This is a genomic window from Paenibacillus chibensis (assembly GCF_004001045.1).
GTDB lineage: Bacteria > Bacillota > Bacilli > Paenibacillales > Paenibacillaceae > Paenibacillus_AQ > Paenibacillus_AQ chibensis.
The window spans coordinates 1-55446 of sequence record NZ_BIMK01000007.1; the positions used below are offsets into that span (position 1 = coordinate 1).

General features: G+C 51.4%; 72 protein-coding genes and 1 tRNA gene (1 of these 73 only partly in view). 7 read left to right on the forward strand and 66 right to left on the reverse strand.

The window, feature by feature from the left end; all coding sequences use genetic code 11:
• Positions 1-73: 73 nt before the first annotated feature.
• Positions 74-808 carry a glycerophosphodiester phosphodiesterase gene (locus PCH05_RS06480; RefSeq protein WP_127601563.1) on the reverse strand — a complete coding sequence of 245 codons (735 nt, stop codon included), beginning with the start codon at positions 806-808 and terminating at the stop codon, positions 74-76.
• Between the two features lie 176 nt (positions 809-984).
• Here PCH05_RS06480 and PCH05_RS06485 point away from each other — a divergent pair, with 176 nt between their 5' ends.
• Positions 985-1146, forward strand: coding sequence for a mechanosensitive ion channel protein MscL (locus PCH05_RS06485; RefSeq protein WP_127601564.1), 162 nt, complete (start codon positions 985-987; stop codon positions 1144-1146).
• Between the two features lie 2 nt (positions 1147-1148).
• On the opposite strand, the gene PCH05_RS06490 is transcribed toward PCH05_RS06485, so the two are convergent.
• The gene (locus PCH05_RS06490; RefSeq protein WP_164766563.1) at positions 1149-1616 is read right to left on the reverse strand and encodes a general stress protein; all 468 of its coding nucleotides are present in this window, start codon (positions 1614-1616) and stop codon (positions 1149-1151) included.
• Positions 1617-1881: 265 nt separating this feature from the next.
• Between PCH05_RS06490 and PCH05_RS06495 the strand changes: the two genes are divergently transcribed.
• Positions 1882-2964 carry an AI-2E family transporter gene (locus PCH05_RS06495; RefSeq protein WP_127601566.1) on the forward strand — a complete coding sequence of 361 codons (1083 nt, stop codon included), beginning with the start codon at positions 1882-1884 and terminating at the stop codon, positions 2962-2964.
• 39 nt (positions 2965-3003) lie between these two features.
• Here the strand turns inward: PCH05_RS06495 and PCH05_RS06500 are convergent, their stop codons facing one another.
• The 5 genes from PCH05_RS06500 to PCH05_RS06515 form a co-directional block, all read right to left on the reverse strand.
• A complete protein-coding gene (locus PCH05_RS06500; protein ID WP_127601567.1) occupies positions 3004-3672 on the reverse strand; it encodes a uracil-DNA glycosylase in 669 nt (222 codons plus the stop codon).
• 247 nt (positions 3673-3919) lie between these two features.
• Complete coding sequence (locus tag PCH05_RS06505) at positions 3920-4537, reverse strand: YdhK family protein (RefSeq protein ID WP_127601568.1); 618 nt, start codon at positions 4535-4537, stop codon at positions 3920-3922.
• Positions 4538-4709: 172 nt separating this feature from the next.
• Positions 4710-4805, reverse strand: a tRNA-Leu gene (locus PCH05_RS27205).
• A 157-nt stretch (positions 4806-4962) separates the two neighbouring features.
• Positions 4963-5574 carry a replication-relaxation family protein gene (locus tag PCH05_RS06510; protein WP_127601569.1) on the reverse strand — a complete coding sequence of 204 codons (612 nt, stop codon included), beginning with the start codon at positions 5572-5574 and terminating at the stop codon, positions 4963-4965.
• On the reverse strand, positions 5571-6785 hold the full coding sequence (locus PCH05_RS06515) for an FtsK/SpoIIIE domain-containing protein (protein ID WP_127601570.1): 1215 nt from the start codon (positions 6783-6785) through the stop codon (positions 5571-5573). Before PCH05_RS06515 ends, PCH05_RS06510 begins: the two co-directional genes overlap by 4 nt.
• A gap of 437 nt (positions 6786-7222) precedes the next feature.
• On the opposite strand from PCH05_RS06515, the gene PCH05_RS06520 reads away from it, so the two are divergent.
• Together PCH05_RS06520 and PCH05_RS06525 are read left to right on the forward strand one after the other, a co-directional pair.
• Positions 7223-7465, forward strand: coding sequence for a transcriptional regulator (locus PCH05_RS06520; protein WP_127601571.1), 243 nt, complete (start codon positions 7223-7225; stop codon positions 7463-7465).
• Positions 7466-7534: 69 nt separating this feature from the next.
• Positions 7535-7957, forward strand: a complete 423-nt coding sequence (locus PCH05_RS06525) for a YhjD family protein (RefSeq protein ID WP_127601572.1) — start codon at positions 7535-7537, stop codon at positions 7955-7957.
• 25 nt (positions 7958-7982) lie between these two features.
• Here PCH05_RS06525 and PCH05_RS06530 read toward each other — a convergent pair whose 3' ends face one another.
• From PCH05_RS06530 to PCH05_RS06675, 30 genes are all read right to left on the reverse strand, one after another.
• Complete coding sequence (locus PCH05_RS06530; RefSeq protein ID WP_164766564.1) at positions 7983-8486, reverse strand: DUF4352 domain-containing protein; 504 nt, start codon at positions 8484-8486, stop codon at positions 7983-7985.
• Positions 8487-8615: 129 nt separating this feature from the next.
• Positions 8616-8822 (reverse strand): hypothetical protein, encoded by a 207-nt coding sequence (locus PCH05_RS06535; RefSeq protein WP_127601574.1) that lies wholly within the window; start codon positions 8820-8822, stop codon positions 8616-8618.
• Positions 8822-9592: a M15 family metallopeptidase gene (locus tag PCH05_RS06540; protein ID WP_127601575.1), complete on the reverse strand. Its 771-nt coding sequence runs from the start codon at positions 9590-9592 to the stop codon at positions 8822-8824. Before PCH05_RS06540 ends, PCH05_RS06535 begins: the two co-directional genes overlap by 1 nt.
• 7 nt (positions 9593-9599) lie before the next feature.
• Positions 9600-9941: a BhlA/UviB family holin-like peptide gene (locus PCH05_RS06545; RefSeq protein ID WP_164766565.1), complete on the reverse strand. Its 342-nt coding sequence runs from the start codon at positions 9939-9941 to the stop codon at positions 9600-9602.
• Positions 9942-10030: 89 nt separating this feature from the next.
• Positions 10031-10171 (reverse strand): XkdX family protein, encoded by a 141-nt coding sequence (locus PCH05_RS06550; protein WP_174806234.1) that lies wholly within the window; start codon positions 10169-10171, stop codon positions 10031-10033.
• Positions 10171-10374, reverse strand: coding sequence for a hypothetical protein (locus PCH05_RS06555; RefSeq protein WP_127601578.1), 204 nt, complete (start codon positions 10372-10374; stop codon positions 10171-10173). The genes PCH05_RS06550 and PCH05_RS06555 overlap by 1 nt, the downstream gene beginning before the upstream one ends.
• Positions 10374-12485, reverse strand: a complete 2112-nt coding sequence (locus PCH05_RS06560) for a tail fiber protein (RefSeq protein WP_127601579.1) — start codon at positions 12483-12485, stop codon at positions 10374-10376. Before PCH05_RS06560 ends, PCH05_RS06555 begins: the two co-directional genes overlap by 1 nt.
• A gap of 2 nt (positions 12486-12487) precedes the next feature.
• The gene (locus tag PCH05_RS06565) at positions 12488-13060 is read right to left on the reverse strand and encodes a YmfQ family protein (protein ID WP_127601580.1); all 573 of its coding nucleotides are present in this window, start codon (positions 13058-13060) and stop codon (positions 12488-12490) included.
• Positions 13060-14652 carry a baseplate J/gp47 family protein gene (locus PCH05_RS27995; RefSeq protein ID WP_307719511.1) on the reverse strand — a complete coding sequence of 531 codons (1593 nt, stop codon included), beginning with the start codon at positions 14650-14652 and terminating at the stop codon, positions 13060-13062. Before PCH05_RS27995 ends, PCH05_RS06565 begins: the two co-directional genes overlap by 1 nt.
• Positions 14652-15068, reverse strand: a complete 417-nt coding sequence (locus PCH05_RS06575) for a DUF2634 domain-containing protein (protein WP_127601581.1) — start codon at positions 15066-15068, stop codon at positions 14652-14654. The genes PCH05_RS27995 and PCH05_RS06575 overlap by 1 nt, the downstream gene beginning before the upstream one ends.
• Positions 15058-15408: a DUF2577 domain-containing protein gene (locus PCH05_RS06580; RefSeq protein WP_127601582.1), complete on the reverse strand. Its 351-nt coding sequence runs from the start codon at positions 15406-15408 to the stop codon at positions 15058-15060. Before PCH05_RS06580 ends, PCH05_RS06575 begins: the two co-directional genes overlap by 11 nt.
• Positions 15408-16535, reverse strand: coding sequence for an XkdQ/YqbQ family protein (locus tag PCH05_RS06585; protein ID WP_174806235.1), 1128 nt, complete (start codon positions 16533-16535; stop codon positions 15408-15410). Before PCH05_RS06585 ends, PCH05_RS06580 begins: the two co-directional genes overlap by 1 nt.
• Positions 16535-17227, reverse strand: a complete 693-nt coding sequence (locus PCH05_RS06590) for a LysM peptidoglycan-binding domain-containing protein (protein WP_127601583.1) — start codon at positions 17225-17227, stop codon at positions 16535-16537. The genes PCH05_RS06585 and PCH05_RS06590 overlap by 1 nt, the downstream gene beginning before the upstream one ends.
• 11 nt (positions 17228-17238) lie before the next feature.
• On the reverse strand, positions 17239-19290 hold the full coding sequence (locus PCH05_RS06595) for a phage tail tape measure protein (RefSeq protein WP_246049390.1): 2052 nt from the start codon (positions 19288-19290) through the stop codon (positions 17239-17241).
• 172 nt (positions 19291-19462) lie between these two features.
• Positions 19463-19849, reverse strand: coding sequence for a phage tail assembly chaperone (locus PCH05_RS06600; RefSeq protein WP_127601584.1), 387 nt, complete (start codon positions 19847-19849; stop codon positions 19463-19465).
• A gap of 66 nt (positions 19850-19915) precedes the next feature.
• Complete coding sequence (locus PCH05_RS06605) at positions 19916-20362, reverse strand: phage tail tube protein (protein ID WP_127601585.1); 447 nt, start codon at positions 20360-20362, stop codon at positions 19916-19918.
• A 16-nt stretch (positions 20363-20378) separates the two neighbouring features.
• Positions 20379-21425 (reverse strand): phage tail sheath subtilisin-like domain-containing protein, encoded by a 1047-nt coding sequence (locus tag PCH05_RS06610; RefSeq protein ID WP_127601586.1) that lies wholly within the window; start codon positions 21423-21425, stop codon positions 20379-20381.
• A gap of 51 nt (positions 21426-21476) precedes the next feature.
• On the reverse strand, positions 21477-21899 hold the full coding sequence (locus PCH05_RS06615) for a hypothetical protein (protein WP_127601587.1): 423 nt from the start codon (positions 21897-21899) through the stop codon (positions 21477-21479).
• 1 nt (position 21900) lies between these two features.
• Complete coding sequence (locus tag PCH05_RS06620; RefSeq protein ID WP_127601588.1) at positions 21901-22338, reverse strand: hypothetical protein; 438 nt, start codon at positions 22336-22338, stop codon at positions 21901-21903.
• Positions 22338-22862: a hypothetical protein gene (locus tag PCH05_RS06625; RefSeq protein ID WP_127601589.1), complete on the reverse strand. Its 525-nt coding sequence runs from the start codon at positions 22860-22862 to the stop codon at positions 22338-22340. The genes PCH05_RS06620 and PCH05_RS06625 overlap by 1 nt, the downstream gene beginning before the upstream one ends.
• A 116-nt stretch (positions 22863-22978) precedes the next feature.
• The gene (locus PCH05_RS06630; RefSeq protein ID WP_127601590.1) at positions 22979-23827 is read right to left on the reverse strand and encodes a structural protein; all 849 of its coding nucleotides are present in this window, start codon (positions 23825-23827) and stop codon (positions 22979-22981) included.
• Positions 23824-24249, reverse strand: coding sequence for a hypothetical protein (locus PCH05_RS06635; protein ID WP_127601591.1), 426 nt, complete (start codon positions 24247-24249; stop codon positions 23824-23826). Before PCH05_RS06635 ends, PCH05_RS06630 begins: the two co-directional genes overlap by 4 nt.
• Before the next feature lie 12 nt (positions 24250-24261).
• Positions 24262-24453 carry a hypothetical protein gene (locus tag PCH05_RS06640; protein ID WP_127601592.1) on the reverse strand — a complete coding sequence of 64 codons (192 nt, stop codon included), beginning with the start codon at positions 24451-24453 and terminating at the stop codon, positions 24262-24264.
• Positions 24453-25427, reverse strand: a complete 975-nt coding sequence (locus tag PCH05_RS06645) for a major capsid protein (RefSeq protein WP_246049391.1) — start codon at positions 25425-25427, stop codon at positions 24453-24455. Before PCH05_RS06645 ends, PCH05_RS06640 begins: the two co-directional genes overlap by 1 nt.
• 122 nt (positions 25428-25549) lie before the next feature.
• On the reverse strand, positions 25550-25924 hold the full coding sequence (locus PCH05_RS06650) for a hypothetical protein (protein ID WP_127601594.1): 375 nt from the start codon (positions 25922-25924) through the stop codon (positions 25550-25552).
• Between the two features lie 40 nt (positions 25925-25964).
• A complete protein-coding gene (locus tag PCH05_RS06655) occupies positions 25965-26543 on the reverse strand; it encodes a capsid assembly scaffolding protein Gp46 family protein (RefSeq protein WP_127601595.1) in 579 nt (192 codons plus the stop codon).
• An 80-nt stretch (positions 26544-26623) separates the two neighbouring features.
• The gene (locus tag PCH05_RS06660) at positions 26624-28126 is read right to left on the reverse strand and encodes a phage portal protein (protein ID WP_127601596.1); all 1503 of its coding nucleotides are present in this window, start codon (positions 28124-28126) and stop codon (positions 26624-26626) included.
• Positions 28127-28147: 21 nt separating this feature from the next.
• Positions 28148-29851 (reverse strand): phage terminase large subunit, encoded by a 1704-nt coding sequence (gene terL / locus PCH05_RS06665; protein ID WP_127601597.1) that lies wholly within the window; start codon positions 29849-29851, stop codon positions 28148-28150.
• Positions 29852-29869: 18 nt separating this feature from the next.
• Positions 29870-30313, reverse strand: coding sequence for a phBC6A51 family helix-turn-helix protein (locus PCH05_RS06670; RefSeq protein ID WP_127601598.1), 444 nt, complete (start codon positions 30311-30313; stop codon positions 29870-29872).
• Positions 30314-31463: 1150 nt separating this feature from the next.
• Positions 31464-32291: a hypothetical protein gene (locus PCH05_RS06675; RefSeq protein ID WP_127601599.1), complete on the reverse strand. Its 828-nt coding sequence runs from the start codon at positions 32289-32291 to the stop codon at positions 31464-31466.
• A 179-nt stretch (positions 32292-32470) separates the two neighbouring features.
• Between PCH05_RS06675 and PCH05_RS06680 the strand changes: the two genes are divergently transcribed.
• Complete coding sequence (locus tag PCH05_RS06680; RefSeq protein ID WP_164766566.1) at positions 32471-32929, forward strand: DUF2628 domain-containing protein; 459 nt, start codon at positions 32471-32473, stop codon at positions 32927-32929.
• 37 nt (positions 32930-32966) lie between these two features.
• Here the strand turns inward: PCH05_RS06680 and PCH05_RS28000 are convergent, their stop codons facing one another.
• The 3 genes from PCH05_RS28000 to PCH05_RS06695 form a co-directional block, all read right to left on the reverse strand.
• Positions 32967-33464 carry a hypothetical protein gene (locus tag PCH05_RS28000; RefSeq protein ID WP_307719512.1) on the reverse strand — a complete coding sequence of 166 codons (498 nt, stop codon included), beginning with the start codon at positions 33462-33464 and terminating at the stop codon, positions 32967-32969.
• A 29-nt stretch (positions 33465-33493) separates the two neighbouring features.
• Positions 33494-33952 (reverse strand): hypothetical protein, encoded by a 459-nt coding sequence (locus PCH05_RS06690; RefSeq protein ID WP_174806236.1) that lies wholly within the window; start codon positions 33950-33952, stop codon positions 33494-33496.
• Positions 33953-34311: 359 nt separating this feature from the next.
• On the reverse strand, positions 34312-34839 hold the full coding sequence (locus PCH05_RS06695) for a YfiT family bacillithiol transferase (RefSeq protein WP_307719513.1): 528 nt from the start codon (positions 34837-34839) through the stop codon (positions 34312-34314).
• 725 nt (positions 34840-35564) lie between these two features.
• On the opposite strand from PCH05_RS06695, the gene PCH05_RS06700 reads away from it, so the two are divergent.
• Positions 35565-35756 (forward strand): type II toxin-antitoxin system HicA family toxin, encoded by a 192-nt coding sequence (locus tag PCH05_RS06700; protein WP_127601601.1) that lies wholly within the window; start codon positions 35565-35567, stop codon positions 35754-35756.
• Between the two features lie 29 nt (positions 35757-35785).
• Positions 35786-36214 carry a type II toxin-antitoxin system HicB family antitoxin gene (locus tag PCH05_RS06705; RefSeq protein WP_218030513.1) on the forward strand — a complete coding sequence of 143 codons (429 nt, stop codon included), beginning with the start codon at positions 35786-35788 and terminating at the stop codon, positions 36212-36214.
• A gap of 50 nt (positions 36215-36264) precedes the next feature.
• Here the strand turns inward: PCH05_RS06705 and PCH05_RS06710 are convergent, their stop codons facing one another.
• The 26 genes from PCH05_RS06710 to PCH05_RS06825 all read right to left on the reverse strand — a co-directional run.
• Positions 36265-36798: a hypothetical protein gene (locus tag PCH05_RS06710; protein ID WP_127601602.1), complete on the reverse strand. Its 534-nt coding sequence runs from the start codon at positions 36796-36798 to the stop codon at positions 36265-36267.
• A gap of 1 nt (position 36799) precedes the next feature.
• Positions 36800-37198 (reverse strand): RNA polymerase subunit sigma, encoded by a 399-nt coding sequence (locus tag PCH05_RS06715; protein ID WP_127601603.1) that lies wholly within the window; start codon positions 37196-37198, stop codon positions 36800-36802.
• Positions 37199-38359 carry a phosphoadenosine phosphosulfate reductase family protein gene (locus PCH05_RS06720; RefSeq protein WP_127601604.1) on the reverse strand — a complete coding sequence of 387 codons (1161 nt, stop codon included), beginning with the start codon at positions 38357-38359 and terminating at the stop codon, positions 37199-37201.
• Positions 38359-39702, reverse strand: a complete 1344-nt coding sequence (dcm, locus tag PCH05_RS06725; protein ID WP_127601605.1) for a DNA (cytosine-5-)-methyltransferase — start codon at positions 39700-39702, stop codon at positions 38359-38361. Before dcm ends, PCH05_RS06720 begins: the two co-directional genes overlap by 1 nt.
• On the reverse strand, positions 39703-39885 hold the full coding sequence (locus PCH05_RS06730) for a hypothetical protein (protein WP_127601606.1): 183 nt from the start codon (positions 39883-39885) through the stop codon (positions 39703-39705).
• Positions 39882-40427 carry a deoxynucleotide monophosphate kinase family protein gene (locus PCH05_RS06735; RefSeq protein WP_127601607.1) on the reverse strand — a complete coding sequence of 182 codons (546 nt, stop codon included), beginning with the start codon at positions 40425-40427 and terminating at the stop codon, positions 39882-39884. Before PCH05_RS06735 ends, PCH05_RS06730 begins: the two co-directional genes overlap by 4 nt.
• Positions 40427-41749, reverse strand: coding sequence for a hypothetical protein (locus tag PCH05_RS06740; protein WP_127601608.1), 1323 nt, complete (start codon positions 41747-41749; stop codon positions 40427-40429). Before PCH05_RS06740 ends, PCH05_RS06735 begins: the two co-directional genes overlap by 1 nt.
• 12 nt (positions 41750-41761) lie before the next feature.
• Positions 41762-42235 (reverse strand): 3D domain-containing protein, encoded by a 474-nt coding sequence (locus PCH05_RS06745; protein WP_164766567.1) that lies wholly within the window; start codon positions 42233-42235, stop codon positions 41762-41764.
• An 86-nt stretch (positions 42236-42321) separates the two neighbouring features.
• Positions 42322-42558: a hypothetical protein gene (locus PCH05_RS06750; protein ID WP_127601610.1), complete on the reverse strand. Its 237-nt coding sequence runs from the start codon at positions 42556-42558 to the stop codon at positions 42322-42324.
• Positions 42558-42701, reverse strand: a complete 144-nt coding sequence (locus PCH05_RS27210) for a hypothetical protein (protein WP_164766568.1) — start codon at positions 42699-42701, stop codon at positions 42558-42560. The genes PCH05_RS06750 and PCH05_RS27210 overlap by 1 nt, the downstream gene beginning before the upstream one ends.
• Positions 42702-43046, reverse strand: a complete 345-nt coding sequence (locus PCH05_RS06755) for a hypothetical protein (RefSeq protein ID WP_127601611.1) — start codon at positions 43044-43046, stop codon at positions 42702-42704.
• A gap of 1 nt (position 43047) precedes the next feature.
• A complete protein-coding gene (gene thyX / locus PCH05_RS06760) occupies positions 43048-43713 on the reverse strand; it encodes an FAD-dependent thymidylate synthase (RefSeq protein ID WP_371860527.1) in 666 nt (221 codons plus the stop codon).
• A 489-nt stretch (positions 43714-44202) separates the two neighbouring features.
• Positions 44203-44736 (reverse strand): dUTP diphosphatase, encoded by a 534-nt coding sequence (gene dut, locus PCH05_RS06765; protein ID WP_127601613.1) that lies wholly within the window; start codon positions 44734-44736, stop codon positions 44203-44205.
• A complete protein-coding gene (locus PCH05_RS06770; RefSeq protein ID WP_127601614.1) occupies positions 44733-44921 on the reverse strand; it encodes a hypothetical protein in 189 nt (62 codons plus the stop codon). Before PCH05_RS06770 ends, dut begins: the two co-directional genes overlap by 4 nt.
• Before the next feature lies 1 nt (position 44922).
• Positions 44923-45765, reverse strand: a complete 843-nt coding sequence (locus PCH05_RS06775; protein WP_127601615.1) for a hypothetical protein — start codon at positions 45763-45765, stop codon at positions 44923-44925.
• 374 nt (positions 45766-46139) lie between these two features.
• Positions 46140-46829, reverse strand: a complete 690-nt coding sequence (locus tag PCH05_RS06780; RefSeq protein ID WP_127601616.1) for a crossover junction endodeoxyribonuclease RuvC — start codon at positions 46827-46829, stop codon at positions 46140-46142.
• Entirely contained in the window at positions 46798-47010 is a 213-nt protein-coding gene (locus tag PCH05_RS06785) for a hypothetical protein (RefSeq protein WP_127601617.1), read from the reverse strand. Before PCH05_RS06785 ends, PCH05_RS06780 begins: the two co-directional genes overlap by 32 nt.
• Entirely contained in the window at positions 47011-48075 is a 1065-nt protein-coding gene (locus tag PCH05_RS06790; RefSeq protein WP_127601618.1) for a hypothetical protein, read from the reverse strand.
• Positions 48076-48405: 330 nt separating this feature from the next.
• Positions 48406-50676, reverse strand: coding sequence for a DNA polymerase (locus tag PCH05_RS06795; protein WP_127601619.1), 2271 nt, complete (start codon positions 50674-50676; stop codon positions 48406-48408).
• Positions 50677-51819 carry a hypothetical protein gene (locus PCH05_RS06800; protein WP_164766569.1) on the reverse strand — a complete coding sequence of 381 codons (1143 nt, stop codon included), beginning with the start codon at positions 51817-51819 and terminating at the stop codon, positions 50677-50679. It abuts the gene before it with no gap.
• A 271-nt stretch (positions 51820-52090) separates the two neighbouring features.
• Complete coding sequence (locus PCH05_RS06805) at positions 52091-52315, reverse strand: hypothetical protein (RefSeq protein ID WP_127601621.1); 225 nt, start codon at positions 52313-52315, stop codon at positions 52091-52093.
• Positions 52312-52767: a hypothetical protein gene (locus PCH05_RS06810; protein WP_307719514.1), complete on the reverse strand. Its 456-nt coding sequence runs from the start codon at positions 52765-52767 to the stop codon at positions 52312-52314. The genes PCH05_RS06805 and PCH05_RS06810 overlap by 4 nt, the downstream gene beginning before the upstream one ends.
• A 48-nt stretch (positions 52768-52815) precedes the next feature.
• Complete coding sequence (locus PCH05_RS06815) at positions 52816-53661, reverse strand: hypothetical protein (protein ID WP_246049392.1); 846 nt, start codon at positions 53659-53661, stop codon at positions 52816-52818.
• A 200-nt stretch (positions 53662-53861) separates the two neighbouring features.
• A complete protein-coding gene (locus PCH05_RS06820; protein ID WP_127601622.1) occupies positions 53862-54386 on the reverse strand; it encodes a hypothetical protein in 525 nt (174 codons plus the stop codon).
• Positions 54383-54541 (reverse strand): hypothetical protein, encoded by a 159-nt coding sequence (locus tag PCH05_RS27215; protein ID WP_164766570.1) that lies wholly within the window; start codon positions 54539-54541, stop codon positions 54383-54385. The genes PCH05_RS06820 and PCH05_RS27215 overlap by 4 nt, the downstream gene beginning before the upstream one ends.
• Before the next feature lie 318 nt (positions 54542-54859).
• On the reverse strand, positions 54860-55446 hold the 3' portion of the coding sequence (locus PCH05_RS06825; RefSeq protein ID WP_127601623.1) for a hypothetical protein. 13 nt of this gene lie beyond the right edge of the window; 587 of the gene's 600 nt are visible here — the last part of the coding sequence; the start codon falls outside the window, past its right edge; its stop codon occupies positions 54860-54862.

A 55446-nucleotide genomic window follows, 5' to 3' on the forward strand; every position in this document is an offset into this window, starting at 1 on the left:
GGGGGTTTTCCAATGTCTATTCTAAGGGGTGCACTTCACTTGCAGGCACCGGCTTTTTTGATGATGAAGCTTTTTATACTTTGGCAGCTAACAGCTCCGCCAGACGATCCGGATAATCGGTAATAATACCGTCCACACCGGCGTCAAGCAGCCTCTGCATCTCTTGAACATCGTTCACGGTAAACGGATGATACACTTTTCCAGAAGCCTTGGCGCCCTGCACGAACTCCGGTAGCACGGCATAGTGGTAGGCATGAAGCGCGTCTGCACGCAGCGTATCGGCATATTTCCACGGTTCAAAAAGGCCTTCCATGTACAGGATACCGGTACGGATCTCCGGTGCCAGCTGTTTGCATAAATACAATGAGTAGTGATTGAAGCTTGATATCACGACCCTATCTTCCATTTGAAACGCCCTTACGCGTTCGATGACCTTTTGTTCCAATCCTTCATACAAAATGACCCCGTTCTTCAGCTCGATGTTCACGATGATTCCGTGGTCCTGCACAAACTCCAGCAGCTCATCCAGCGTCGGGATGGCCTCTCCCTGGAAAACCGGATCGAATTTGCCGCCTGCATCGAGGCTCCTCAGCTCCTGCAGCGTATAATCCTTCACCCATCCGCTGCCGCTGGTCGTTCTCTCGAGGGTTTCATCATGAATCAGAACCATGTGACCGTCCTTTGTGAGCTGCACATCCGTCTCTATGCCGGTGGCTCCCTGCTCCAATGCTTTTTTAAAAGCAGCCATCGTGTTCTCAGGGCACACCTTGGAAGAGCCCCTGTGCGCAAAATTAACCACGTTTCCCAAGCCTCATTCGCCTCCCTATGTACGTACATTTCCACAGCCATTATATTCCCCGAATGTCATGCCGATGTTAACAGCCAATTTTAACGCAGATCTTGGTTCCCGTTCATCTTCTGTTAACAACTCTATTTTATCATGAAAACAGATAGAACAAAGGCTATGAATTGGAGGAGAATACTATGATCGTTTTTGACGTCATCGTGCACGGCGAAGTAAAAGAAACCATCCGCCCCATCAGCCAGCGTCTGCATGCCATGCTCGCCCGGGTCACGGAAGAAGCGCGTCGGCTCAGTCTGCTGTATGGAACGCCTGTACAGGTAAACCGCCGCATCATCTATTAATGCTAGATGGCTACCGCGTGATGTTCCTCTAAAATGGCGCGGATCCCCCGTCCGTCCCTGCGCTCGCATACCATCATGATGATGATGTGATCGTTCATCAGGCAACACTCGTATTTTTGGGCGTCTTCCTCGGGAATGCCAAGTCCGATCAACCCCACCACCAAACCATCCGTTTTAGTTCCAATCTCCGCTCCCGCCAGTTTTCTTGCCGCCGGTCCTATCACCCAGAGGATCTCCGACTGCAGCTCCATGCTGGTAATCAAATCTTTAATTTCACCAAACAGCCCCGTGTTGCCTATACCGGACTCCGGTTTTTTCAGCCCCGTATCCCGGCTGATGATCGAGAGCTCCTTTTTATTTTTTCCCAGGACGGATATATCCTTTTTCTCGTACCCCTTCTCCAAAAGCTGATAAATGGCCAAGGCGGCATCCTGTCTGGTGCGGTATACAGACAAAATAAGTTGCTTCATCCTCATCCTCCTCCTCAATCCTTTATATTTTCGTATGTAATAGCTTTACCCTTTGCCAGCGCATTAAAAAACACCCTGTCGGAATTCTAGGCCCAGAGAGTCCAAAATCTAAGCATGAACCGAAGTTCACAGGAGTAATAATGACCAGCAGGCATATCGGACCATAACGCGCAGCTGCCGGGATGAATCAGCCGCCTCTATATTGGTTAAAAGGGTATAGAGATAAAAATATGAATGGTATACATAGAAAGCTGGGGGGATTCGCTTGCTGCAAAGCAAATATTTTCGTACATGTCTGGGAGTTATTTTCGCGCTTCTGATTATTTACCTGGGCTCCAAAGTCAGTTTCATATTCAATCCGGTCGTTCTGTTGTTCAATATCATGATCGTACCGGTCATGCTTGCCGGTTTCATGTACTACCTTCTCCGCCCCATCGTAAATTTTCTTGAAAAACACCGCTGGCCGCGGCCCATCTCCATCCTGCTCATCTACCTGGTTTTTGTGGGACTCATCGTTTTGTTCTCGATTCTGGTGTGGCCGACGCTGCGCGAACAGGTCATTAATTTTGCCGATAACGCTCCCTATTTTGTGCAAGACCTCCAAAAGCAGTTTGAAAAGCTCCAGCAAAACCGCTTTATCTCCAAAATGATACCGAGCGAATCCGATCTGACGGCGAAAATCAGCGAATATCTCAACAAGCTGATCACTACGGTTACCAATTCGGTGTCGAACTTTATTTCGGTCGTCTCCAACGTCGTTGTCATTATCGCTACCGTGCCCATCGTCCTCTATTACATGCTGAAGGAAAGCAGCAAGCTGATGCCTATTCTGCTGCACCTGCTGCCGCGCAAATACCGCAAGGACGGACATGAAGCGCTGCGGGAAATCGACTCGGCGCTGAGCAATTTCATTGTGGGACGCGTCCTGCTGAATATCATCCTTGGGGCGCTCATGTACATCGGGTTTTTGATTATCGGGCTGCCATACTCGCTTCTGCTTGCACTGATCTCGATCGTTCTGAACCTGATCCCGTATGTCGGGGCCGTCATCGCTTCCGTTCCCGTCGTCATTGTCGGCTTTATCGACTCCCCTTCGACGGCGATATGGTCACTTGTGGTCATCGTGGTCGCGCAGCAGATTCAGGATAACCTGCTAACGCCGATCATCTACGGCAAACAGCTCGATATCCATCCGCTGACAACCATCGTCCTGCTCCTGATCGGCGGCGACATTTCCGGCATTCTCGGCGTGATTCTGGCCATTCCGGTCTATATGGTCGCCAAAATCATCATTGTCCGCATCTATAACCTTTTCCTATCCGAAAAAGTGGATGACATGATGGAATGAAAAAAGACGGGCTGATCAGCCCGCCTTTTTGCGCATGGTTCAGATGTTCGATAGGGTCCAATCAATTGGCTCCATGCCTTGCGATGCGAGAAAAGCGTTCGCTTTGGAGAATGGCCGGCTGCCAAAGAAACCGCGATGCGCCGACAAAGGACTGGGATGCACCGACTCGAGCACCAGATGCTTGTGGCGGTCGATGAATGCGCCTTTTTTCTGGGCATGGCTTCCCCACAAAATAAACACCACCGGCTTCTCCCGCTCGTTCAGCTTTTCGATGACCGCATCGGTAAACCGTTCCCAGCCGAGACCCTTATGCGAATTCGCCTGGCCGTCGCGCACGGTCATCACCGTGTTCAACAGCAGCACGCCTTGCTTGGCCCATGGAACCAAATATCCGTTGTTCGGAATCGGTACTCCGAGATCGCTGTGCAGCTCTTTATAGATGTTCACGAGGGATGGGGGGATTTTTACCCCAGGCAGCACGGAAAAGCTCAGCCCATGCGCCTGTCCCGGCCCGTGGTAAGGGTCCTGCCCTAAAATGACGACTTTGGTATGTTCATAGGACGTCAGCTTCAGCGCCTGAAACAAATTCTCCTTGGAAGGATAGACCGTATGTAATTTATATTCCTTGGCAAGCGCGTAGCGCAGGTCGTTAAAGTACGGCTTATCCACTTCCTCCCTCAGCTGCTCGTCCCAATCATTATCAAACATCTCTTCCATTTCTCCTCTCCGGTGTCTCTACTATAATACTATATTAACCTATTACTTTAAGGTGACCCAAGCCTTTCTTGCTTTCTCCTGGATCACCTGTGCATCGAAATAGATAACCGGAGCGAATTCCCAGGCAACATACAGCCATATCTGCAGAATGTAAAATCCTGCATGATCCATAGAAAAATGAGCTTCCCCTTAGGGAAGCTCCTGGATATTCATTATGAGATTGGCTTGTGCGGATGCATCATTTTGCAGACAGTTCACTTTCGGTTACCCATTTATGGTTCTTTACCGGCTCTCCGCCTGTCGTCGGCGTATAATCCACCATATATACAGTCGTCCGTTCAGCGGATTCGATCGTCGCTTCAGCACCTTTCATCCCTTTCATGTGATCGGATTCGAGCACCACGTGATCCCCTTTGGCAAAAGGCCTATCGCCTGCGTTCTTCAATTCCTCCTGAATTACCCATTTATGATTTTTGACGGGCTCTCCGCCCGTTGTCGGCGTATAATTGACAGCGTATACCATGGTGTCATAGGCGCCGACGATCGTCGCTGTAGCACCTTTCATACCCGGCATGTGATCCGCGCTCATCACGGCTTGGCTCCCGATCGGAAAAGCGGGATGGTCGGCCTTGCGCAGTCCCTGCGGTACCTCGCTTGAGCCCGAATGGTTCATTTCGGATTGATCCATTCCGCTATGATCCATCTCCGTATGCGAGTCATTCATGGCAGCTTGACTGTCTTGCGCGGTGCTATGATCGGCTGTACTGCTGTCTGAAGCCGCATCCTTGCTGTCGTTTCCGCAGCCGCTTAAAGCTACCATAAGCCCAATCCCCAGTACCGCGATTTGTTTCTTCATTCCATTCACTCCTCGTTAATATTGTCTGTAAATATAGTATACCCTCGATAGGTATATTACAAACAACAAAACCATAAGTTTCACATTTTCGGCACATGAAAAAGCCCCGATGGGTAGAACCCATCGGGGCTTTGCTATGTACTGGATGGCCTCAATTCATCGAGGCTAAGGATGCCGAGGACCGGGATCGAACCGGTACGGTAGTCACCTACCGCAGGATTTTAAGTCCTGTGCGCAATATATACGTTAAAAACCGCGTCACAGCGGCATTTTATTCGCATGTTACTCGTTAAATCTTCGCTAACTACACGAGGACCTCATCGTTCATTTATACGTGATGTATTTTCGTAGCCCGCGGTACTGTGCGCTTGGCCACACGCTTTATTATACGTTAGTTTGAGCGTTTCTACAATCTATGCGTCTTGCTATCGTTTTATGCGCGCCATCATCTCGTCAATACTCGCCTGATACACCGGAAATGGACGCACCCCAACGTTATATTTTTTATCACCGGTCTCCGCGATTATCCACACGTACGGGAACACTTTCTTATTCGCAGGCTGCCACGCCGCCCGTTCCCACTCGCCGGAATTGTAATACGCCTCAAATCGGTTCAACTTTTCCGCCATGTACTTATCCGTATATGTCGTCCGCTGGACCTCGATATACCACGGTGACGCTTTCCATATCGCAAACACATCCGGTTCCGGCCGCCCCTTCCCGCCAAGCTTCGGCTCGACCTCGAATACTCGCGGCACCTCTGCGTTCCGTAGCCGTCGGTACACGTCCGCGATCGCAAGGAAATGCGCCACCTTTTGCGAGTCTGGCTTCATGCGCTGCTCCTGCGGAAAGTAAACGTACTTACGCCGATCCGTCGCGCATTTAACGTGGCCGTCCCGCCGCAGCCGCTTGAGCACGAGGTTCGTCTGCGTAATGGGATGGCGTGTGTGAGCGAAGTATAATTCCGCAATGTCATCGCGCGTCAGGCATCTGAAACGTTCGAGGTCCGCCAGTATCGCTTTATCACGCGTATTCATTCGAGTACCCCCAATTCGATAATATCCGCTGGATCTTCCGCAGGTTCCGGCGCAGACTTAGATTCCTCCGCGCGTTTATACGGCTTCAACAGCTCCCGCGCGGCCTCTAACGTTAAGTGCGGCCCCTGTACGTAAGTCAGTCCGTTAAATTTAAGCACCAGGCGCCCCTTCTCATCGTTTGATATCGCGGACGCCTCGTCGCTACCGATCGCAATCCGGCTGTTTATTGCGTCTGCCTGGCGGAAGGATATGCGAACCGTTAGATTGTTCTTCAGCTTGCCGTCGAGTACGTCCGCGTCCGGCCGCTGCATCGATAGTATAAGGAATACGCCGAGCGCGCGGCCAATCGTACTTATCCGCTCTATTCCGTCCATAATACGCTTCACGCCTTTTATTAGCGCAACCTCATCGATAGCCAGCACGATATAAGGCGGCCGCTTATCCGTCGGCAAGTCGTTAATGTGCGCCACCTCAGCCGCGGCCAATAATGACCCACGACGTTTCATCTCCCGCCCTAGAAACATCAATGTGCGTTCCAAGTCGCGTTCTTCCGTTACCACTTCGCGGGCTATGCCTTTGAATACGTGAAATTCCGAGTCCTTCATGTCGGCGCAGTACAATTCGAGACGGTCGCCGCAGCTCCGTATTAGCGTCGTAAGTACCGAGCGCAGGCCCGCCGATTTGCCGCCGCCGGTCTCTCCGGATATAAGCAGATGAGGATTCCGGATCATATCGTACGTGACATCGCCAGCCCTCGATTTCCCCACGTATATCGGCAGATCCATTCCGAGTACACACTCCGCAACGGCCTCCGCGTCATAATCGAACGTGGTCAGCGGTCCATTGTAGACGCGCATCACGAATGTTCGCGCATCCTCGGCCGTCGTGATTTCCGCATATTGTCCGAACACTTGGCGGAATAGCCACGCATGCTCTACGATGACTGCCGGGTCCAGTCCTACCGGAAGCACAAACGCGGCTTCTTTTCGATCGAGATAAATGTTCACGCGCTTGACCGACGGGTACGACCGCAGCACTCGTCCTTTATATCCGATGATCTTGCGGTACAAGTCGCCGGTCCGGAATAGTCCGTTGAGATCACGCCTGAACTTTTGATCCGGCATCCCGCGCCATACGAGCCAGGCCGCCGTACTGCTTCCGCCAACTCCGATTAACTTTGCGGCCGCCGCCGTCACTCCGCTCACTACCATTCGCGCCGCTCCTTACATAATTTATTTTCCGCGTCACAACGCGATAAAAAGCCCGTATTACATATGTCGTGAAACATACGCAATTGCATACGTAAACCAGCCGTAATTACATACGTCACCAGGGCACGTGAAGGCCAAATGCGTGCCCCAACATCCGCAGCGCTATCCGCCATTGGTACAAGGCAATGCAACCGCAAATTACATACGTAGACATCCGGATAAGGACGACCCGACCTCCGTGGCCGGCACGCTCCACTTTGCGCTCGATCGCGTGTGAGACGACACCGACGACAGCCAACTGGACAAACGGAACCAAGCTAACCATATCAACACTCTCCTTTGTGTTTGTGTGATAGATACATATGTAGGTCAGCTTGGTTATCTTTCCGCATTTTTGCGGAAGTGCTCGTATAAAAATTGATAGACTCGTCCACGCTATGGATGAGGTGATCGAAATGGGACTCGGGAAAAGGCGGAGTAAGTATGGCGCATTCCTCGATCGGAGGAACATTCCGCAGGAACGAATACGCGAGATAACGAAGCTCGGCCGCGATACGCTCACACGCGTCTGTAACAATCCGTCGTACTACCCAAACGGAACATCTATGCGCAAATTGGTCGATGCCGCACGTAAACTATCCGGAGAGAACGTAAGCGCTGACGATTTCTGGCCGATGTAATGTCGTTGCTGATCTGACCGAATCGCGCTATAATTACGAATGTACGTTCGCAATAAAGGAGGCGCCACCATGCCGCCAGGAATCACCGAAGAGGATCACGCGCTCATCAAACCGTATATATTACTTCCGATCGTATTGTCGGCGTTCGAGCGCGATATCAGCGTCATCAATGCCGCGGTAAAGACACCGGAGCCTTATGCGGAGATCATAACGGCCGCAATGGACCGCGTTACATACGATTTAACGGAGCTACGGCGCGAGTTTAAGCAACGCGGCATAAAAGTTCTCGATATGCAGCGGACGGAGCGCGGGTATGAGGCGCAGTATTTGTGTCGGGGATATCAGCGGAAGTTTGCGTTATTGGACGGACTCGTGCGAGCTGAGGGCGGAATATTGATGCGGAAGTATCTCGGATTGGATACGGACAACATGGAGAAGTTGCGGTCGCTTGACGCAAAATTAGGCGGAGGCAAAATAAAAGACCGCCCATAATGAGCGGTCCTACTTGCGTTTACGGTTATAGGCCGATGTCGACTGTTTTGTGCGTCGAACTTAAAAGCTTTTCGTCAATGGTAGCCGACATGTTTGCGGCACTCTCCGGCACTTCAAAACTAATCTTCGTGGTCTTTTCGATACCGGGATTAACATTAACCAATGACGCACCAGGTACGCTATCATACACGCGGCCATTGTCATCCCGCAACTTAAACTGTTCGGAATATAAATCATCGGATTTACTCGATTCGTTTTTCGCCGTTACGCTCAGGACCACCGTGTTCCCATTTCGCTCAGCATTCGTAATCTTAACGCTAAACGGTCCGACCGTGACGTTATCGCCAACCTTCGGGACTACATTCAGCGCAACATAAGGATCGTCCGACGCACCATCATCTTTACCTAATCCTAATGCTAACACGACTATCATAACTACGATACATACCCCAAAAATTCCAATTATATATTTGATAGTCCTATTACTATTGCTTGAAATTTCCGTTTGTTTATTTTCAGCTTCAGACATAATATACATCCCTCCGGTATCCCCTAAATAATACCACTAGATTCGTTTACGCGTCCACAAAAAGAAAAGGCGCCCACCAACGAAATCCCTACGTTTTCATACGCAGAAACTCGCCGATGGGCGCATTTATTATTCAGTTTTGTCTTCGTTATTTTTAGCACCGGCTGCATCGCTAATTCCTTCCGCCAGTATATACGCAACACATGCGCCGACAGCCGCAATAATTCCCGTAACCTGCAGCGTCGTATTCTCGCCGGCTCCAGCCGCTGTTAATACCGATGTTGCCAGCGCAGCCAATAGCGCCCAAAACTTACGCGATGCTAATTTCCGTTTCATTACGCGACACCCCTTTCGTTAAAGAATCCACGCCGATAGAGCACGGTAATCAGTCGGTAGAAGTCGTATGAGCCGCCGGCCGTCGTATCGATCACGCCCGCACGTTTGGCAGCATCGCACGCATCGACAGCCCATACCGGAATGGCCGCCATCTTTGCGTTGCTCTCAAGTGTTGTGATCTTCTTAGCCTGCGCCTCAACCATTTCCTGCAGACACTTAAACGCAGCCTTTTCCTCCGCTGTCATTTCGCATTCCTCCTCGTTTTTAAATAACGCGTAAACCGCATCTATTTGCGCCTGAGTCGGTCGTTTGCCTGCGCGGATCTGCGCGCAAGTGAATCCGAACATCATCTCGAAGTGCGGATAATCCTTGAACGAATACCAATCGCCGCCCCACGCAAAGCCGAGCGCCTTCGCTTCCGCAACAACTTCGTACCAGTCAGCTGTTCCGCTGCAGTTACCGTCGCGCTTCATGTCCCAGGACACCGATTTCCCATCCGGCATTAGTAACGCGAAGTCAATCGCCATACCGAAGTTGTGATTTGAGTATCCACCCTTTGCGTTGGTTACGATCGCCCCCGGCTTCGTCCGTCCCTGCGCGTATAAAGCGTCCTGCTCCGCAATGGTCCGAAGTCCTTGCGTAATGACGATCGGAACACCGCGGTTATAGCAGCGAATAATTAGCGCCTCGGCTGCCGCTTTAACGACGGGAAAAAGTCCGGTCAGTTTAGACGCGGACTTCGAACGTACGTATTCAAGTGTTAACGTCATTCTTGCGTCACTCCTTTCCGTGAACTACCGATTTGATATCGCGGACATCAAGCGCCAGTGATTCGTACCGACTCGCGAGCGTTTCGAACTGATCCGTCAATCCCTCCGCCAACTTCATGAGGCGGTCTTCCCTTTCGCGCGCATCTGTATTCATGCGTTCTTCGCGCGCAACGGCTTCCGAGTGCATCCGATCGCGTTCCGCCTTGGCGTCCGCACTAAGGCGTTCCTCTCGCGCTTTCGATTCGTCTTGCATTCGGCGCATCTCGCGCCAAAGTATATATCCGATGATGACGGTCAGCAGCGCAAATATGCCATTCTTAGCCGCTACGTCTAATAGCGTTTGTTCCACGTTGGACCCTCCGCCCTCCCTAAGCGTAAAAAGCCCCCGGACCACTCCCGAGGGCATAAAAATAGCGCTCCGTATTTTACGGGCGCTTCTTAGGCTATATATTCGATGTTTGTGATCTGCTTATATTGCTCGGCCGAAATCATCTTGGCGACGACGAAGGTTTTTAGGCTCTCGTCTGTATATGCCGGATGTCCGTTGTCGTAAAAGCGTTTAACCGTTGAATACCACATTATGCAGCACCTCCTTTCAGCATTGCGACTTCAAGCAACAGATTGCCCACGGTATCCTCCAGCTGCATGATTGTGGCCTTATCCATGGCACTTTCCATCAGCAGGTTTCCAAGGTCAGCACCCATTTGCTCAGTTTGCTTCTGCGGGTCCTTGTCCTCGTTAACAAAATTGATCGTTGAATCTTTGATGTCAATATATTGCATTAGCCAACGCCTCCCAATATTTTATTTATCTTAACGTTATCAGACGTTGAAGATCGTTTCATAGTCAACCGGATTTCAGCAGGGCCGGATGCCGTCAACGCCTTAACGAATTGATCCTCATTCCCGGCGGTCGTCTTGTCCATCGTCTGACCGTTCAGAGCAGCTGACACGGTTAATCCGGCGTCATGCTGTACCCACGTCACGGCTTCGTCGGTGTCCTTGAGTTTAAAGCGGATGTCGTTTTCTGTGATTGGTGTTTCACTCCCTTTCACCCAACGGCCATAGAATGCTATCTTTTGCGAAGTTTTGCATACAAAAGGTGGTTGCTCGAAGTCTAATGTGAAATCAAGCAAGGCGCTAGTGGTAGTTGGGTATGTGCTGCCCGCTATTACGTCTGATACAATCCAATTCTTCCCGTCGTAAGAAGCTTGTTTCATGCCACCTCCAACAGAACCAACATTAAACACGATAAAAACTTTGTTGTTTTTGTTAACTGTTAGGGATGGGTACCACATCGAAACAGTATTCCCATTTGTTATCTTCTGCGCCGTCGACCAAGAAACTCCGCCATTGTCAGAATAAGAAATAAAGATGTTGTACGCGCTCGAATCAGTGCTATCTGACCCTTGCCAAGCAACCCATATCCGACCGTTTGCAAGGCCGTTAATGCTTTTAGGCACGAATGCGACGGATGGATATGCTATTGGATAATCACCCGGTGTATAAATGTTTCTATATCCCCATGACCCCGAATCTAGGGTTAGGGAACGTACATAGTTTGCATTCACTGTGACGAATCGCGCAAAAATCTGAGGCGAACCATCAGCGGTCAATACCACGGATGGAAGATTCCAATTTGCTGTAGCTACGCCTTCTGGGGTCACTTGTTGTGCAGCACCCCACGTTACGTCCCATAAGTTGTTGATAGTTCCTTTTGCATATCGAATATTAAAGCTATTCGGATAAGAACTGTTTTTAGACGTCCATACCGCGTGTATTTCGGTTCCGGCTTCGTTAATAACTAGGGACGCGCCGCTGCTAAATTCGGTTTGTGCGGAGTCTGGATATCTTATATTACTTATGGCGCCTGTTAGTGCGTCTATTGTAACAGAAGCGCATTGCGCGGTTTTGCTGTTGTTTATTTGAAGTACGAATATTCGTGTTCCAAACGATGCAAGATAACTCTCTTCGTATCCGAATGTTAATACTACTAGTTGGGTGAACGTATTTCCGTCATCTTTACTAACCATGATTGATGTGTTACCAGAGCCGGGAAGGTATGCACACGTAACAAGCCAATTATTACTTAACCTTACCAGCTTGCGTCCGTTACCATTTATAGTATAGGTGGAACCTGAAATTACTGTAGAATCCGCTACGTTTATATTAACCTGCGTACTCCACCCGCCAAACTTAGCGCACTTATTAACTGTATCTATCACGGCAGACGTTCGCGCCACACTCGCCTTTGCTTTATACGCTCTAGCTAATGCTGGAATAGTCAACGTGCTGCCGCTGATAGATGTGATCGTCATACGCTCGATGTTCACGTCATCAAAAATCGTGACCTCCATGCCAGCAGCTAAGCCAGTAACGGACTCTACTGGGATGGAAATCGCACCTACAGATAACGCGGCAGTTGTGACCGTCTTTGTCGTGTCGATCGTCATACCGAAAGAATCTGCAAAGTTGCTGCCGAAGGTGACTCCGCTCGGTACCCGTTTGGACGCTTCCAGCTGAAGGTTGAGGTTCGCCAGCTCGCGCTCCAAGCCCCGAATATCTTGTTTAGATTCCTGCTGTATCTGCACCTTGGTAAATGCTATCTGAGTATCGGCATATGATTTTGAGTTTGATTCAGCCGTAACCGCTCGATCATTAGCAGTCTTCACAGCCTTCTCCGTCGCCGCCACATCTTCCCGCGTCCCGTCCGTTGCATTTGACAGCATCGTAATCCCTTTTTTCGTCAAACTCGCGTCAGGCACCGTCACGTCCGCAAGTGCCGCCTTAACGTTCGTATCCACCGCCTGGGCCAGCGCATTCATGTCCCGCGGCACGTCCGCCGTGGCGTTCGCGTCCACTAGCGGCAGTTTTAAATTTGGTGTATTCGCCATTCTTACGTCATCCCCCGATTATATAATTCAGCGTAGGTTTTGCCGGTTTCCGCCACCTGCGCGTAAGTCTTTCCGCTCGCTTTAAGTTCCGCGTACGTGTAGAAACGGAACACGTAATCAATCGCCATATGCGCCGGTGCAATATCGCGTACGGCCGCCTTAAGCGCGTCGATCTGCGCCGGCACGCCCATCGAACTCACGAACGTAATCACGATCGTATATTCGGCGGCCTTGTTCGTAACCGCAACCTCCCCGTTCGCATACGCTGACGCCACGTTCTTAATGAGTTCCGCGTCCACCTTACCGACGCCGCGCAGCTTGCCGAGCAGGATCTCGCGCCGCTGTTCGTACGATTTCGATGGGTCAGTCGTAACGCCGAAAATGCGCTCCCATGACGCAAGCCCCCACGTTGCTGTTTCGATAAAGAATTGCGCCAGCACGTCGTCAATGCTTGCGTTAAGCCGCGCCAACTCTTCGGCCTCGCGATCGAGAATGTTATCCGCGGCCTCGATACCTTCATAGTATTTCGGCAGGTAATCGTGCATGTCGCGCTTAATTTCGCTTAGTGTCCGCATTACGTAATCGTCACCGTCCCGAGCACCGCGACCTCGCCGTCCGCAATTGCGACGTTGCCGGTGCCGCCGTTTATCGTCAGGTTGCGATAGTCAACGATTGGCGGAATATCGAGCAGGATGTTCGCGATACGTGTGATCCTAACGAGTGGGTCCGCAAATGCGAGCGACTTAAGGTACGCCCGAACTCCGTCTTCGACTTGCTTTTGGACATCCGCAGGAGCCTTCGAGTCGCCGTCTTCGCTGATAAATTCGACTTGGTCTTCCCACAATGTCACTCCTTCAATTAAGTTGTGTGGTCGACCTGTCCAAAGTTCAATCGGCTGGATTCCATCCCAATAAAACGGCAGCTCCACCCACGTCCAATCCGTGCTTAACTGTCTCGGAGAAAACATAAGCTCATCATCCGTTGGAGTTCCGGAGCCTTGATATCGTTCGAACGGCGTTAATGTCTGCGGATTTTGCATGGACAGGACGAAGAACTTAGTAGTCGATGTGGTGTCGCTCACCTTAACGCGGGCACGAATTTTATATTGCCCGGCCTTCCCGAGCATGTTCGCGAGCGTTTCGCCGCTAATCGTCGCCTTACTGTTTCCGTTCGTCACGTACGTAAATTTGACGCATCTTCCGCCGCTTGCCCCCGCCTGAGTATCGTCAATGCTGCCGCCATAACCGCTATTGACCGTTAATGCCTCCGCTTCAATGGCCGATTTGACCCTCGGCGTAAATACCGACGAATAGCCTGGCGCCCAGTCTACGTCTACGTTTACGTTGATGGCGACTTCCTTCGCGCCGACGACCGTAGCGATTGCGCCAATCGGGGCCGCGCCTTGACCAGTGCCGTCCTGTGTGGGATCGATATACGTTTGTGCCGCGGTTACGACCGAAGCATCCGGCGCGGTCTTATCGTCGTCCAAGAGTACGACTTTAACGGTGCCGGGTCCGTTCCATATCGGATACACTTTCGCGTCACTAACGCCGGGTATCTCAAGCGCCCATTGGCGGTATTGATTCGAGTTGCCCGAAGTAGCCGGGCGCCGAGCACGTTCGATGTATCGCGCCAATAACGACGCATCGGATTCAGAGTCGACGCCTCCCTCGAAATTGACCGTGTTTGTTACCGCAACTATGCCGACAAGATCGCCGAGCAGCGTATTGACCAATCCGATACCGACGTTTCCGGCCGCGCTTGCCTCCTGCGCATCTGCCGCCACGGTTGCGGTACCGCCTGCTATGATTGCGGCCGCCTTGGTCACGAAATAAACCGGAGAGTCGCCGCCAGTGCTTGCGAGTGTACCCGCCGGAATCACAGTCCCATCAGGACCGGCAAACGTTAATGTACCGAATGCTTTTACCGCAGGCTTGCGTGTCAGGCCGTACTCAGCCGCGCGTTTATCGAGGTATTCTCCCGCCGTCGTATCTGCGAATCCGAGCTGCAGCACGGTGTCCAAGCCTGCGTAAGCAAGCGATAGTTCGATCGCGGCTGGCGTGAGCAAGTCGTTTGTGACCGAACCCTGCCGCTTATCAATATCGGAGGGCGACGCGTCCAGCATCCGGTCGAGTATCGCGGCGGACGTTTGTTGTTCATACGCCATTAAATCGTCACCTCCATCGGGATAGTTTCGTCCGCAACGTCAACGTAAAAAGACACGTAAAGGCGGTCGCCCTCGCGTGTCAATTCGAATCCATATACGGAATCTATGCGATCATCGTAAATCAGCGCTTCCTCTATTACTCGTGGCACTTCCGTTTCGAGCAGATCCGTCGTGACGTCTTGGCCGATTAGATCATCGAGTTCGCTGCCGTAATCGTCGTCGTAAATCGCGAATCGGAACCGCGCCGTTTTGATCGCTTTATAAATGAACTGTTTAACCGCATCCTGACCGTCAACGTGGCCGCCAAGCTCGCCGACATCGATGTTAAGTGCGTACGTCTTCAGCGGCTGCTCGATCGGGTCTGTTACGATGATATCCGCGCTGTCTTCCTCCGGAACAAGTGGACTAAGCGCCATCGCTATCGCCTCCTATGCGGTCCAGGATTGCGTACCCCTGTCCGTTTTTAAACGACGCAACAATGACGCGGTCGCCCGCCTTCAGAGCGTTTTCAAACTCGATATCGACCGGAGTTGCGCCGTCGATGCGGGCCTTTCGCGTATGCTTAACGAGTGATTCGGCAACAACGAAATCGTCCGCGTCCAGTTCAATCGGCATGTTATCGATTTTGATTCGCAGGGACGGAGGCTCTGCGGTGACGGTCGCAAACTCGATGTCTACGTCCTTGTTGTATCCGACCTGCTTTATTAACCCTCTTAACTGACTAACACTAGAGCCTTCTATAAGCTCGACCGCCATCACTTACCTCCGTTCTGCTTTTTGATTGTATTTATTAGCTGCGTAACCGGATCATTTCCGCCTTTTTTGGTTTTCTTCGGCTTGGTGGTCATTTTGGCGTTCTTTTTCTTTTTCTTGGCGGCTTCCTTTTTCTCCGAGTCTGCTTCGTAATCAAGCTTCGGCAGGTCGTCCGTTTTGGATAACGTAACGCTCATCGTGTGGGCGCCGTTCTCGAACGTATGAGTATCCGCGTTAACATAAAAGCCGCCGACCAGGTCCGTCATGCTCTCGAAAGCATATACGGCAGACCCAGCGACGACTTCCGTTATTCCTAGCGCCTCAACCGTTACCTCCTCGTTTACCTTAGCGAGTTCCTTAAGGCGCGTTTTGGCGAGTTGTTCAATTTGCGATTTGTTAAGCTTAGAATCCGCCTGCTCTAAGTGCTGCATCAACCCGTACTTTGCGGCCATTGCTGCATCCCTTGCAGACGCGGTAATCGGCTTATCCTCGTCATCTCCGCCCAAGACTTTAACGGCCGTGCGCATGTCCTCGATGGATCGCGACCGGTTTGCGGATATGATGTTAACGCCGTCCTCGATCATCCAGCGTACGATTTCGTCTTTCTTCTCGCGAAGGAACAACTTGCCCTCACGAGCATATACGAAGAACTTCCGGCCGTTTTGCTTTCGTGTCTCCGTCAGCGCCGTGACAATCATGTCCCACAAGTCCATATTGCGCAGGATCATTTTCGGGATGACGTAGCCGGTCGACGCGATCGTTCCCGTCGGAATCTCGAACGCTTTGCAAATCTCCTTAACGATGGCACCCGCCGTCATGCCGACGAACTTACGAGTATCAGCGTTCTTCGTGAGATACACGTTTTCATCATACGCGGTAATCGTAGCGCTCCCCTTATCGTCGATATCGTACGTAAAGATGATGCCGCGGAACAGCCCGACGTTGTCCGCATAGAATCGGATTTCTTTGCCGACCTCGAACGCAAGCGCCTGTTCCTCACCGTTCAGCGTGTTGGATAGCGTTAAGGTTAGCGTGCGGAAAGGCTGCGCAACGTCTCCGGACCATTCCGCGCGAACGACGAGCTGTTCAACGTAATATTTTCCGTCATAAAGTACGACTATCTTCGCCACTACGGAATCACCAACTTCATGCCCGGTTTGATCACGTTTGGATTCGCGCCGATTACCTTTTTGTTTTTATCGTAAATCTTGCGCCAGTCATCGCCTTTTCCGTAGAGGCTGGCCGCGATCTTAAATAGCGAGTCTCCGGATTTTACGACGTAAGATTTCGGCGGCGCCTCGCGCGTGCTCGGCCGTTGTGCAGCCGACTGCAACTTCGGTAATGTTGCGCCACCGCTGCCAGAAACCGCGCCGTTCTTTCCGTCGGACTTCCGCGGAATCGTGATAAAAACGTATTCCTTCAGCTCCAGCGTGTAGTAAATATCGCCCGGTTCGCCGCCGCGCTCTTCGTAATCAAATGAACGGATAGTGACCGCAATATTGACTGGCGTTCCTGTGACGATGAAACGGACGGGCTTACCGGTGTTCTTCCAACTTTCGATAAGTTCGACGCACTCCCACGGGTCCGGTATATCATCGTAAGAACAGTAGGAGGCGTTATAGTCGCGCGGAAATAAAGAAGACACCGTAATCTCTCTTTGACGAGCGCCGCCTGAAACGGTGTATTCGCCAAGATTTGAGATTTCGATGTCTTCGTATCCAAACGTAGAGCTTACGGACAGGGACTCCGGATTTACCGGAAGCCATAGCGTTTCCGCTCCGTTGTTATATTTGAGCCAAAACTGCGGCTTTTCTTGCGCCATATATTCGCCTCCTATTGCGCCAAGTCGTGCGTGAGTTTACGGACAAATGTATCGTAGTCCATTCCGTTGTTAATGTGGATCGGTCCGTTAAAGTTAATCGTAGGTGCCGTCTTACCTCCGCGTCTCTCATCGCGATAATGCGACGCTTCCGTTTTCGTAAGCACCATTTCGTCCTTGTGAAGACGCGCAGGATACGAGTTATACGGAACGCGATCGAGACCACCTGCGTGGCCCTTACCGGTTACAAAACTCTTGACGCTACCGAATCCGGATTTAACGCCGTCCCACGCGTTTTCGTACCACGCGCTCGGTGCTGGTGCACTTATTGACCCGCCTTTGTACAACGGAGTACCCGGATTCTTTTTAGCATTTTGGGCGGCTGCCTCAGACAAAGAGTGGTAGCTGTCATACTGGTCTTTTGCTTTTTTCTCCGCAGATCTAACGGGCGAAATCGCAGTCATGATGTCTAAATCTTTGAGACCTAGTAAAATACCATTTACAATCCCCTTGCCAATCTTCAGTCCGATATCGACAAACTGCGGAATGCACTGCTCAAGAGCATTGGCTAAGAACCCCACAATTTTAGTTACAAGTCCCTGAAATGCAGATTCCCCGCCTCCTGCCCACCAAGCATCAAATGCACGCTTTACGTCGTCGAAAACAAACTTAACCTTGCTCTTTAAATCAGGGAGCTTTTGAAACTCTGGATTTTTGATAAAATGGGTATTCAGGTAGTTACTTGCTTGTTTAACCATCCTATCAGTTGCAGCAGTAATTCTCGGAGTATACTTTTCAACGAAATCAGCCGCTGAATTGGCGAACCGTTTGATTAAAGGCATAGTGGGCATTAATGCGGAAATCTGAAGCGTTTCAATCGCCCCGCGGAACTGCTCAACCGCACCGGCCGCGTTGTCCATCTTCTTTCGCGCTACATCAAGCGCAGTAACCTTAGACATTTCCTTACGGAACTCTTTAACACCATCTGCGCCCTCAGTGTAAAGAATGTTGGCAGCACGTACCGCGTCTGTTCCGAACATCAATTCAAGCGTCAATGCTCGTTGCTGATTCGTCAGTTTCGAGAGAGATTTATGCAATATACCCGAGATGTCTTCCATGGACTTAATATTGCCTTTTGCGTCGTAAAACGCATTCGACCCATCTTTAGCCACGAGTCCGAGCGCACTGAAAAGCGCAATCTGACTCTTTGTTGTCGGCTGCAGATTTTGCAGCATCGTTTTAAGCGAAGTACCTGCATCTGACCCTTTCAATCCGTTATTCGCGAACAAACCGAGCGCAATATTCGTATCCTCAAACGTTAATCCCATCCCGGACGCGACCGCAGAAACTGCCGCCAATGAGTAGCGAAGTTCCTCGACGCCTGTCGCTGATGCATTCGCCGTTCCCGCAAGTATATCCGCAGCTTTTGATGCAGCCATCCCGTCCTTCTTAAACGCATTGAGCGCGGTGGACATGATTTCCGCTGCATCCGCAAGACCAAGCTCGCCTGCAGTTGCGAGGTTAAGCGCTGCCTCTAGCCCGCCAGCTTGTACGGTTGCCGGCGTTAAGCCCGCCTTAAGGAGTTCTTCAATACCCTGCGCAGCCTCAAGCGCGTTGTACTTCGTGTCTGCGCCCATCTTCAACGCTAGTGCTGACATCTTAGACATTTCAGAATTTGTTGCACCGGTAAGCGCCTGGACTGTTGAAAGTTCAGCCTCAAAGTCCATCGCTTTTTTAGCGGAAGCGCCTACTCCATATGCCGCAGCCCCAAGCGACACAGCGCCAATACCCATCGCTCCGAACGCGATTCCCTTGGCGGCCTTCTTCGCGAAGCTCGTAAACATGCCGTCCGTTTTCTTTAGCGCTTTTTGTACGACGTCAAATGAACGGGCATTTTTCGTATTCTGCGATGATAAGCGCGTCTGAGCCGTCCGGAGCCGATCGTTTGAACTCGAATAGGATGCCGTCGCTTTTTTAACATCGTCCATTGATCGTTTAACGCGCTCTAGCGCTTTACTGGCGCCGTCGTCCTTAATCTTGATTTTGCCAACGAGATCGAACGCCATTATGAACCGCCCCCTCTACGTCTGCGTTCCTTCTCCTCCGCTTCCAATTCGAGAAGCATCGACGCGTATAGAAAGGATTGGTGTCGGCGCTCTTTTGCGTAGACTTCATCCGGCGGTATGTGATGCCGCTGAAATATTTCATGGAGGAGGTAAGGTACACCGCCGGACGTTATTAGTTTTTTGCTTCTTCGATCAGCTCGTCCTCGTTGCCGAATCCAGACAAGTCCAAAACTGCCTGCAGAAGCTTCGCCATCTCACCGGGAAGAAGTGCTTTTGTAACGCACTCAGCCTCGTCAATTGCTCCGTAATGCTCTTTAAGCGCTTTATTGTTAAAGTCCGGGTCAACACATCCCTTTGCAATAAACAAAGCGTTCAGGAGTTGGTCGTCAGTCGACTTTTCACCGCGAGGATTGATGACCGTTGCCCGTTCGTTGATTCTGCGCAGATCATCGTTACTCAGCGCCTTTATCGTAAATTTCGTTTTGAGACGCGGAATATAAACCGATGATTCCAGTTCAAGTGTCGCACCCAGGAGTGCATCTAGTCCTTTGTTTGCCATCTATAGTCAACCTCCGATTATATTCAAAATAAAAAGGCGAGCCGGAGCCCGCCAAGTCTGCGTTATTTATGCCGCGCGAATACCGTCAATGACTTCATATCCGCTGAATACAAATGTGTACTCTTGCTCAACGATCGAGCCGACTTCGTAGTTGATAACCGGAATGTTATCGAAGGTCACGTTTTTCAGCCGGACACGATACGCGCCAAACGATTCCGGATCGTCGAGTTTAACGACTAGCTCAGTCACGAACGGCGAACTCATATCGTCTGTGACCTGCGCCATTTTCTCGATCCATTCCGACGTCACCATGTAGCCTCCGAGTGTGCCGGAGCCTTTTAGCGTAGTCGTTTTGTTGCCGAGCCAACGCGTGCCGGCCAACTTGATTTCTTCCATGCCGATTTCGATATTTGCCTCGACCTTGGTAACGTTGGTCAGCCAATTACCGTCCATATCGTACGCGTAACCGTAGTTACCGCTAATTACTTTCTTTGCGTCCATTGGACCTGCCATTATGTCACCGCCCTTATTAGATATTGACCGTCAGGAAAATGCGCTCCATGCTGTCGACTTCGGTATAGCTGATAACGAGGAAGACGGAGTCGCCCACGCTTGGCCGCTGCGGATCTAGTCCGACGAATGGACTCGTCAGTACACCGCTTGCTTCCAGAGTTTCAAGATACGCCTTAATCGCGACCATGAGCGTCGTCTGCCCGTCCGCATTGTTATCGAGCTTACCGATATAGTTATCGGCAGCCGTGCGCGCAATGTCCGTCGCAATCGCTTGGCGGGCGCGGATTGACCGGATTTTCTTACCGCTCGTTACTAGCCCCTGTTCGATTTTGACTTTTTCGCCGTCGTGCGTAAACACGAGTGATCCCGCATTGAGCGCCGCAACGATTTCCGAGTTAGTCATGCGCTTCGTTACGTCTTCCAACGGAAGCACGGCGTATGTGATCGAACGGTTAATTGGAGTTCCCGCAATCTTGCCGGCCACCCAAGCCGCGTACTCCGACGATGTGTAGTTGACGCCGGCAATGACTCCGCCTTCGACAACGTTGACGATATAATCATCGCTATTGAGCGTTGTCCGTGCGTTACCTGCCACTGGATCAACGTCAGTCGTCGCGTCGCCGCCGATAACCGCGATAAAGTGTTTGCCTTCTTCGCGATTCTTCGTGACCCACGTTTTGGTCGCCGCTTGCTGTTCGACGTTATACTCGCTATCGAAGACGAATACGTTAAACGGCCGCGCATCGAATGCGGCGCGCATGTCTGCGTAATCCTCTGCGATCGGCGTTTTCGGCATGGCGTAGACGAGAACTTCCTTCGCTCCGCCCTGCAGTGCAAGAAGAACGGACGTTATGTTAGAGAGGCCGAATTGATCGGATGCCTCCTTTTCGGTCGATACCGTGTAGAACGATTTTGCCGTCGCTTTGCTCGTATAGTTGAGTAACGGGATAGCCACGGTACCTCGCGCACCGCCTGAAATCTGAGCGGCTGCAGCTTCTTTAAAGTTAATGTAGATTCCTGGGCGCGTAGGTAGTGCCGTGGGGTCCCACTGTGCTCCTGGCATTCAAAGACCTCCTTTAGAAATAGAAAAGAGCGCCCGCGGAGGACGCCCTTGCTAAATACGGCTTACGCCGACATTATTAATTTTTGGGTAATTCGTTTGGACTCTCGCCTGCCTTACGCTGGTGTCGAGTAGGCCGATAATTGCGAATAGTCCGTTTTCCGTTTTCGCCGGCTGCGAGATGGAGAACGCATTGATACGGATACTCCCGATCAACTCCTTCTGGTAAATCGCTGTACTCAGCGCGTCCATATTCGCAAGCACCGTGTCCGGCCTCTGCGCAATGTGGACGATTTGGTATACGCGGTCAATCCGGAAGTGATAACGCGTTTCCGTTTCGCGGTCCTCGTCAAGCAATCGGACGTAAAACGAATTTGCAGGCGGCTGTGCCGGCACGTCCTGTTTGCCGGTCGTTGCGGTAGGGAATAACGCTTTGATATACGTCTCAATCGCGACCATGTCGTTTATTACGCTCAAATCACGTCAGCCCCTTCCGCTTTACTTCCGCATCGATCGCGTCTTCGATTAGCCGCTGCATCCGCGCCGCTCCGTCGTTCTTTGCCTTTTCCAAGAAGTCGAGTACGGTTCCGGGTTCCTGTGCACTCGCACCTTTATCGGCGGCAACGTTATGCAGATAGTACGCATAGTTGAATCCGTTGCTGAAGGCGTTCGCTACGACTGAGCCGCTAATGCCGTCCGCATCCACTTTCGGCGTTTTGTGGTCGATCTTGGCGCGCAAGTTACCGCCGCGGCGCCCCTTATAGCGACCGATTGGCGCAAGATTCGTCGCGGTAATCTGCCAGTATTCCAGCGCATCATCTACGCCGTTTATGGCGCCATCGATTACGGCCTCTTCCGCAGTTTCCAGCGCCTTTTCGAACGCTTTGAAATCTATTTCGAAATCAAACGATGACATTACACGTACACCTCCGTTACCAGCGGCGCACCGTCAACGCGACGTCTGATTACGATCCGGACCGGTTCGCGCTCAACTACGATCCCGAGTTCGTTAACATAGCGCACCTTATCGCGGTATGAGACTGGCGCAAGTCCTTCGGCAACAATACGGAGCTGCACGACCGCCTCTTCGCCGTATTGGTTAGCGACTGTTCGCGTCTCTTCTTGGACAAACGCGCTTATCGTAACTGGCGGCTGCTCGATCGGCTGGCCCCAACCGTCATCTGCAGCGCTCGGTATAATCGTAATCTGCTGACCATCAGTTACCGCAAGCATCGCGCGACATTCGTACCGGTTGACGCCGCCAAGTCCGCGCTCATCAATATCCGTAAAGATATAGCGCCGTCCCTTACGGTGGACTCGTATAACGGTATCTGCGCTGATGTCTTCGCCGAGGGATACGGAAATATCGTTCGTATCCAGCGTGTAATCGCCGAGAGCTCGCGCAGGACTACCGTTTAGTGATGGCGGATTCTTCCACACGGCCGGCACGGTTTCTTTGCGCCCATCGGTGTGTTCTAAAATAACGAGTTCGGTGCGGTGTTGTAGGATTTCGGCCCGATTCGAACGAATAAACGCTACGTCTCCGTCGGTTAGCATCACCGCACCTCCTCGGTTAAGATAAATTGCGTATACGCCGTGCAGTTCGGATGGATCGAATAGATATCGGAATCGCTCGGCAAGAAAATACCAGCGCCTAATCCGTGGCGGTCTTCTCCCGCCTTGGCTACGCATTTCTCCGAATGATGAACGCCTGGAACGAGGCGGAGTGCGCTAACAAATTTCGATTTTTCGGCCGTATAACCTATCGCGGTTCTGTATGCCGTATTCGCCTCTGTTAGCGCAAGTCTCCGCGCCTTCCACGCTTCATTTTCATAGACGGTCCGTATGTCACATACCATTTTCGACGTTGAATCTCCACGTATAATCCCGCGTCGGAGTACGTTGCCCATCTCCGCACGCTGTTCGCCGGCAAGCTGCCATACACGGTCAGACAGTATAAGTCCGTCGGGTCCCGTTCGATGTGCTAAGTATTCCGCCAAGTTGCTCGGTGACGGCGCCTTTCCCGTTAATGTCGGCAGGACCAAACTTTCCGCCACTCTTGCGGTAAGCACGAAGTCGGCCGAGAGACCAAGCGTTTTGTGAAACGCAGTTAATGCGTTAGCATAACCGATCTCTACGCTGTCCTTCATAGCGCCGGCCAGTGACGTCTCGGCAACGGTTCGGATCTCGCGTTCAATCGCCTCTAAATCGCGGAGCAGAGTATTGACGCGCGATCGACTTATCGTATCGTCCTTATTCGCGTATTCCTCAATTAGCTCCACGACCTGTAAGCGTGTTTTAGCGACATCCCGCGCAACCCTTTCGGACATGCCGACCGATGCGTCGACGTAATCATCATGTAGCTGCTCCAAAAGCCCGTTTAATTTGCGTTCATTCTCGGTCAATTCCGCCACCACCCAGGCCGCAGCGGCCGTTCAAAATCGCGGTCAAGTCGCCTCGACACATGAAATGCTGACGCAGATTTCCGACGCCCGATTTCGGCCTTTTCTCGCTCATACTCCGATACAAGGTCGGCGGCGAGTTTGCGGTACTGTTCGGCGACCATCGACTTATCTACCGACTCTTCTCCGTCCGTGTATTTGAAGTAGTGCGCGACTGAAAACGCGATTGTTCGGGCGCCTTGAATCTGCGCAAGCAATAGTACCAGCGGCGTCTCGTCGTCCGGAATATCGAAGGCGGTCAACGGCGCGTATCCGTATTGATAGAGCGCTTCGTTTAACCACGCCTCGATGTCTTCGGGCTCAACGCCGGGCACATTCCGAAAGCGTGCGGTTAGACGCTCGACTAATTGCGGATAGTTCGCCATTCCGCCGCCTCCTTATTTAGCGTTGCTTCCCCGTTTCGATTTCGCCGGCTTCTCGTCGGGTTCTTCTGACTTAACTTCGTCCAGGATACGCACGTAGCCGATATTAGCGAGGTGTTGCGCGGTCTTCGCTTCCACGTCGAGTACCGCGCCCTTACCTTGCCCGTCGACTACTGCGTCGAGGACTTCGATCTTTACGTTAGCCATTACGGAGTATAAACGTCAGCGTGGAAGATGAGCGATGGCGCTTCAACCGCAGGGAAACCGGCTGCTACCGTGCGCAATACGGATTCGATCGGCTCGTTCTTGTCGTAAGCGTCAAGCACTACGCCCGGCTGGAAATCGTTCTCGACGGTCGGACCGTACAAGAAATTACCAATACCCTCAGACAGCATTACAACGCGATTAACCGGGAAGAACTCGATTGTTTCGTCTTGGCCGGTATAGATGTCCTTAACGGTCACCTTGCGATTAGTGACGATTTGAACCGGAGGTAGACCGTATCCGCCGAGAACGCTATTCAGTTCGTCGACACTAACGCGTTTTGCTCCGCTATTTGCGCCGCGAGCTTCGTTGACGATAACCGAGTTCTTCAATAGCAGTGCTTGAACTTCGCGAGAGATCAGGATTACGTCCGGTGCCTTTCCATTAGCTGCAGTATACGCGTCCACCCATTCGAGCAAATTGCCGATAACGTCCACATCCGTGTTGCTCCACGCATTGGCTCCCGTCAGGGCCTTTTTGTTTTCCGCCGGGATGCCGAAATCGACGCCAATTTTAACGCCGTTCTTGTTGTAGGAAAACGTGCCCTTCGTCAGAGCTTCCATTTTGATTACGTCGACACGACGAGTCAAAGCGTTTACGAGGTCAACGCCCTTTACGGTCAGACGGTCGATGATTGCTTGTTTTTCGCCGTCATTACGAGCTTGGTTAAGCATAAGCAATTCTTCTTCGGTTGCGATGTATTTCAAACCCATTTTAGCGATCTCACCCATTTTGGACGCTACCGCATCACGGTCAACAACCGGAGGCTCGGCGCCGTAACCGATCATCGCACCAATGTGCTGCGACTTTTTGATGATGTCGTACGCAAATGTATTCGAGAAGATTCTGTCATCCGGAAGAAAGCGGTCACCAAGCGTTGGAACCTCGTTTCTGTCCGCGAGTGCTGCGTCTACCAATCCACGAAGTGCGGGCTTTTGGAATTGCTTAAGATATGTGATACCTGCCATTTAAATTTCCTCCTAATGTGTGTTTTTGGGCGCAAAAAAGACGCCTCCGATTACCGAAAGGCGCCTGTTGACTAAATGTGTTTTACGAAACGAATCATTGGCGTAACTGCTTTGAAATCTGCTAGAGCTGCGTTAGTTGGCAGTTTAGCCTCGTATACCGAGCCGCGAACAATTACTTCACCAACAACAAAATCGGTAGCTCCATCGGAAACTAAATCGATGTTCAAGATTCCGAAGTTATCGAATCCCGTCGCGGTAGTGAATGGTTCGAATTTACCCGACGTAGTGTTGCGCGCGATCAGCGTTCCTACTTCGACCGTGCCAGCCGGAAACTTCGTTCCGTCAAGCGTTGCGCCACCTTCGATAAATTGGAGATGTTCGGATGCAAGAATATTCTTTCCGCCTCTAAACGCTGTTTGAGATGTTTTCAAGCTATAAGCTGGCATTTGTGTTCCTCCTTGGTTTTGGTTATGTCAACGAATCCAATTAACGCCGAATCTTCCCCGCAGCCTTCAAGCGCTCGAACAACGCCTTTCCCTCGTCCGTTAAATCGCCAGGCTTCGGATCAGGTTTACGACCGTTCCCCGGATTCGGGTCGACCCCGTTTGCTTTCGGCGGCATGTCCGCAATGACTTCGGCAATACTCGCTTTAATTGCGTCCTCATCCTCGCCAATTACGTACTTACTAACGCGTGCCAATTGTTCCGCCGAGTATCCGGCCTCAACTAGCAATTGCGTTTTGGTTGCGGCCAATGCTGCCGTCTTCGCTTCGGTACGAGCGCGGTCGAGTTCCGCCTGTGCGCTTTCGTACAGCGCTTTGTATTCCTCGTTTTTCTCGCGTTCCTTACGTTCGGCTTCTGCTTGTGCCGCATTCTTTTCGTCGTCGAATTTCTTGCGCTCACGGGCGAGACGGTCTTTAATTAGCGCATCTACTGCCGCTTGTTGTTCCGCGGTAAACTCGACTTTCTTAGGTGCCGGATCTTGCGGATCGGGGTCAGCCGGATCTCCTTCCGCAAATAATTGCAAATTCAGCGGCAATCTAAAACGTTTTGGTTCGTGTTCCATCGCATTCCTCCCGTTTAAAGTCCGTCGACTATTACGTTAAATGACCGCCAGTTTAACGACGTGCCGTAGGTCGTGCGGTTCTATTCCGCGGATTGATACGGATCGGTTGCGGCTCTGTTTGCCGCCATTTCTTCGGATATCTCCGCTTTCTTTGCCGCGACATTCTCCACGCCCAATCGGCGCATAGCACCAGCGACGGATTCGAATCCGCTTGCTGTTTCCTCCGTTAACAATTCAACGAGAGACTTGCGGTTATCCGGTAGCGGAAGAACAAATTTAATTTCGTTTGTGTAATCGGTGATAGAACGTACAACCGTTTTGTCGTACGCAAAAACAGCGCGATCAAGGCGCGCTTGTAGGTAACGGATAGACTTTTCGTGAAGCTCCTGCAGACCGTCCTGCCATTCGAGCCAGTGTTCTTCGGTCTCTTGTATAATCGATTGGAATAGTACGTGAAGCGCGTCGCCATTGAGTCCGCCGAAGTTGAGTTCTTGCGGTACAACGTTAGGTAGCGACGTAATTTCGTGCAATGCCGCTTTCAATCGCGAGTATTGTCCGTCGAATGCCGCTGACCAAGAGAACGTTCCCTCAATACGTTTAACGTCCGGTTTCGCGTCGTTTCCGCCCATTCCGCCAGCTACTTCGATAACTGCGCCAGGCGCAATCTGCACTTTCTCCGCTGTCCCCGCTGGCACGTTAAGGAGCGCCGTCATCGCGAACATTTCGAATTTAAGCGAGTCGGCTGCGTCCTCGTTCATCGCGTTGAGGCGGTCGGTAACGGCGCGCATTGCTTCGATTTCCGATGTGTCCATTTCTTCGCCGGATAGTCCCGGCACTGCGAATACAACGAGCGGAAGAAAATCGATGCCCATCGACGCTTTTTCCGTGACCGTGTTGTAGAGCTGCAGGTCCGTTGTATACTCGGCGTCTTCGTAATAGCACCGACCGGCTTCGAGCGTAAACGATTCTTTGCGGATGAGCGTCCGCCCACCCTCCTCGCGCTCCGATACGAAGTGGCCGCCGATCAATAGCGTCATGTCTTCGTCGGAGTAAACAGGTACAAATTCGGTGTCTGGCCGCCATACCCAACGCAGCTTACCGGTATTAGCGTCAAATACGATCTTGCATACGACGCGCCGAGCGATAAGGTAATCACGCGCGGCTTTCGTTAAGGACGTACGCATCTTGTTTTCGCGCCACAACTGATACAGCAGCGACTCGTAGTCCGCGGCCATTTTCGCCTGTTCCGCCGTCGGTTCCTGCGGAGTCGGAACGTTGATTCCGTGCTGGCCGCCCATCAACCATCGCGCCTTCTTGTCGATAAAAGATTTGAAATAGTTCGTGGGAAAACGCGTCGGGTCGTAATCGAGTCCGGGGGGCCGCGGCATGTCTTCCGCAGCTACGAGTTGGCCCGTCTCGGGGCTAACGTGTTGCTTGCCGGCATAATACTCGTAATCGCGTAGTTGGCGGTCAATTCTGCGCCACGTCCTCGCGCCAAGCGCTTGCTGCAGCGGCGAGAATATCAAACGTTCGTAAAAATCTTCGCTAATCGTAGCGTACGGAGCTAAGTATTTCGCTAACATTTGCGCCCTCCTTTCATTGGGTTATCGTGTGCGTTTTCGCGCTGTCCGGACATACCCGGAAGATGATAGCGCGGCAGAAACGGCCATTTGCAAGGCGTCCGGGCCGTCGTCATGATTGTGATTCGGGTATAGTTCGAACATTTCGAGTAGTAGGCGCTGTTCTCGTTTGAATCGGATACGGCCCGCTTGGATGTCCGGCAGTAGCGCCTCGATCCGCAGGCTTTTCCGCGTACGCTGCTTGATCTGCTTTAAGCGAGTGTGCGCCGGGTATCCGCGCTTCTGTAAGGCCTCCGCCAACTTCTGCGCGAACCATTCCTGCGCTTGCTGCGCCTCGACTGCCAATCCGTCGTATTGATACTGCATCGCCTTTTCAACCGCTGTATCAAGCAGAGCGTCCGGATGAACGCGCTCAAGAAAAACGTCCAGGACATAGCAAATACCGTTTGCGGACTTGCCAACGGTGATAATTGCGCTATAATCCCCTTTTTCTTTCCCCATCGCGAAATCAAGGCCAGCATAAGTTTCGAGTGAGTTTGTGTCGATATCTGACTCGACGTAGTAAACGAAATCCTCCGGCTTAAATACCTGCGATTCTTCGTCGATCGGATTGCCGAGATATTCCTGGTTAAACGCCTTTGTTCCGATGGCTTCGCGCTTCTCCATGAAATACTTGTACGTATATGCTTGCGGCCACAAGACCTCTGTGCCGCGCAGCATTTCCGCCTCGTTCTTTGTGTAGAAAGCATCAGCCTCGTCCTTTGCTTCGTCTCGGTCTGCGTTGTAAATGTCGCGCCATTGTTGCCACAAATCTTCGCGCTCAGACCAACTCAGTATCGCCGGGAATTTACGCGAGATGAAGTCTTTACGTTTGGTCAGTACGTGATTGAGCAGTGAGTCATAATGAACGATGGTTCCCATGTATACGCAAATGCCACCGAAGCCGAGCGCCTCAAGCATCTCAGTCCGGAACCAATTCAAGTTTTTAGCGCGGAGTTCTTTTGTATTCGTATTGTCGCCGGATTCCAAATCGTCAAGCAAGAACAAGTCCGGCCGCTGCGATCCGTGGCGGAGACCCCGCATCTGCGTTCCCATGCCCTTCGCTTCTACTTTCGTTCCGGTCAGCGTGATAAATTCGTACTTGTTGTCCGTCTCATTCATCGATTTACGCGGATGAAGTAGAACACCGAAGTCCTCGCGTAGCTTCTCGTTAAATACGAGCTGATTACGTGCCCACTGGATAAAGTCGCCGGCCACGTCCGTTGTCTCCGAAACCTCGACGATATAACGTTTCAGCCGATATACCGCTTGGTGGCAAAGATACGCGTTAGACAAATACGCTGTCTTAGCATGGCGCCGTCCCACCGACCATCCGACGTTAGATTCGATTCCGCCGCGCGAGATATCGTCTAGGAGCGAGCACAACGTCCGATGAAACTCCGCCGCGTCCTCATACCGCTGACCGGCCGGTATCAAGTTATCGGGATTACCCGGATTCAGATCCTCCGAGAAATACTCGTAAGTGAAGTACAATAAGTCGTACTCGGCTCGATCGATGCGTTTGATCCGCTTAAGCTCTGCGATCGTAGCGCGAAAGGATTCTTCGTGATATGTCGTTGCCTTGCCGGACTTAATCAACGCCCGCAGTTTCTTGGCGCGTTCACTAACGAGATTGATGCGCTCTTCTCGCGCGGATTTATCAAGCCAGGCACCGTCGATAAACGCCATCCAAGCGCACCTCCTTCGTTATTCTTCGCCGTCGCCTTCCGCAAGCAGCTCGTCCAGTTCTTCGAGTTCCTGCGCAATCTCTTCGTTTGTGCGAGTAGTTCCGGCATCCTTCGATTCGACCGCGACCTGCTGCGTAATGAGACCGTGCCGCTTGAAGTAGAGATCGATGCCCTTAACGCTCGGCTGCGGACCGGTTATCGTCTTCATAAGCTGGCGATAAACTAGCGCGCGTTCCGATGCGAGGAAATCGTCCGCGATGTGGTTTACGTAATCGATAAATGCGCGATTCCCGGTACGCCATCTAAACAGCGACATACGGCTTACTCCGACTTCGTCCGCAATTTCATCGAATGACTTGCGTTCATCTTCTGGTGCGAACTCGCGTTCAACGCACAACAGCGCCGCTTTGATCTGGCGCCCTTCCAAGCGTGCTTCAAGCGCGGATTTTTTCTTATCAGACATGGTTGCGTCCTCCTTCCGTAAAATTAGCGTGGACTTAGCGTCTGATTGCGTTGGATGGCCGTTTACCCTCCGTGAACACAAAAACGCCTAAATCCACGGTCAGATTTGGCGTAGGCTATATGCTTGCGTACTCGACTACGTTAACCCCTCGGTTATAAAATTTTGCGAGAAATGTTCGGGCACCAGGTAGCGCTCACTTTTCGTAACCACCCCCGGGGGCCTCCACTTTATCGCTTCACAGCGCGGACATATGCACAAAATATGGGTTTTGACTATATGTCTAGAGCGTAGAAACCGCGCCGTTATGCGGTTTTTGACTTCCGCTCACATTCTCTCGCCGATATACACGCAATATTCATCGTTTATGCACCGTTTATGCGTGAAAATAGGCGCTGGACCCCGTGAGTTTTCGAAGGCTGTCCGCTCGGGGCGCGTCGGCAGGTATCGTAACCACGCGATACCCTACGCTAAATCTTCGCTTCTACTATATAGGCGCAAAAGCTGCGGTATTTTTACGCTGTTACAAAAACGACGCTCACGACCTGATAAACTGCGCTGGTTACGCTCAGCTGCGAGTAATAACGCAGGCAACCATAGAGCGTGCAGTATTACGCCTTCTATTAGCGTGAAGTTGTGCGAATAAGGACGGAAGAAAAGTCCGATTAATAACTACGCGGATATAATAATCAGCGCCAACATAACGCAATCCCTCCGTCCTATAATCCGGTAGTGTGCGGTTGCTTTCCGCAACCTTTACGCGTGGTAACGTAGTTATTGGGGTTTGTACTACATGAGATACTTCGAAGAATATGCTTCATGAATCCTACATACAAAAGCTTTCGGCTTCGCCTCACTGGTCCGGCTCCACCGTCCCAGGACCATATATTTTGACTCGCTAAAGCTCTATATGAAAGACATTAGCGCCAATGATTATGAATAACACAAGGCCAAGCCTTTCGGCCGCAGTGTCCGGTCTCGCCGTTTAGACCGGTTATCTTTCCCCCGCTGAATAGCGCAACAAAGACTAAGAATAAATTCGACCCCTCAAAACGCTGAAACCCACGCCGCTCTAAGGCGCAAGCCCCGTTTTTACTGTCCGAAAATTTACCGATAAGAGGCCGATTTTGTCCGGAAATTTACCGATAAGGATTTACGCAGTCCTCTTCGCGAAGTTATTTCGGATGGAAAACATCTCACGCAATGTCGCGTCAGGCACTCCGCTTTTGCGGTAAAATACAAACGGATTAATCTTGTAATAGCGCGAAGTCCCGTATATTACCTCGGCGAATACGTATTGATCGCCGAATTTGAGATTGCGCAGCTTCGTATACACGGACTTTTCGGTCATGCCCGTTGCTTGTGCGATATCCTCTTTCGTGAGCGGTAGCGTATTCTCTACGTCACGTTCGTAAGGATTCGCGCAGATCGTATTCGTTTCGAGATGAATATAGCGCAGCAGCTTATACACGAACCCGAGATCGCGCGCCTTCACTTCGGAATATAACGCTTTTACCTTCGCAACGAACGTCTTCACAACCGCCGAGTTATCCGTTCGCCCCTGAAAATGATATCGCGGATTAAGCTTATAGCGGTCGCCATCCTCGAACATAACGCCGGCTGCCGTCATCTCCGCCAGAAACTCGTAAACGGTCGATCGGCTCACCTTGAGCGTGCGCATCATGTCTTCGCGGCTCATTGCGGTTTTGTCCGGATTGGAAAGGATCGCGTCGTACTTAACGAAGCACTGCAAATAAAGAAGGTATCCGCAATGTTTATCGGACACCCTTTCGATAACTTCGTCGATATTTTGCATTTGCGTGACGGTAAATTCCGGAGCGCGTCCGTTAGCCTGCGCCTGGATGCGGCGATACTCTTCGCGCTGGCGCTCGGATGTAATGCGGTCGCCTTCCGCTAGGACAGCAGCTCGCTCGTGTATCTCGCCCGTTACCGGGTCAATTAGCGATTTATATTCGGCCAAACCGTACCCCCTCCGCTAAATAAGATAGCTCGGGATTGTCCGGAGTGTGCCCGGAACATGCGTGAATCCAGCGGCTTCATAATCCGTAGCCAACTAGCGAGCAAAAATACATGATTACCATACAAAATAAATATGGTAATATTTAGGATGTAATGCCAATATATCACGGAGGGCGAAATATGATCGAGCCAGCGTACCAGACGCAATCTGTTTCAAAAGAAAAGCTATTTGACTTTGCCGGAAATGGGTACTATGACGAAGCGTGGGAGAAACCTATCAGATGGAATTTTGGCGCATTTCTTTTCTCTTACATCTGGCTAGCTTACAGGAAAATGTATTTCTTTGCGGCATTATATGTAGTTATAGGCGGCTTAATTATTGAGCTGCTCGGCGGATTAATGTCAGCCACATATTCTTACTGCCTTGGATTAGGAATTAGTTTTATCTTCGGATTTATGGCTAACAAAATTTATTACTACCATGCTGAACGAGTCGTAGCAAAAGTAACAAGTATGTATGCAGATCCGGTACTGCAGAAAGAACGCATCGTTCGGTCAGGTGGAACGAATCTCGGAGCTGCGTATGTTGCGGGAGCAATCGCCATTATTGCGCTCATCACTACATATGGCAATTTTTAAACAAATACAAAAAAGACCCGTGGGCGGGTCTTTCGTATTATTTCGTAGAGTATTCGCTAACCTCAAACGTAAGGATATTACTGAATATCACGTAGTCGGTCCGCTTGCTGAACGGCCCCTTGTTATTCTCGTGTTTATCGATCGCGTATTTAGACGGGCCTGTACCGGCATCCTTCGCGTCATACCAATTGATAAACGCGTTAACCTCCGCCATGGATAAATCGTATTCCTTTTCGAGGCCGGTCGTCATTGTAACCGTAAGGATGGCGCGATCGCCGGACGGCTCTGGCGTTGGAACAGGGTCCGGATTTGGCGTAGGTTCTGGAATTACCGTGTTTGGAGGAAATATATCTCCAATTATGTCAATAGCATCAATAACAAGATCAACAGCATAATCTCCTTTAGCGATTTTTCTTATTTCAACACGGTGTAGTGTGTCCGCCAAACCTGTTTTTTCGTAAACTAACGTTCTATTTTTTGTAGTACTAGCAATTTGAGAGAATTCTTCACTTTTCCCATCAATATTTACTTCCAATCTGTTCGAATATGTAGGATGAACATCGCTTATAACACGAAAATCAGTTTTAAAGTGGAAATATCTGATTGTACAGATTCAATCAATCCAAAGACGTCGCCTTTAGAAGAAGATTGAACGATTCCTTTAGAGACACGTTTCCAAATTTCAGGATGACGATTAGGTTGTAAAGCAACACGGTGATGAATCAACACATTACGCAATTCATCTAAGTTTATTTCAGATACAACTTGCGGATTAAAAACCCACCGTGAACTATCATCGATATAAGCTTGTGCAACCGACTGCCATAATGCATATGAATTTCTTTGATAATTTAAAGACATTCCAAGAGTCAGCACGTTCATTAATTCTTCCTCGGGAACAACACCCAAAAGAACATCCTCAGGCATAACTTCACCACCAAGATGTCCCTCAGAATGCATTTGCATCAGTAACTTTACGTTCTCCAGAAACTCTTCTTTGACCATTCGCATGTATTCCCCCATTTAAAAACCCCTACCTAATATTTTACTACGGGTTGTCCATCTTTTGGGATTAATCTTAGAAAAATATACATCCGTAATTACGTAAACTGCCCGATACATAATAAGGCCGCACGATTGATACCGCGGCGGCCTTATTATGTGTTTTCTGCGTTATTGTATTCCTTAACTAAGTCTTCACTCGTTTACGGAACAGGCTGTTACAATCCCTTAATCTAATCACTTTCTCATTGTATAATTCTAACTTAGCTTCAAAACGACTTCTATAATGTTCAAAATCCCGTGTCCACTTATACATCATCTTTAACATCAATAAGTTAGGTTTGTAATGAGACTTTTCAATACCGATTTATCAAAACAATTTACCACCCCATTCGATCCCGTAATGAAGTTATTTGGGCTATATGATGTTCTGCATGCCAGGAAAACCTTTGTACAGCTTCATTTAAGGTCATATCACCGTATGTTGGACTCCTAACCACTCTTTTAAATTCCGAAGGCTTTAATCGGTTTAATAGTATGACAAACCTGCTATGAAGGGCTTCCAAAAGCAAAATAGATGTTTCGATAGGTGTATCCTTATAATCGTCCAACTCTGCCAACAATTCTTCCCGAAATGTTCCAGCAATAGGATGTTCCTCGGTTAAACCACGTTTAAAACGAATATAGGCATTCATCTCTGCATCGGCTAAATGATGTATTACTTGTTGCAGAGTCCATCCTCCTTGACGGTAAGGCGTATTCAGTTGTTCTAACCCCAAACCCTCAACCGCTTTGCGAAGTTTATCAGTCAGCCCAACTATTGATTCAATGAATTGTTTACGTTGCTCTTCGGTAGGTTCCTTCACCGCTGTGAACGAGCCAATCGGATAACGCAATGTATCCATCATATCTTTCCCTCCATTCGTCCTATTATAAACAAAAGATCTACAGTTCCTAATGCAGAATCTTTACCTGTATTTTAACATCATAGGTTGAAGAAAGCTGCCTGTTAGCGTAACGATCGATCCTCGATAAATGCTTTTTTCCTAAGTCCGGAAAATAAAAGAAATCTATAAATTAGTTGTGTTTAATTATGTAGAGTCCTTTATCTTATTAATTTCTCTCAACCAAAGTCTTGATAATGTTAAGTCTAATACTATATTTTCACTGAACAATTTAATTAACACATAACTCTCGTTGAACAGAAAAATTTGGAGGCTTTAACTCGCATGTTGTGGCTTGGGTCTACTTAGTCCAATGAATTTTAAAAAACTGTACAAAATAGCTGCTCACTCCGGATATTTTGTACAGTATGATATTTATGTGCAAATTTAATTTATGCTAATTATGCATGGTACAAAAGGATTGGGATTGTGTTTTTAATAATGTACACGTTGATTTATAGAGATACCTGCAGTTCGTAGATATGGCGCGGATCTGAGAACGGACCAGCCGCGGTTTCGAGTAACATCGGACTAATAAACATCGTAAACACCTCTACGCTAATTATAGCGTTGAGTGAACGTTAAATGAGGCGGTAAGTGTTGGTAGTAAACACGTACAAATACACGTGCAAATTCCTTGACACGTATTTAAATACGTGTTATTATAAATACATAAGGATGGTGATGCGATGAAAGGTTACTCTTCGAGGGAAATAATTAAGTTAATAGAAGCCGACGGTTGGTACTACATAAGAGCAACAGGCGACCACTACCAATACAAACACCCAACTAAGCCCGGCAAAGTTACAATCCCTCACCCCAACAAAGATTTACCTAAGAAAACCATAGTAAGTATTCTCAAGCAGGCGGGGCTGAAATAAGCCCCTCTGCAAAGGAGGTTAATTAATAGATGAGTATCAAGATTACGAAGGACCGATACGTCTTCCCCGCAGTATTCGATTACGCAGACGACGGCATCTCCGTTGAGTTTCCCGATCTTTCCGGAGCGTTGACAAGTGGCAACTCCGACGAAGAAGCGTTATACATGGCGAAGGACTGTCTAGCGCTACACCTCTACGGAATGGAAGAAGACGGCGATGATATCCCGGAGCCTACGCGCGTGCCTGATGTCGCGGTTGAACCGAACCAGACCGTTGTATTAATCGACGTATGGATGCCGCCATTCCGCGATAAGATGGCCGATCGCGCGGTGAAAAAGACTCTGACCATTCCGAAGTGGCTCGACGACTTGGCCGCGGAACATAAAGTGAATTACTCCCACGTGCTGCAGGACGCTTTAAAAACGTATCTTGGCGTTACGGATCGCAATAAATGTTAACAGAAAACGCCCACTAAACGGAGAATATCCGCTGGTGGGCGTTTTTCTTATCAGTAATATTCCGGTACAGCTGCGTAACCAATCTCGAGAGAATTTACGAACTCATCCGCAAGCGCTCCGCCCGTATCCCGTAAGTTATACGACTCAACCGGTCCCGGCGAAGTATCACGTTTATACTGCGCCTTCCTTCTCCGATTCTTTGTCTGCGCCAACTTATCGACGAATCGGTGCTCACGCGCTGTCCTATGGCGGCGCTCTGGCTTAGCGCGGTTAACGCCGTCCAGGTCGTACGATTCCGCAAGATCGAGCGAATATTCATTGTCCCGGCGCCGTTCCTCTTGCCGCTCGCTCATAATCGGATATTCCTCAAGCGTCATTTTGTCCGGACGTGAATCCGTCAACTCCTCGCGCAATATATAATCGGTCAGACGCTCAAGCTGCGCGGCATCGGGCGTCGTCCCATGCGCATCGATATATCGGTCGGTCAGCGCCTTCACGGCCGCCATACGCTCCGTTCTGTCTTCAATATTGGCCGCGATTAACTCGTCCACTTGCGTGATAAATTCTGCTTTATAATCGTTCAAATTACGCAGCCTCCATTTCGTTGTCTTCCGTATATTCGACCGTGATTTCCCCGTACTCCCACCGTGCGTATACGCTGGCAATCGCTTCTGCCGCCCGATCAATCGCTGCCGCCACGTTCTGCTGAGCGACGCCCATAATGCCAGCCGCCACCTTCTGCGTCAGATCCCGTCCGTAAACCCACGCGATTGCTTCCGCCTGGCGTTCCGTAAGGCCGGCCGACTCGATTGCGCTGTGCAGGTCGATAATGATGTCGCATGCCGCGGTATCCCCGGAATATCTGCGCTCGGCGATGCGGTGGCGATCGCGGAGTAGCGCCTTGACGCCGGCCGAATCGTTGAGACAATATTTAACTTCGTAGGCTCGCGCCTGTTTCTGCGTATCCACTTTGACTGCGCCCATTTATGCGGCCTCCTTCGGTTTCTTCCGTTTATCTACGCCGACACCATCGAATACGCACGGCTTCCACTCGATAATCTCTTCCAAGCGCTCAAGCACGGCCTCTTCCGTCTTTTCCGATATGATTCCGAAGCTGCTGAGCTCGTCCATTAACTCTGCGCGCTGCTCCTCCGGCATTTCCGCGATGAGTGCCTTCGCAAAGCCGAATTGGAACAGCATCGACCGATATGTTTTCGGAAACACTTCGCGAAGGTAGCGCAAGTATCCGCGTTTAATCGGTATTGGGCACGCCTGGCAGCCGGTCCGCGGCATGAATACGTTGTATCCTTCGGCAACCAAACGCTCGGCCGTTACGCGGTCTACGATCGCAGTCGGCCCCTCGTATCTGTCGTCAATCACCGCGTTCATGTCGTAAATTTCGCTGTATGGAATGGCGTGCTTACGTACGTATTCCCATACGTCCTCTTGCCAGTTGTTTCCGTAGTTGAACGAGTCGGTTAGCGCCGTCCACCATTGAATCGGGCGGCACACCCACGTTTTCCACGTATGCGAGGAGTAAAAGAAGTCTCCGTCGCGGCGTCCGGCCATCCAGCGTTGGCGTGATTCGCCTGACCGCACGCCGTTAAACATGATGTGCCATCCGTTTTCCTTAATCGCCTTCTGCATCGGCTTATGCTTGAGCGCGCCGCAGCATTTCTCAACGACGGGCTCCTTCGCTCCCTTTTCGCCTCTGCGATCGCCTTTGCGCTTAAACAACGTGTCGACGCCGTTTTCCTCATATATTTTCTTGAGCGTTGTTTCCGGACGGGCTTCAATGAGGCTAAGCGCCCACTCCTGCGTCATCTTCTTCGCATATTGGCGTGTCTGCGGGTATTCGTTAAGTGTGTTATTCCAGACGGTGTCGAACGAGATGCCGAGTTCGGCCGCCACGGTCCGGACGAGATGAAGCGTGATAATTGAATCGATCCCGAACGAGCACGATACGACTACCTTCAGCGCATCTCCGTATTCCGCGATTCCTTTGCGGAGAACAGTACGGACAAGATCGAGCGACCGCGCCTCTTTCTCATCGAGAGCGGCCGTTTTGTGCCAGTCTTCGGCAGCTACAATCGTGTCCTTTACCAAACGCGTCTTTTGCGTCGTTAACATAGCGTATTCTTCCATCAAGCCGCCTCCTTTTCGGGAGTCAAGCGATTGCCTGTTTCGCTCAACTCCGCTAATCTTGGGATTAATCGTTCGCCTAACGCATGGATGACGTTAACCGTAACAGCATTTCCCGCCTGTTTATAACGCTGACTGTCGCTAACTCCTGCGGCTGCTACTGCGTCATGTTGCGCATCGGTAAAGCCCTGAAGGCGCCAGCACTCACGCGGAGTTAGCTTACGGATGCGGTAGCGAGGGTATCGGCCGATTGCGACTCCGTGCTTGTCCTGCGCGGTTAGGGTAAACGATTCCTCACCGTCTTCTTTAAATCGACGACCGTTCTGGCGCTTCTCCGGGCGTTCTGGCGTAAGGACAGCGCGGACTTCCTCCGTAACAACCTGCGGAACTTTATCGAGTCTGGCGGCCTGCAGCGTTCCAGTTTCGTCGTATTTGACCGTCGTCGTCCAACTTGTAGTCTTTTGAAATACCGTATAAGGTTCCGCAATCTTAGGCGTTGTGTTGCCGCTCGATCCAGTCGGGATTGTCGGCGCAACGCCTGTCGGCGTAGAAACGCGCCTACAAATGTCATGGCCGTTAATTCCATCAACGTAACCGACCATTCCGCAGTCATCTGACTCGGCGATCTGTCCACGTTCTTCGAGCTGCGCAATCAGTTTCGCCGTCTTTTCCTCGCTCAGATAATATTTCTCGCCAACTTGCGCCTCTAACACGTCTCTTAATCGCGCAGTCACTTCGTTATTCTCCGGCCAATCGAAGTTAAACGTCCGCACACCCAGCGCTTGCGCCCTGCGTTTAGCCTTTGCGCCTACATCGTTCCCACTCACGTTCCAATCCTCGTGTTCCGCGTCCCTATCGCATACAACGAATATCCGTTCCCGATTCTGTGGTACGCCGTAATGCTTCGAATTGACGATACGGAAATCAATCGCGTAGCCGATATCGTTTAGGACTGCGCACATCGTTTCGAACGTCTTACCACCATCGTGGGAGAGTAACCCTTTAACGTTCTCAAGTAGCATCAAACGCGGCCGTTTCGTCTTGGCTATACGCGCAATCTCGAAGAATAACGTACCTCGCGCCTCTTCGAATCCTTTGCGCTGTCCAGCGACCGAGAACGCCTGGCACGGAAATCCGCCAACCAACACGTCATGATCCGGTATATCCTGCGCATCAATCTTCGTAATGTCTCCGTGAAGCTCCGCCGCCCCGTTATAAAGCGCCTGGTACGCCTGACTTGCGTATTTATCAATTTCAGACGCGAATACACATACGCCGCCTAGCGCATCCAACGCAGACCTGAATCCGCCAATACCTGCGAACAATTCGATATATCTAAGCGTCAATTAACTTCCTCCTCTCGCTTTATTTTCGTTATTCACCGCGTTCCCTTTCGAAAGTCCGACGCGACAGAGAGCCTCGACCGTAGCGTCACGATGGCCGATCGCATAGCCGCGTTTGTACCCGGCGGCATATGCGCGCTCTACGGCCTCGGCGATAAGCTTGTCGTAGATTTCGTCGATCCTCATAGGTTCAGGTACGCCACAATCTCGTCAATCTGCGCGTACAACTCGTCCAGGGTGCCGCCGTTGTCTACGGTAATGTCCGCCGGGTAATCGTCGAGCGCCGTTTCCGTTCTGTGCATGAGGTCCGCGTAACTGAATTTGTCGCCGGATTTAATGGCGCGATCGATGCGTACGGCGTCCGGTGCTGTGACGCGGATGAGTACGTAGCCGGCGGATTGGAGTGCGGTGTATTCCTGCGGCTGCCTTACGTCGCTGACTACGATCGGTTGATAGCGCGTGTACTCGTTGTGTGAGATGCGCCGGAACATATCGTTTACCCAAACGTTGGGATCGTGAGTCCGCGCATATTCTCCGAAAGACTGCAGGAGTGCGCGTGGCTTGGCGCCTCCTGCGAATTGTTCCGGGTATAGTCGGCCACAGATATCGCGCAATCCGTCTCCGAAGGCGTAGCGCAAGAATCCGTACTCGTCTTCGAGATACTCAGCGATTGTATCCTTGCCTGCGCGAAGCTTCGAAATGAGTCCTATGTTAGGTAGCGCCGGCATCAGGCGGCCACCTCCTTCCGTGCTGCAGCGTGGTCTTCAGATTCGCTCATACGCGAGTCGTCTATGATGTGTACGTCCGGGGTACTCACAATCTGGCAGTATCCACTTTTACTGCGCCGCATGTCTTTGGTATCTACGCCCCGGACCCTCACTTCGCCGTCTTCAGCGCGAATCACTTTGCCAATGTCGCCTAAGTCGTAGTAGTGGCATATCCCCTCCGTAAAATTACCGAGGATTTCAACAACGTCACCCACGCGAACCTCCTCCGGATTCGGCACGCTCAGATATTCCGCGGGCACTTCTAGGCCAAGCGCACGGTGCAGCGCGATAGATTTGCCGAGGTGAGCGTTGAATACGTCGTTTGGTGCGCACTTGGCTATTCCGCGATAGCTTACTATCTTAGTTCCGTACAGACGCAACACGCATGCCACCGTACGTTTGTCTCGATTTACGACGAACTCCGCAGAGTAAAGCGCAATGCCTCTCGCATATACGACGTCTCCGTTTCCGCACCAGTGCGTTTTACTCAGTGCCTTAACGTCAGCCTTCGCACGCTCAACGATTTCGTCGCGGATCTGCTGCGGAGACTTCGGCGCGGTTACGACTTTACTCGCAGCCTCCACGTCATCTTCGCTAAACGACAACTCCGCAGGATTACCGGCCTCGATTACCGCTTGCACCTGCGCAGCCATCTCGTTAACTTGCGCCTCCAATCCGGACACTCGCGCAGCCAATGCGGCGATGTTCTCCGCGGCTTGTTCAGGCGCAGGTCGCGACGACAGGAGCGTTGGGCGTGCGGAGAGTTCCGGTGCGGTTTCATATGCGCCTCTGACCGGTTCGAGTACGCGGTAAGCGAATTCTGCAACCGACCACTTCCCGTCACCGTTAACGATTTTATTCACGTTAAAGTCGAACCAATCCTCGCCGCCTAACGAAGTCGCGATGTCACCAACTCGAAAAAATTCTCCACCACCACTACCGGAACCGGTCGCCGTCGATGCGATAATCACGCGCTCCCCCACCGCAGCCTTCCGATCGACCATGCGATATCTGGCGCCGTCGATGACGAGAATTTCCGTGGGTTCGAGGGCTACGTACTCGCCTGCTGGTCCGGTTCCCCACCCGTCATGCAAGAAGCCTATGCCATTTTCGTGAATTTCCGCGACTTTCGGAACGGTATAGACTTCCCCGGCCTTTAGTTTTATGCCGCTTTTCGTCATCTTCACACGTTCTCCCACGCTCGCCTTCCGCTTAACCTCGCGATACTCACGCATGACACCGCCGAGTGATTCGTCCTTTAACAACGTAATGTTTTCGCTCATATAATCCGCTCCCTATTCGGCCTCCGCGGCCTTTGATATTTTCACGCTTACCGTCTGCCTTCCGAAATCCCATGCGTCAGCCTCATTCGCCATCAGCACGTCAATCTTGCGGCCCTTAATGGCGCCGCCAGTATCTTCCGCGATCGCTTCGATTTCACTTCCGTCAGCCAGGCGGATTGTTAGCGATGTGCCCAGCGGAATCACTGCCGGATCGACTGCAACGACCACGCGTCCGTGATAATAACGCGTGTGCCTTACGTCGATTTCCGTAAAAGTGAAGCCGCTGCATCCCGTATCGCATAGCGCGACATACGCCGTCGCCTCGAATGTACGCCATTCTTGCGGAGGAGATTTCCGGTGATTGTCCGAGGAGGTTCGGTGATTGCCTGTTTCACCGGAGCTCCCTGTTTCATCGGATGATTCCGTTTTAACTGGCGCCTCGACTGCGTTAGAAGTTGGCGCTTCTTTCTCGTAGTTTGGCGGCACACCTTGCGGTACACTTTCGTTGATTACGTTTAGTGCGATAGTTAACGCGATGATGGCTCCGATTAGTTGTCGGATTGGATCGCCTCCTATTCGTCATAATTTTCGCGGATATGCGCATCGATCAAATCGAATTGCATATGCGATAACATCACGGCGCGCTCCGCCATATCTACGTTATGCCAACCGGTCATGATAACGTTGTCCGGTCCGTACGTCGCGAACATGACGCCAGTAATGCGGCCGGCACGCGCTTGTTCCGCCAGGTCTTCGAATGCTGCGGCGATTTCATTTTGGACGCAAGGGAACGGGATGATTTTGGCCATTATGCGTCCTCCTTTACGGATTGGTGACCGAGTACACATCCGATAAGGTACGCAATGTACACGTCAATTTGCGTCCCGTCGAATACGTAGTACGCTAACGATGCCGCGATGGCTCCGGATATTAATACGAGTAGTGCTCGCATTTATTCGTCCTCCTTCATTATGACAACGCTAATGTCTCCGCTGCACGGCTCGATCTTCGATTTCTGGTACCGGTTGTTATACTCGCCATCTTCGTGCCATTTGACATAGTACGTAACGCCATCAATATCCACACACACGACATCGTTATGGCGCATAATGCGGCTGTACTCCGGTCGGTACTTTACGCCAAGTCTTACGAGTGATACCACTTTGTACGCGTTCCGGTATCGCGGACTGTACGTCAGTGTGTCGGTAATGCCGGACATGTGCAAGAACGCGACGTCCTCTGGTGCGATGTCGAGTGACTCGCAGTTTTCGAAATGTAGCGATACTTTTATGGTCACGTTATTCGTCCTCCTTTTTCGGAATCAATTCGCCGATCGCAACGGGGAACCGCGGCTCAATCAGCGTCAAGATCGCTTTGGCATACGCTTGGATTTCAACCTGCGCGTCATGTTCGAGTCGCTGCGCCAGGAAATGCGCGACACTCTGCAGGCTTGCCGTCCAATACCAGCGGACGTACATTCCGTATGCCGGAAGGAACAGGCGGGCTTGTTCGGCGCAGATTCCAGATTCTAAAGCTAAGTCGTAGAGGTGCTCTCCTTGTTGAATATACTTTCTCAGATTGTAATTGAAGTACTTTCCGCGCTCTGTTTCGATAGGATCGCCGCTGCCTTGCTTCGAGTTCTCCGGTGCGCTCCGCCATTCGTCGGCCTGCGGGATATAGAACGTCGGCTCCTCCGTCACATAGCGGCGGCTCGATTCGTTCCAGGCGTCAAGGCTGTCGCCGGTTCCTTCTTGATGCGCAGAGCCTACGATGTACTTCCACCATTGGCGCGCGACCATTAACGGCGCGTAGATTTCGAATTGGGCGATCGCATGGCGGAATGGCGACGTATGACCTTCTTTCGCGAGGAATTTGATGAGGCGGATGTCGCGTTCGGAAAGCTCGGCGGATTCCTTTGCGTAGGAAACGCGAGCTGCGTTTGCGACGGTCAGGTCGGAACCCATTACGTCGACCAGGCGGACATATCCGCTATCGAGTACGTCTATTCGTTCGTTCAAATTAATCACTCTCTTCCCTATCCAAATATAAATTCAACGTGGTATAATCTTCCTTACGGGCATTCGGCGAGCGAATAGGATTCTGCGTTTGTTTTAAGGCTCTTCGGAGTAACACGTAGATGACGGGTTTCCATTTACCCCGCACCAGCTGACTGCTAGACAGTTGGGTGAAAAGGTCACTTAATCCATTCTCGTGGGTTGCATTAATCGGGTGGGGTAGCGTGTGCGAGAAATGGAGATGATGGACGTGCGAACTAAGAATTTGCCACGGATGCTCGTAGCCTTGGCTGTTATCATTGGTTTATGTACCTGCTTCATGTACGCAGTACATATGGATAAGAATCCCAGTGTAAGCGGAACTATCGGTCCAATTAAGATCGAAATGACTACAGGCCCAAACAAAACCAATAGACACCAAGACGAGATTAACCTTCCTTAACCGGAGGGTTTTTCTTTTTCTTCAACCGCAGCGTCTGTGACACTCACTCCCGTCGACCCGAAGCCGCCTGCCCCACGCTCAGTCTCCGTCAACTCGTCGGCAACTTCGAATGTGGCGTGGACGACTGGCGTGATTACCGCTTGAGCAATGCGATCACCGGCGCGGATGATGCATGTTCCTTCGCGTTTGGCCGATATGTTCCAGTGCTGAGGGTGACGGAGGAAAAACTTCCGGTGAGGTTTCGAGATGTTATCGACGATCACCGCAACCTCCCCGCGGAATCCCGCGTCCACTGTGCCCGGCGAGTTAGCCACGCGGAGTTTCGTCCGCAAGCTGATACCGGAGCGCGGCCGCACCTGCAGCTCGCAGCCTTCCGGGATCTCGAACGCCAAGCCCGTCGGAACAAGGACCGTCTCACCTGGCGCGATGATTACGTCTTCTACCGCGACGAGATCGAAGCCGGAGTCGCCGGGCTTTGCGTATTGCGGGATGACTGCCGCCGGATGCAGGCGTTTGATTTTAACATTCATTCTGCGTCCTCCTTCCGATTGATCCCGATGGCGATTGTCGTTAAATACGCCGCAGCAAAAAACAACACCACCCCAACCATTAAGCGGCTCGGCTCATACGCTCCAATTACGTATAAGACGAACATGATCGTCCACCAGACCGCAGCAACTGCGCTTAGTACTTTCACCGTCACGGTTACGGTCAATTTACGCAGCCTCCTTCGCACTCACAACGCTATAATCAACGTCGGTGTCGTCGATGATCGTTCCGTGTTCGCCGTAATATGATCCGACATGCGCTTCGCCTTTACGGGGAGAGGCCGGAAGTGACATCAACTTTAACGTTTTTCCTTCGCAAGTAATCACGTGCCCGTCGCGTTTCTCAACCGGCTGCGGCGCGTCAGTATACTCGGCCGGAATCGTCAGCCCCAGCGCCTTTCTCAGCGCGATCGCCTTGCCGATTTCAGCGTGGAAGACGTCGCCAGGCGCGCACTTTGCGATACCTTTCGCCCATACCTTACCGGTGTAGATACCACGCAACAAAACGGTTACTGCCCGTTTATCGCGATTAGTGTGCGTTTCTACATTCATCTCGCGGCGGCCGTTTAGTCCCGTAACGCCGAAATCAACTCCGCGTCCTCTGTATAGCGCCGAAATCAAATCCGCCACATCCTTGCGCGCCATCTCGATTACTTCCGCACGGGATATCGTTCTAGGCGCATCCACTGCGGCCGGAACCGCTTTGCCTTCGACTTGATCGATATACTTGCGGATGGCATCGGCATTCTCTCGTACGAATAGCGCGAATGCTTCGGAGAATGCGAGTTGTGCGGGCGGCTCCGGAGTTACCGGTTCGAGAACGACGTACTCCGATATCGCAATTACTCGTTCGCCGAGCTCGTCCACCTTAACGGAGCCATTCCGTCCGTTGACATCGTCCACTACGAACTCGTCTCCGATCTTATAGCGCGTTTCACCGGGCCATAGCTTAACAATCTTAATGCGCTCGCCTACCGTTGCTTTGCGTGATACCTCGTTAAACTTCATCATATCCGTATCGCCTCCGTAATGGATTAGAGTGGCGCGCGTGATCTGCGCCTTGTACTTTTATATAGAAAGGCTGCGCGATGTTTTTCACACTTTTGCGTAATTAATTTCGCGCCTTACAAGAAATATAAGGACAACTTTTTCGCGGTTTGGGACATCGAAATAAAAAAAGAGACAGAAATATTTCTCCGCCTCTTCTTCGCATCTATATTAACGCGGACTTTCACCGCGGTCGTATAATCGTTCCATTCGCTCTAAAATGCGCCGCGCCTCTGCAAGCCGCCGTTCATAGTCCGCTAGGATCTCCGTATAGATCGTGACTGACCGTTCGAGCGCGGCTACTTCGGCGCGTTGGTTGCGGATAAGGTCGGCGCCGGTCATGCGGCTGCTACCGACGTATCAATTAGATTTTCACGTATCAAATACGCCAGAATTACCGCACATGCATCGGAATCGTCGTATCCCTTGGTGAACGGGTAATCGTCCGGCAGCCGCAGCCATTTGCGAACGGCCTTCGCTACCTCGTCCTTTTCCGCCTTTCCGTTAGCCTTGCCGAGTATCTCTGTTACGGTTTTCTTAACGTAAGTAGGCGCCAATTTCGGCGGATCTTCAATATTCAACGCAATGTATCCGAAAGGGTACAGCGCCCGGTCTGCCGAAGCCCATGCGTTAAATATCGTTTGTGTCGCACGCTTATTGCGGCCAGACGTAAAGTCTTCGCGTACAACGACATCGAACGGCCGATGTGTGTAAACGAACTGCGACACGAACGACTCAACGACAGCGCTGCGAACGGCATCCGGATCGTCGCTAGACGTTGCGACCGAAGTGGCCGCGATGAGATGCGGTTGCCTGTTTCGCACCTCGATCGCAGCGATTCCGGGGCTAAGCGAGAGGTCGAGGCCGAGGACGCGGAACGGCTTAACCTTCGGCGGCTTCGGCTTACGGCGGGAAGGCGGCGCGGGCAGATCGCAGTTACAATATCCGCCCTCCACTTTCGCGCCGCAATCGGAACAATACGTGTTGCCTGCGTCATCAGTCGTTGTCCTCTTCGGCAGGGTCCGCACCTCCTCCGCACGTTACTGCCGCGACGAATACTCCGAATAGGAGCAGCGCGGAAATGACGATGCCGCCAATTAGCGAGCACTGCGTGATGTAGACCAACGCCACTAACCACGCAATCGCAGCCGCCATAAATAGTCCGATTACGAAAATACCCGTTAATGTGCGATCAATTACGTTATTCAATTACGCCGCCTCCTTCGTCTCTTCTACTCCGTCCAAGTATTGCCGCAAATTCCTATGCGCGCCCTTTCCCGCCATTGATCCGCCCGACATTCGCGATTCTGCACGCTGAAGTAGCGCAAGGTTATCCGCGCTAAGCGTCGCTGTACAGTGACTGCGGAATTGGCAGAATCCGCATTTGCCGGTCATCTCTACGGACACATCCGGAATCTCCCCACTTTCCCGCGACTCATACACCAGCGCAGATTGTCGCGCCAGATCATCGAGTAAACTACGCTGCATTTGCTCCGTAATCTTGACGTAGAAGGCGCGCATGTCCGGCAATGGGACGCCATCTTTCCACGTTTTCTGTCCTTTCGTTACGCTCGAACTCGCTTCGTCCGAAAACCATGCAGGCTTCTGCGTCGATTCATAAACGATGAGTGCTTCGTTAATTCCGAATACGAGCGACTCAGCAATGACCTGGCGCTGGTGATCGTCCTGGGCGCCTTTGTAGTCGAGCTTTCCGTTCATGGCGCGCAGTCCGCTCGCCTTCGTCTTGTATTCGAAGATAACGCGTGATCCGTCCGGTGTGTACTCGAACTTGCCGTCGGGCTTGGCCGTAATCGCAAACGAAATCAACTCGCCAGTTTCCGGATGCGGATGTGAAAATACTCGTCGTTCCTGCGCAGCATCCTCGAAGTCCCATTCGCCGCTATCACGCACGGCCATGCGAAAGAACTCTCCGCCTTTTAAGCGTTTCGGCATATGCAGAATGTCGAGCTGAACGTAATCGACGACCGCGGTTCCCTGGCGCCGCTGGCGCCCTCTGAACGGGATATCAGCGGATTTTTCCGGGCGCGTTGCCTTATCGTTTTTGAAAACGAGCTGCCGATCGCACATATTCGTACCGGACGCGCCGAAAGTAACGAGTCCATCGTTAGGATACGGCTTGAATCCGATGTGACGTAACTTCTGCTCGTAGAATTTGCGTTCGATTGCGTTGTCGTAAAACGACGTGTCTGGCGATGAGTAATACGCGTCCATTTGGGTTAGGAAATCGTGAACTAATTTGTCTCCGCGATTCAATTAACCGCCTCCTTCGAAATTACCTTCCATCCGTACGCCGAGCCTTTCTTTGTTTCCTCGATGACAATACTCCCGAGTTCTGTGCCGGTGAGGAACTCAAACACGTCAGACATATACATTTCATAGCGATTTCCGGCGGTATCTTCGACTACCAGCCCGGCGCTAGAGCGAGACGAGAACCAATCCACAACCTTGAATTTATCTGATACGCGAAGTCTATCTCGTTTAACCAACTTGCAACGGCACATACATTTGTAGCAGTAACCCGTATCCTTGCAGGCTTTCCCACAATTAGGACACTCAGGGACTTTTATCAGCCGGTACCCCATCCTACGCACTCTCCTTCGATTCTTTATTCGCGAACCATTCTTCCGGCGTCATCCCCTTGCCCCAACGCCGCATAATCGCAATGTCCGTACCGTTAGCGACGACGTCACCCCACCGATATGATTGCGTCATGATTCGCTCGATCACGGCAATATCTTCACGTGTAAAGTCCTCCGGAATCTCGAACACCAACTCGTCATGGATCGTTCCCCACAGCGCCCAACCTTCGCGTTTAGCGCATACTTCGTGCGCCTTGATCATCGTCACTTTCGTCTGGATGGCGGAACTCCCTTGTACGCGAGCGTTCGTGCCCTGGCGCATGGCTCGATTAATCTGCGAATTATGCTTGCGGGCGTCGTCGTACTTGGGATCGTTCCACTTTCCGTACGGAATTGTCTTACGCTTAAGCTTTCCGTCAGGCAGGCGCCGTTTCCGCTGCTGCTTATCCGCCCACACGAATCCGTACTTGGCGACGTCCTCTTCGTTGGCTTTAAGCCAGGCGGATAACTTCGGCATGCCTCCGAACAGCTCCTCTTTAAACGCGGTCGCTTCCGGTTTCTTAAGTCCGAGCATTTCCGCGAGAGAAAAGTCGCTCATTCCATAAAGTGTCGCAAGCCATACGACCTTCATCGCTTTACGTGCGGGCGTGTCTTCGCCGTTCGGTAGCTTATAGACTTCGTTATACGGGCGCTTGTAGTACATGCTCGCCATGTTTGCGTAAGGATCGATGCCCTTTTCGAAAGCTTCGATTAGGACAGGTTCGCCGGATAAGTACGCGGTGCATCGTATCTCCTGCGCTTTAAAGTCCGCGGAAATAAGCACCTTACCTTCCGGTGCAAGGAACATCTTCCGCGCTTCTTCCGGTTGATTTTGAACGTTGAAGCTCGTAGAATCCTCCGCGTCCTCGTCCTTGCCGGAGCTGAACCGCCCCGTCACCGTGCCCATCGGATTAAACCGCGAGTGCCAGCGCTTAGTCGTCGGATTCTGTTTCGTCGGCAGTGCGTCGATATAGGTTCCGCTGAGCTTCGTTATCTTGCGGTATTCGAGCAGGTACGCAATGACTTCGAACTCTTTCGCAAGAGGCTTGAGCGTCTTCTTAGCGTCCATGTTCGGAAGTTCTCTGCCGATCGCCTTCGAAAGTGCCGGCTTCATCTGCTGCGGTGAGTTGAGGTTAAGCTCGCCCTCTCCGGAATGGTACGGCGTCAGCATTTCGATAAGCTTGGCGTGCAGCTCTTTGGCGCGAGTGCTCAGTTGCTCACCGTATTCCTTCGCGAAATCTAGGTCGAGGATATATCCGTTAGCTTCCAGGTCGACTATTACGTAGAGCAGCGGAACCTCGACGGCCCTGTAGTATTCGAGCACAGTCGGCAACGTTGCGAAGTGCTCACGCTGGAATTGGTACAGCCGCCATGTCAAATCGGTATCTTTTGCCGCGTATGCCAGCGCAATGTCCAACGGAATCTCGTTAAACGGTGTCTTACCGAACAACTCCGCAAAGGTGTCCGACTCAACTCCGAGATATTTCGGCGCCAAGTCCTTCAACCGGTACGACGGCTCGTTTTCGTTGAGTAGGTGCATCGCAACCATTGTGTCCCACGTAACACCGCGCAAATCGTAGCCGTGCCGCCTGAACATCGCGATATCGAATATAGCGTTATGGAGGACCTTGCCGATGCCCTCGTCGTAAAGGAACCAGCGCAATTCCGACAGAACGTAGTCACGCGAAAGTTGCTCGCCCTTATCGTGCATGACCGGAATGTACACGTGCATCCCTTTTTCGGCGAGCGGAGGAATGCTTACGGACGGCAGCGTCAAAGAGATGCCGACAATCACATCGGTGTAAACGTCGACTCCGGTTGTCTCGGCATCGACCGCCACTTCCGTTTCGTTGCGCAGTCTTTCGTTGAGACGCGTTAGCAGCCGTTCGTTATCGATGAGGAAGTAGTTTCGCGGAGTCTCTGCGACCATTTTGCGCAAAGTATCCTCGCGGATTTTCTCGCGCATATCCGAATAGATGCGGAGTGCTTCCGCTTTGCTGAACCGCTTGCCGGCGCCGGACGGATGCCTGCCTGTAACACCCGTCTCCATGGCGCCTTTAACCGCAAGCAATTTCGCTTGGTCTGCGTCGCTATTCTTCATCGCGAGAATCCGTTCCCACGCTTCCTCTAAAGGCTCCTCCGCAGCCTTCTTCCGTTTGGCTGCGTCAACCACACGCTGTTTAGCGTCCAAGTCCGGTGCGGGCTGGCGCAGGTTTAGCGTGAGTTTAACGTCCACTTATGCGGCCTCCTTCTGCGTGTCGAAGCGTTGTTCGGCCGGGATGATAAGACGCATCTCTGTCGGTCTCGTCAGGTTTCCCTTACCTCCAGCCCCAGTTTCAACGCGATAGCTTCCGGTCAGCTTAGGGCCCTCCGTTACTTCGCCATAAGACCCGACTTTATTAATGCTGCCGTTGGTGTTAGCAATGATTTGCACGACATCCCCGCGCTTAAACTCGTTCACCTTGCGCCCGATCGCGGCCCATTTCGCCTCTTCTGCGGTAAGCAACGCTAACTCCGAAGGGTCCGCATTCCAGCGATCTTGTCCGGGAAAATCAACGACTACTTTGGCGGTAGTCACTTCGGCTACCTTGCCGATATCTCCGTTCTTCACGTTACCCCAACCGAACCGTGCGTCCTTCCCTTCCGGCACAGAAAGCTTAACCGTGTCTCCCACGCTAAACTTCGTCTTCGGCTTCGTCGCCTCTTCGTACTCCTCTTTCGTAATCTTGCGGAGTGCATCGGCGTTGCAGTACGCAACATGCTTGCCCTTTTCGTCTTTCAATCTAAGAGCGCGGTATCCAGTCGGCGGCTCAACGGTGACCTTTACGTACTTTCCGTCAATACCTCCCGTTACGGACGAGTTCGAGCTATTGGCGTCGATGATTTGCGCATAGCCTCCGTCCGCAAACTCGCCGATTGCTTTCGCGCGTTCAGTTTGCGATTTCTGCGCGTTGAACTCTGCCTCCGTCGCGGGTACCAAGTCTTTTTCCGCCAGCCAGTTACCAACAGAACCGTCAGCATTTTCTGCTCGATATGGTTGGCGATCGCGGTCATCCTTCGTGATCTTAACGACGGAACCGATCTTATAGTTATGGTCTCGGGTATTTGCGATAACCTTCGCGTAATCTCCAACGGTCAGACGCTTGGGCTGCAGCGGTTCCGCTACAAGTACGACGTATTCTTCGTGGCAGATTGCGTGGTTAAACGAGTTTACCGTCACTGCCTGTCCATCTCCCCATCTATCAGCGTCATCTACGGTAAGTTCGTCACCGTTAGCGTAAAGATCCCTCGTAGATTTAGCCGCAACGATACGGATACGTTCCCCAACCGAAGCCTTCCGTTTGACTTCGCGATACTTTGTCGTAGATGGCTCCGCCACCTTTTCGTAGACTTCGAAGTCCGTGTTACAAAGATCAAACTTGTCTCCGTCCTCATCGATAATCTGCGGATCTCCGCAACTATCAACGTCCTCTACCTCATAGAACGCGCCGTCTTTGATATAGTCTGGGACGCTAAAATCCGTAATCTTAACGATATCACCCGCCTGCGCCTCACGGTCAACCTTGCGATATTTCTGCCCGTTTACCTCTACGTCAGCCACCGGAATTACCACGTTCAATTTCGCCATTTATACATCGCTCCCTATTCGTTTAATTTACGTTGCGGTGTTCGTCGATAACGCCACTGGCGTCGTATATGCGTTCCTCTGCGTATCTCGTTGCGCAGTCATAGCCGAATCCGTTGTGTACGTAGCCGCCTGCGTCATCAATCCGTTTAACCTCGTCGCCGGCACGGATCTCGCCGCGGCACCATTCGCATTCGGCTACGTATGGCGGCTCGGTCCCTGGCGGCTGAAATCGGTCGAACACGGTCATGCCGCGACCTCCAGTACCTCCGCAAGCTCGTCCGGTTCGGGCGCGTAGATGCTGCGATTTAGTGCGATTGGCAGCTCGACCCAACGCTCAGCCGCCCGCGCTTCTGACGCCCAATATTCGCCGAGCATCCGATTTTCGAACATGTACACGCGTGGGATTTCGCCCTCGGCCGCCCATACGCCAATAATGTAATCAGCGTCGGCTCGGTCGTAGGCTGTTCCGTTCCCTTTCTTTGCGTAGACAACGAGGTCGCCTCCGCGGTCCATGCGTTGCCGGATCGTTTTAACTTGAATCTTCGCGTGTTCTCCGGATACCGGGTCCGTCGCGAGGATGTCGTAGGCCTCGGCCGTCTTGCTTTCGTGGATGCGCCATCCGTTCCCCAGTAGCGCAACTTGCGCCACCAGTTCGGAATAGGTGCCGGTTACTTCGCTAATATGTGCGATGGTACTCACCGTCCTCTTTCGTAATATTCGCCATTTCGAAGTCGAGCACCGCCCCCATTAGAACGGGAGATCATCCGGCGAGATATCGAGTGGCGCGTCAGTTTCCGTTGGGGCTACGTTTGATGGCGCTGCAGCTCCGATAGAAAGGCCGAGACGCGCGATATCGAAGCCGGCAACAACGAGATTCTTCGTCTGCTCCTCTTCGTCTGCAACGTAGAGACACGATTCAAAATCCGCCAGGTCGAACGGGGCACTTCCGATCTTAGCGAAGTTAGCGCGCTCAGCGTCCGTCAGATCTTCGTCCATGTCAATGATCGGAGACAGTGCTACGACTGCGTTTTGGCCCGCGCCAGTCTTCGTTAACTCGAACGCAATGCTGCCGAGCTTCTTCGCGTACTTCTCGATAACGGCCTTGAGCGTCTTCTCTTGCTTCGGCGACAGGTCGACTACGATATCCTTACCGGTCGTCAGATCGAAGAATGCGCGCAGGAACCGTTGTTTACCACGATACAGATACGCTTCATCCGTTATCTTTTTGACCGCGTCTTCAGTTGCGCCGGCTTCCTTCGCCGCCTTGGCATCGGCGTACAGCAAATCCGCAGCTTGATCCCATACCGTAGGGTTAGCGTCAATAAATCCGCGAGCATTACGAGTGGCCGGATTTTTCGGCACAAACGTATTCACTTTTTTATAGATACTGTAACCGTAGTACTCCGCGACGTCTTCGATAGACTTAACGCCGACCTTGTACGTTGAGCCGGACTTGAACGAAGTAATCGGACTCTCTTTTGCGCCTCCGTCATTGTTCGTTGCAGCTACGGCCTCCGCGCCTACCTTCGTAAACATGGACATTCGATCACGTTCCTTTTCGTTTAATTTGAGCGGCACTTTCTCAGTAAACACGGTAATTATAAGTCCCGCCGGCCGGGAATCCGCCGCCGCTCATAGCGGAGAGTATTACGAAAGGAAATGCGCTTGTTTACGTGTCGACCCGCAACTCAGCGGCTTACTCCCCTTCCGCGGGCATCTTTCCTACGCCCGATTCGCGGTAACGACAGCGCTAGGCTTGGCGATACCGCGTAGCCGACGCAGGAACATCGGCGTTAAACTACGTATGCCGCGACCGCCTTCGCAATCTTCCGTTTCTCATGGCGGACGTTTTCGATATCGGCGTCCAATTGTGCGAAATACTCGTCGATCGCTTTGACGCGCGCCTGCATCGCCATTTTTACGGCTTGGCTGCGCGTTTTCTCGGCGCGAAGAAGGCAGGCGGCGCGCTCAACGCTGAGTTCAAGCCGTGTTAAATTGTTGCGGCGAACGGTCGTGGCTTCCTGGCGCTCGATCTTGCGGAGTTCGCGCGTTACGAGATCTTCAACCTTATTGCGGAGAAGCATCGAACGCACTTCGCTTGGATAGAGGGTAATTATCGTGTCGGAATCCATTGCTGCGATGAAAGTAATTCGGTTTTTCGTAAATAGACGAGAAGGACGGCCTTCTTCCGATACAATGTTCGCTATGAACCGGGCCTGACGATAGTTAGAGCGGATCCAACTGTCCGCGTCACACTGAGCAACGCCAAAATCGCTGACGGCTTTATCGATTGCGTGGTGTGTTACGATTACCCTCACGCAATGCGCACTCCTTTCGGGATTACCGGAAACACATAGTAATCCGCCGGGTCTTCGTACTCTTCTAGGGCGCCGTGGTAGTCAAGGTTCACGTCAGGTTTAGAAATTTTTTTAGAAAACGAAACCTTATCCGTTGTTAGCCGTAGTTTATTCATAAGGAAATTCCTCCGTTTTGTTTTAGGGCTAACTCAAATAAACGTTGACAATAGACAACTTTTTAATGTAGTATTTAAAACGTAAATGGATATATTGGTAACTTTTAGGATATAGTCCTATACAAAAAGAGTTGTCAAATTGTAACACTTGATTAGCCACTTGATGTTTGTGGTATACTATTGTAAGAGGTGGAACGGGTTTCATGCCTGAAAACTCCGTTCTGACTCATAAACAAATCAGACACAGTTTGAGCATCTGATCTTACTTTGACGGGTTGGAACAGACGCCCAAACTCACACACACAGGGTAAAACTCTGCTAGACTGCGCACGCCAGCGCAATCTTACACTGCGATTTAAACCGTGCGATAAACTTACGATGCGACTCGCTTTTCCCACCGAAGATTTGCGCCAACAAATCTGCGATGGATGAGTCGGTATAATCTGATTTTGTCCACGCGTGTACAATCGCCAATTTTCTAGGATCGCTTCCCGCCAAGGAGGCGATTTTTTCATTTAATAAGAGGTTAGAATCGATCGTCGCCAAACGATCAGTTACCTCTATCTCCACAAGCTCGCCGTTCTTTGCTGTGACCGGGGCATCGAGTGAAAGTAAAGGGCTCATCCCGTGCCTCAATTCCTTCTTTCTATGCCTGTCCACGCTTCGACCAAGTCGTCGCTTGATAAAATTCACAACGAGTTGTCGAAGGTTTCCGATAGCTGGGTCAAACCTCTTAACCACATCCTCAACTATCTTCCAGCACTCTTCTTCGAATGATTCTTGGGAAGGTATCCGGTTACGGTTATAATCAGAAAGCTCTGCAATAAAAGGTTGAAAATAACCCTTTACCTCCCACATTGCTTCCGTATCACCGTTGCTCGCCCTTGCGGCAAGACTATTTAGTT

Bases quoted from the DNA above. Each gene is read 5' to 3' on its own strand.
- PCH05_RS06605 (WP_127601585.1), bottom strand. From the start codon at position 20,362: ATGGCAGGTCCAATGGACGCAAAGAAAGTAATTAGCGGTAACTACGGT.
- dut (WP_127601613.1), bottom strand. From the start codon at position 44,736: ATGAATGTTAAAATCAAACGCCTGCATCCGGCGGCAGTCATCCCGCAA.
- PCH05_RS06530 (WP_164766564.1), bottom strand. From the start codon at position 8,486: ATGTCTGAAGCTGAAAATAAACAAACGGAAATTTCAAGCAATAGTAAT.
- PCH05_RS06505 (WP_127601568.1), bottom strand. From the start codon at position 4,537: ATGAAGAAACAAATCGCGGTACTGGGGATTGGGCTTATGGTAGCTTTA.
- PCH05_RS06640 (WP_127601592.1), bottom strand. From the start codon at position 24,453: ATGGCTAACGTAAAGATCGAAGTCCTCGACGCAGTAGTCGACGGGCAA.
- terL (WP_127601597.1), bottom strand. From the start codon at position 29,851: ATGGCGTTTATCGACGGTGCCTGGCTTGATAAATCCGCGCGAGAAGAG.
- PCH05_RS06715 (WP_127601603.1), bottom strand. From the start codon at position 37,198: ATGGGCGCAGTCAAAGTGGATACGCAGAAACAGGCGCGAGCCTACGAA.
- PCH05_RS06700 (WP_127601601.1), top strand. From the start codon at position 35,565: ATGAAAGGTTACTCTTCGAGGGAAATAATTAAGTTAATAGAAGCCGAC.
- PCH05_RS06600 (WP_127601584.1), bottom strand. From the start codon at position 19,849: ATGGCAAACAAAGGACTAGATGCACTCCTGGGTGCGACACTTGAACTG.
- PCH05_RS06575 (WP_127601581.1), bottom strand. From the start codon at position 15,068: ATGGCGCTTAGTCCACTTGTTCCGGAGGAAGACAGCGCGGATATCATC.
- PCH05_RS06695 (WP_307719513.1), bottom strand. From the start codon at position 34,839: ATGATGGATACATTGCGTTATCCGATTGGCTCGTTCACAGCGGTGAAG.
- PCH05_RS06595 (WP_246049390.1), bottom strand. From the start codon at position 19,290: ATGGCGTTCGATCTCGTTGGCAAAATCAAGATTAAGGACGACGGCGCC.
- PCH05_RS06515 (WP_127601570.1), bottom strand. From the start codon at position 6,785: ATGGTAGTGAGCGGAGTGACGGCGGCGGCCGCAAAGTTAATCGGAGTT.
- PCH05_RS06730 (WP_127601606.1), bottom strand. From the start codon at position 39,885: ATGAGGATCGACGAAATCTACGACAAGCTTATCGCCGAGGCCGTAGAG.
- PCH05_RS06485 (WP_127601564.1), top strand. From the start codon at position 985: ATGATCGTTTTTGACGTCATCGTGCACGGCGAAGTAAAAGAAACCATC.
- PCH05_RS06735 (WP_127601607.1), bottom strand. From the start codon at position 40,427: ATGCCGGCGCTACCTAACATAGGACTCATTTCGAAGCTTCGCGCAGGC.
- PCH05_RS06775 (WP_127601615.1), bottom strand. From the start codon at position 45,765: ATGATGAAGTTTAACGAGGTATCACGCAAAGCAACGGTAGGCGAGCGC.
- PCH05_RS06610 (WP_127601586.1), bottom strand. From the start codon at position 21,425: ATGCCAGGAGCACAGTGGGACCCCACGGCACTACCTACGCGCCCAGGA.
- PCH05_RS06720 (WP_127601604.1), bottom strand. From the start codon at position 38,359: ATGGAAGAATACGCTATGTTAACGACGCAAAAGACGCGTTTGGTAAAG.
- PCH05_RS06490 (WP_164766563.1), bottom strand. From the start codon at position 1,616: ATGAAGCAACTTATTTTGTCTGTATACCGCACCAGACAGGATGCCGCC.
- PCH05_RS06550 (WP_174806234.1), bottom strand. From the start codon at position 10,171: ATGTGGTATTCAACGGTTAAACGCTTTTACGACAACGGACATCCGGCA.
- PCH05_RS06565 (WP_127601580.1), bottom strand. From the start codon at position 13,060: ATGCGGACACTAAGCGAAATTAAGCGCGACATGCACGATTACCTGCCG.
- PCH05_RS06525 (WP_127601572.1), top strand. From the start codon at position 7,535: ATGCCGCCAGGAATCACCGAAGAGGATCACGCGCTCATCAAACCGTAT.
- PCH05_RS06740 (WP_127601608.1), bottom strand. From the start codon at position 41,749: ATGAGCGAAAACATTACGTTGTTAAAGGACGAATCACTCGGCGGTGTC.
- thyX (WP_371860527.1), bottom strand. From the start codon at position 43,713: ATGGGTTCCGACCTGACCGTCGCAAACGCAGCTCGCGTTTCCTACGCA.
- PCH05_RS06650 (WP_127601594.1), bottom strand. From the start codon at position 25,924: ATGCCAGCTTATAGCTTGAAAACATCTCAAACAGCGTTTAGAGGCGGA.
- PCH05_RS06555 (WP_127601578.1), bottom strand. From the start codon at position 10,374: ATGCAATATATTGACATCAAAGATTCAACGATCAATTTTGTTAACGAG.
- PCH05_RS06805 (WP_127601621.1), bottom strand. From the start codon at position 52,315: ATGACCGTGTTCGACCGATTTCAGCCGCCAGGGACCGAGCCGCCATAC.
- PCH05_RS06750 (WP_127601610.1), bottom strand. From the start codon at position 42,558: ATGGCCAAAATCATCCCGTTCCCTTGCGTCCAAAATGAAATCGCCGCA.
- PCH05_RS06520 (WP_127601571.1), top strand. From the start codon at position 7,223: ATGGATGAGGTGATCGAAATGGGACTCGGGAAAAGGCGGAGTAAGTAT.
- PCH05_RS27995 (WP_307719511.1), bottom strand. From the start codon at position 14,652: ATGGCGTATGAACAACAAACGTCCGCCGCGATACTCGACCGGATGCTG.
- PCH05_RS06705 (WP_218030513.1), top strand. From the start codon at position 35,786: ATGAGTATCAAGATTACGAAGGACCGATACGTCTTCCCCGCAGTATTC.
- PCH05_RS06510 (WP_127601569.1), bottom strand. From the start codon at position 5,574: ATGAATACGCGTGATAAAGCGATACTGGCGGACCTCGAACGTTTCAGA.
- PCH05_RS06560 (WP_127601579.1), bottom strand. From the start codon at position 12,485: ATGGCGAATACACCAAATTTAAAACTGCCGCTAGTGGACGCGAACGCC.
- PCH05_RS06500 (WP_127601567.1), bottom strand. From the start codon at position 3,672: ATGTTTGATAATGATTGGGACGAGCAGCTGAGGGAGGAAGTGGATAAG.
- PCH05_RS06635 (WP_127601591.1), bottom strand. From the start codon at position 24,249: ATGGCGAACTATCCGCAATTAGTCGAGCGTCTAACCGCACGCTTTCGG.
- PCH05_RS06620 (WP_127601588.1), bottom strand. From the start codon at position 22,338: ATGTCATCGTTTGATTTCGAAATAGATTTCAAAGCGTTCGAAAAGGCG.
- PCH05_RS27215 (WP_164766570.1), bottom strand. From the start codon at position 54,541: ATGAATAAACTACGGCTAACAACGGATAAGGTTTCGTTTTCTAAAAAA.
- PCH05_RS06540 (WP_127601575.1), bottom strand. From the start codon at position 9,592: ATGACGTTAACACTTGAATACGTACGTTCGAAGTCCGCGTCTAAACTG.
- PCH05_RS06680 (WP_164766566.1), top strand. From the start codon at position 32,471: ATGATCGAGCCAGCGTACCAGACGCAATCTGTTTCAAAAGAAAAGCTA.
- PCH05_RS06690 (WP_174806236.1), bottom strand. From the start codon at position 33,952: ATGGGGGAATACATGCGAATGGTCAAAGAAGAGTTTCTGGAGAACGTA.
- PCH05_RS06535 (WP_127601574.1), bottom strand. From the start codon at position 8,822: ATGAAACGGAAATTAGCATCGCGTAAGTTTTGGGCGCTATTGGCTGCG.
- PCH05_RS06655 (WP_127601595.1), bottom strand. From the start codon at position 26,543: ATGGAACACGAACCAAAACGTTTTAGATTGCCGCTGAATTTGCAATTA.
- PCH05_RS06590 (WP_127601583.1), bottom strand. From the start codon at position 17,227: ATGGCGCAAGAAAAGCCGCAGTTTTGGCTCAAATATAACAACGGAGCG.
- PCH05_RS06580 (WP_127601582.1), bottom strand. From the start codon at position 15,408: ATGGCGGTCGAGCTTATAGAAGGCTCTAGTGTTAGTCAGTTAAGAGGG.
- PCH05_RS06660 (WP_127601596.1), bottom strand. From the start codon at position 28,126: ATGTTAGCGAAATACTTAGCTCCGTACGCTACGATTAGCGAAGATTTT.
- PCH05_RS27210 (WP_164766568.1), bottom strand. From the start codon at position 42,701: ATGCGAGCACTACTCGTATTAATATCCGGAGCCATCGCGGCATCGTTA.
- PCH05_RS06670 (WP_127601598.1), bottom strand. From the start codon at position 30,313: ATGTCTGATAAGAAAAAATCCGCGCTTGAAGCACGCTTGGAAGGGCGC.